Raw genomic sequence first — 57051 nt, forward strand, 5'->3', positions numbered from 1 at the left:
GGACGGGACCAACCGGCGCCGCTGAGCACCACCGGTTAGGCCGGGGGCACCCGGTCGGTCGCCTGGGCCCACTGGTCCCCATCCGCCAGGTCGGCGCGGACGCGTCGCCGGGCTGCCCACCAGACCGCGCCCGTCGCGGCACCCACGGCCACCATCAGCTTCCAGTTCATCCCGGCAGCCTAACGGGCCGGTGGCACCCGGGTGCCGGACGCCGGACGCGGGGTCAGACCGTGGACCGATGGTCGACGGGTCGGTCGGCTCTAGGCTGACGAGGTCATGAGCACCGACCTCCGTTTCCGTCTGGACTTCGTCCTGGCCGTGGTGGTCGGCGTCGTCGTGACCGCGCCGTACGCGAGCCAGCCGGCGGACGCGGCTGCGGCCAGCGTGGTCCTCGCCAGCTCGCTGATGATGCGGCGGATCCTGCCGACGGCAGCGTTGGCGGTGGCGACCCTGGGTGCGATCGGCCAGCTGGTGACGTTCGGCTCGCCGATGATCGGCATCGTGGTCGTGCCGATGATCATCTACGGCAGCGCCCGGTGGGGGGACGCCCGTCTCGGGCAGGCCGCGCTGGTGCTGGGGCTGGTGGGCTCCGTGCTCGGGCCGGCCGCCTGGGCGCTCAACCGGAGCTGGTCGACCACCGCCCTGATCTACTTCGCGATGGGGGTCACCGGCTGCGCCGGCATCGTCCTCGCGGCCTACCTGGTGGGACGGCGACGGCGCGAAGGGCTCGAGAACACCCAGGAGCGACGGTTGTCCGAGCTCGAACGCTCCCGGCTGCGGCTGGCCGAGCAGGAGCAGCGGGCGACGGTCGCGGCCGTCGACGAACGCAACCGGATCGCGCGGGAGCTGCACGACATCGTCGCCCACTCGCTGTCGGTCGTCGTGGTGCAGGCCGAGGGGGGCCGGGCGCTCGCGGCCAAGCGGCCGGAGCAGGCGGCCGAGGTGCTCGGCACCATCGCCGAGACCAGCCGCGAGGCCCTGGAGGAGATGCGTCGGATCGTCAGCCTGCTGCGCAGCGGCCGGACCGAGGACCCCACCAGCTACGTGCCGACCCCGGGACTGGCCGAGATCCCCGAGCTGGTGCGCAAGACCAGCGACACCGCCGAGCTCGTCGTCTTCGGCGAGCTGCCGCAGACCGGTCAGGCCCTGGGCCTGACGGTGTACCGGATCGTCCAGGAGTCGCTGACCAACGTGCTCAAGCACGGCGGTCCCGCCGCCACCGCCCGCGTCACGCTCGCCTTCACCGCGTCCTCGGTCGAGATCGAGGTGAGCGACACCGGACGGGGGGCCGCGGTCGAGGCGGACGGCCGCGGTCACGGGCTGCAGGGGATGGCTGAGCGGGTCGCACTGCACGGCGGCACCCTCACCGCGGCTCCGCGCCCGCAGGGCGGGTTCACGGTCCGGGCCTCCCTGCCGCTGGCCGGTGAGCCCACCGTCGGCCTCGCGCCGCTGAACGTGGTGACACCGTGATCCGCGTCTTCCTGGTCGACGACCAGGCCCTGGTCCGGGGCGGCTTCCGGATGCTGATCGAGGCAGAGGACGACCTGGTCGTGGTCGGGGAGGCCGCCGACGGCCAGGACGCCGTCACCGCGTTGGCCCGGACGACCGCCGACGTGGTGCTGATGGACATCCGGATGCCCCGGATGGACGGCGTCGAGGCCACCCGCCAGCTCGCGGCGGCCGGCAACCCCGCCCGCGTCCTCGTGCTGACCACCTTCGACCTCGACGAGTACGTCTTCGCCGCCCTCAAGGCCGGGGCCAGCGGCTTCCTGCTCAAGGACGCGCGCCCGCCGGAGCTCCTGACCGCGATCCGCAACGTGGCGGCGGGCGACGCGGTGGTGGCGCCCAGCGCGACCCGACGACTGCTGCAGCAGGTGGTGCCCACCCTGCCCGGACGCCCCCGCGACTCCTCCCCGGACCCGCGGCTGGCCCTGCTGACCAGCCGAGAGCTCGAGGTGCTCAACGAGATCGCCGCCGGCGCCAGCAACGCCGAGATCGGCGCACGCCTCTACCTGGCCGAGGGGACGGTGAAGACCCACATCGGCCGACTGCTCGCCAAGCTCAGCGTCCGCGACCGCGTCGGCCTGGTCCTCTTCGCCTACGAGACGGGCGTCGTCGACCGCTGACCAGTCGGGAGTACGGCGGCCGGCGGAGTTCATACCTGGGTCTGAGGCGGTGGGGCCCGCGCTCCGACGCGGCGTCCCGGGCCCCGTTCCTACGGTGAGATGACCTCGACCGGAAGGCACCTCGTGCACCCGTACCCCGCCCCCTCGGCACCCGCCCGCGACACCCCGGAGCCAGCCCGGGGCAGCTGCAGTGTCGCCGTCAGCGCGCTCAACCTGGTCAAGGCCTTCGGTCGCGGCAGCACCGCCGTCCGGGCCCTGGACGGCGTCAGCGTAGCCATCCGACGCGGCCAGCTCACCGCGGTGATGGGGCCCTCGGGCTCGGGCAAGTCGACGCTGATGCACTGCCTGGCCGGGCTGGACACCGTGACCGAGGGCCGGGTGTTCCTGGGCGGCCAGGAGATCTCCGCGCTGACCGAGCGGGAGCTGACCCGGGTCCGGCGGGACCAGGTCGGCTTCGTCTTCCAGGCCTTCAACCTGCTGCCGACCCTGACCGCCGAGCAGAACATCCTGCTACCCCTCGACCTCGCCGGCCGCCAGGTCGACCCGACCCTGTTCACGGCGACCGTCGGGTCCCTGGGGCTGGGGAACCGGCTGTCGTACCGGCCGAGCGAGCTGTCGGGCGGCCAGCAGCAGCGGGTGGCCATCGCCCGTGCGCTGATCACCCGCCCACAGGTGGTCTTCGCCGACGAGCCGACCGGCGCCTTGGACTCCCGCACCGGCCACCAGCTGCTGGCCCTGCTGCGGACCGCCAGCCGCGAGCTCGGCCAGACCGTCGTGCTGGTGACCCACGACCCGGTGGTCGCCGGCTACGCGGACCGGACCCTGCTGCTGGCCGACGGCCGGCTGGTCGACGACCTCGACCGGCCCGACACCTCCGTGCTGCTCGACGCGCTCCAGCGGCTTGGCGGCTGACGTGCGGCGCGCCTGGACCGAGCTGCGGTCCCACCCCGAACGGCTGGTCGCGGTCGGCCTCGCCATCACGATCAGCGTGGCCTTCCTGGTCGCCTCGCTGGTCTTCGTCGGCACCGAGAGGAACGCGGTCGGCCGGCGGCTCACCGCCGCCACCTCGACCAGCGACGTGGTCGCCCAGCCGGCCGGCGGGAAGGACCGGACGGCCGAGGTCGCCGCCCTGCCCGGCGTGGCGGCCGTGGCCAGCACCACCAGCGGATACGTCGACTTCACCAGCGCCGAGGGGCCGGGGGTGATCGACCTGCGGTCCTTGCCCGACCGGCCGGAGTTCCGCTGGTCCCGGCTCTCCTCAGGTCGCTGGCCGACCGGCACCACCGAGGTCGCCGTCAGCACCGTCACCGCCGACAACTACGGCCTCGGCGTCGGCTCCTCGCTCACGGTCCAGGTCGACGCTCGCACGAGCCGGCTGCTGCAGGTGACCGGCGTGGTCGACGAGGGCCACCTGCTGCTGGCCGATCCGGGGGGACTCCGGCACCGTCGACCCGGCGTTCTTCTCCTCGCCCGACGCGAACCCGCCCACCCTGCTGGTGCGGGTCGGCGCGGGCAGCACGCCCGACCAGGTCGCGGACCGGATCCGAACGCTGCTCGGCCCGGACTCCCAGGTCCAGACCGCCGTCGCGGCCAGGGCCGAGGCGCTGACCGCCACCACAGGCGTCCGGGACGTCTTCGGCTACCTGGTGCTGATCTTCAGCGCCATCGCCCTGCTCGTGGGCTCCATGATCATCATCAACACTCTCGGCATCATCCTGGGAGCGCGGCAGCGCGAGATCGGGCTGCTTCGAGCGGTCGGAGCGAGCACGGCGCAGGTCAGGCGCCGGCTGCTCGCCGAGGCGTGGCTGGTCGGCCTGATCGGCTCGGCAGCGGGCGTGCTGCTGGGCGTCGCCGTGGCTGCGATCGGCAGCACACTGACGGGGGCGACCCGGTTCGGGCTCGTCGTACCGTACGGGCGGCTGCTGCTGGTGGCGGCCGGCGGCGCCACGGTCACGGTGCTGGCCGCACTGGTGCCGGTGCTGAGGGCGAGCCGGGTGGCGCCGCTGGCGGCGCTTCGTCCGTTGGCCGGACCCGAGCAGGCCCGGCGGGGCAGTCGGCACCGCTTGGTCGCCAGCGTCCTGACGGCCCTGCTCGGCGCCGGGCTGGCCATCGCCGGGCTGCAGCAGGCCACCGGCATCGTCCGGCTCACGGTGGTCGGCGCGTTCCTCCTCGCCCTCGGGGTGCTGGTCCTGGCTGGCTGGTTCGTGCCGCCGCTGCTGCGCCTGGCCGGTCGTGGGGTCCGTCGTGCCGGCCCGATCGCCCGGCTGGGGGCGACGAACCTGGCCCGCAACCCCGGCCGGGCCACGGCCACCTGCACGGCGCTGATGCTGGCCGTCGGGCTCATCGTCACCCTGCAGGTCGGGGCGGCGAGCCTGCGCAGCACTTCCGCCGCCGCCCTGGACCAGCAGTTCCCCGTCGACGTCACCGTCACCAACCCGTCCGGTCCGGTGTCCAGGACGGTCCAGACGGCCGTCGCGGCCACGCCGGGCATCACCGCGACCGCCCCGGTGCGGATCGTGACCGCCGGCATCGGACCCGCAGCCGAGGTCCAGGACGGGAGCGACGCGCGATCCGTCCAGGTCGCCGCACCCGGGGAGGGTGCCGACCGGGTTGTCGCCGCCGGCCTCGACCGGCTCACCGACGGCACCGCCCTGGCCCATCCCCACACGATGAGCGAGCTCGGGCTGGCGGCGGGCGCGCCGCTGGTGCTGCGCTACAACGGTGTCCAGCGCCGTCTGGTGCTGGTGGCCAGCGACGTCCCCGATCTGGCCGTGGTGGTGGTGTCCGGAGCCGTCATGGACGAGCTCGCCCCGACGGCACCGACCGCGGCCGTCTGGGCCGCCGCGGCCGACCCCAGTCGAGCCGCCGAGACCATCGCAGGCGTCCGCAAGGCGCTCGTGGCCCAGCCCGGACTGGTGCTGGCCGGCTCGCTGCCGCAGGTGGCCGCGCTGGACGGGGTGCTCCGGACCGTCCTGGACGTGGCCACCGGACTGCTCGGCGTCGCGGCCCTGATCGCCCTGCTCGGCGTCGGAAACACCCTCAGCCTGTCCGTGCTCGAGCGTGGCCGCGAGTCGGCCCTGCTGCGGGCGCTGGGTCTGGAGCGTCGCCGGCTCCGCGGCATGCTGATGGTGGAGGCGGTGCTGCTGGCCCTGGTCGGGGCGGTGGTCGGCGTGGCCGCCGGGCTGGTCTTCGGCAGCCTCGGCGCGACCGCCCTCGCCCGCGAGACCCACCTGGGACCGGTGCACCTGAGCGTTCCGCTGGCTGCGGTGGCGGTGGTCGTGCTGCTCAGCGTGCTGGCGGGTGCGCTGGCGTCGGTGCTGCCTGGTCGCCGGGCGGCGCTCAGCAGTCCGAGCATCGCGTTGACGGCCGGCTGAGCCCTCGCCACCCCTCGGGGTGGTCCGGCCCACGCCTCCGGCCTGACAGCATCCAGGAGCGGTGCCCGACGCGAAACACCGACGACATACGCCGGTGCTAGGTTCCGCGTGCGACGTCGGAGTGAGGTGTGGCGGCCTGGCGGGATGAGTCCCGACCGACCGCCGCGTCCCGCCGCCGACTGACCGGCCGCCGGCAGAGAGGACGGTCCACGATGAGCGTGTCCTACGGCGTGCTGAGCACGTACCCGCCCACCCAGTGTGGTCTGGCGACCTTCAGCCATGCCCTGGTGACCCATCTGACCGCGGCCGGCAAGGACGTCGGCGTCGTCCGGGTCGTCGACGCCGGCGAGGTGGTAGCTGGGCGTCCGCTCAGCCGGCACGGGCACGGACCCGGCGGCAGCCTCTGGGTCCGCGACCGTCCCGGTGGCGCCGCTGCAGCGGCCGCAGCCCTCAACCGGCACGACGTCGCGGTCATCCAGCACGAGTACGGCATCTTCCCCGGGCCGGACGGCCGCGAGGTGCTGCAGGTGGTGCGGGGCCTGCGCGTGCCCACCATCACCGTCCTGCACACCGTCCTCGTCACCCCGTCGGAGTCGCAGCGGCAGATCCTCGACGAGCTCGCGGCCCACTCCAGCGTCCTCGTCACCATGACCCGGACGGCCCGCGACCGGCTGGTCGCGCACTACGCTGTCGACCCGTCCCGGGTGGTCGTCATCCCGCACGGCGCCGAGCCCTCGCCGATCGTCGGCGAGCGACGCCTCCGCGATCCCGACGAAGCGCCCACGGTGCTCACCTGGGGACTGCTCGGTGAGGGCAAGGGCATCGAGTGGGCCATCGACGCCATGCCCTTGCTGGCAGACCTGCGCCCCCGACCCCACTACCGTGTCGTCGGCGAGACCCACCCGAAGGTCAAGGCCCAGCACGGCGAGGCCTACCGGCAGCGGCTGGTCGAGCGGGCCCGGACCAGCGGGGGAACGGTCCACTTCGACGGCCGCTACCTGACCGCCACCGAGCTGCACCAGGAGGTGGCGCGGTGCGACGTCGTGCTGCTGCCCTACGACTCGCGTGAGCAGGTCACGTCCGGGGTCCTGATCGAGGCCGTGACCGCGGGCAAGCCCGTGGTCTCCACCGCCTTCCCGCACGCGGTCGAGCTGCTGTCCTCCGGCGCCGGCCTGCTGGTCGAACGGCAGAACCCGGCGGCGATCGCGGCCGCCCTGCGCCAGGTGTTCACCGAGCCCGGACGCGAGGCCGCGATGGCCGCCGAGGCGGGCCGGATCGCGCCGGACCTGCTCTGGCCGGCGGTGGCGGACCGCTATCGCGAGCTGGGTTCGCGACTGGTCGCCCCGGTCGACGTCCTGGCCAGCGCGTGAGCAGCGCCCCGGTGCTCCACGGCCAGGGCTCCGGGGTCTCGTTCGCGCACCTCTTCCGGCTGAGTGACGACGGCGGGCTGTTCGAGCACGCGCGGCTGACCGAGCCGAGACCCGAGCACGGCTACTGCGTCGACGACATCGCCCGCGGTCTGGTGGTGGCCACCCGCGAGCCGGCGCCGTCCGCGGCCCTGCGGGAGCTGGCCGGGTTCTACCTCGACCTCGTGGTCGACGCCCAGACCGAGGACGGCCGGGTGCACAACCGACGCGACCTGGACCTGCGCTGGACCGATGAGCCGAGCCTGGAGGACTGCTGGGGCCGCGCCGTCTGGGGGCTGGGGACGGCCGCCGCCCGCCTGCCCGCCGGCAGCGGTGCCGCCGCTCTGGCTCTGGAGCGGTTCCGGCGCAGCGCGGTACGCCGGTCGCCGCACCGTCGCGCGATGGCGTTCGCCGGGCTCGGGGCGGCCGAGGTGCTGGCCGTCCGACCGAGGGACCGAGCGGCCCGGGCACTGCTCGGGACGGCGGCCGACCAGCTGCGCGCCGACCTTCCCCGCGACCCGGCGTGGCCGTGGCCAGAAGACCGGTTGCGGTACGCCAACGGCTGCGTGCCCGAGCTGCTGCTGGCGGCCGGCGCCCTGCTGGGTGATCCGGGCCTCCTCACCGACGGGCTGGCCCTGCTCGCGTGGCTGGTCGACGTGGAGACCGTCGAGGACCACCTGTCCGTCACCCCGGTCGGCGGCTGGACGCTCGGTGAGGCACGACCCGGCTTCGACCAGCAGCCGATCGAGGTCGCGGCGCTGGCCGACGCGTGCGGCCGGGCGTACGAGCTGAGCGGCGAACGACGCTGGCTCGACACGCTGCTGCGCTGCCGCGCGTGGTTCCTCGGCGACAACGACGCTGGCGTAGTTTTGCTCGACATGACCAGCGGTGGTGGGTGCGACGGGCTCGAACGGCACGGACGGAACGAGAACCAGGGAGCCGAGTCGACCATGGCCCTGATCTCCACGTTCCAGCGCTGCGCCGCCCTGCTCCCTGTCCCCGCGTGAGCCCCGACTTCCTGGCCCGGCTCGTTGTCCGCGGCGACACGGTGCTCGCACCGGACCCGCGCCGGGTGCTCGCCCGTCAGTTCCTGCCGGGCCAGGAGATCCTGGCCGACGGCCGGGCCCGCGTGGACGCCGTCATCGGCCGGGTACTGGCGATGCCCGCGGCCGAGGTGGGGCAGACGCTGGCCGCCACGGTCGCGGCCTTCACGGACCGGCACGACGACCTGGCCGGGATCTTCGGCCGGCACGCGGACGCGGTAGCCGGCCGGCTCCGGGACGAGACGGTCACCGACGACCAGCGAACGCTGATCGGCGCCTACCTCACCCAGGAGTACGCGCTGGAGGCGGCGGCCCTGTTCAACCCCTCGATGGTGACCCACCCCGACCAGAGCGGCCTCGAGGCCGGGGAGCTGCGCTTCCTGATGACCGTCCGCTCGGTCGGTGAGGGGCACGTGTCGAGCATCCAGCTGCGCTCCGGGGTGCTCGGTGCCGCACCGAGGGACTTGTGGGTGGACCCGGCCGGACGGCCGCGGCTGGCCCAGACGTCCGCCGCCACCATGAGCCGCGAGGTGCTGCTGGCGGCGCTCGTCGACCGGGCCGGCGTCCGCTCCGACCACCTGGCGTCCCTGCTGCCCGACCCGGTCGACCGCGACAACCTCGGCGTCGCCCTCGACGCGGTCCGGCAGGACTTCGTGGACCGGGGTCGCGGGTCGGCGGCCGCCGAGCAGCTGAACTGGGCGTTCTCGTGCGACTACGTGGCCGAGCTGGGCGAGGGCCCACTCGCCGACGCCGTCCTCTTCCCCACCGCACCGGATGAGTCGCACGGGATGGAGGACGCCCGCTGCACCCGCTTCGTCGAGGACGACGGCACCGTGACCTACCTGGCCACCTACACCGCCTACGACGGCGCCGACATCACCTCACACCTGATCACGACCGCGGACTTTCGCCACGCCGAGGTGTCTCAGCTGCTGGGGCCCTCGGCCAAGAACAAGGGAATGGCGATCTTTCCCCGCCGGGTGGGTGGTGACCACCTGGCCCTGGTGCGCTGGGACCGGGAGAGCATCGGCGTGGCCCGCTCCGACGACCTGCGGTGGTGGCAACCGGCCGTCACGGTGGAGCAGCCGCGTCGGCCCTGGGAGCTGATCCAGCTGGGCAACTGTGGACCGCCGATCGAGACCGAAGCCGGCTGGCTGGTACTCGACCACGGTGTCGGGCCCGTCCGGCAGTACGGGATCGGGGCTCTGCTGCTGGACCTGCACGACCCGACCCGGCTGATCGGCGCGCTGAGCAGGCCATTGCTGCTGCCGCAGGAGGACGAGCGGGCGGGCTACGTGCCCAACGTCGTGTACTCCTGCGGCGGCCTCAGGCACGGCGACACGCTGGTCATCCCGTACGGCTGCAGCGACTCCGCCATCCGCTTCGCCTTCGTCGACCTGCCGGGCCTACTGGCCGAGCTGAGGGCCTGAGGTCCCCGGAGAACGGAGCCGGGAGCCGCGGCGTCGTGACGGACCGCTACGGGGCGGCAGCCCGCAGCCGGTCCAGCAGCGGCACGGCGGCCTCGGCCAGGAACTCCGTCTGACCCTCGTCGCCGACCTGCACGAGGGCGATGTCGGTGAACCCGGCCTCCCAGTAGGGCGCGACGGCCTCGACGATGGCGTCCAGGTCGGGTCCGCACGGGATCTGCTGCGTCACGTCCTCGGGCCGGACGAACTGGCTGGCCCCGGCGAAGCCGGCCGGCGTGGGCAGATCGGCGTTCACGGCCCAGCCGCCGGCGAACCACCGGAACTGGTCGTGCGCCCGCGCCGCCGCCTTCGCCTCGTCCGGATCCCAGCAGATGGGGATCTGGCCGATCTTGCGCGAGGAGGTGTGGCCCTTGGCCGCGTCCCAGCCCTGGACGAGCTCGGGCTTGGGCTCCACCGCCACCAGGTGCTCGGCCAGTGGGGAGAACCGCTCGATCGACTTGGGGCCGGAGACGGCGATGCCGATCGGCACCCCGCCCTCGGGCGCGTCCCAGATCCGGGCGCTGTCGACCCGGAAGTACTGCCCCTCCCACGTCGTCAGCTCACCGCTCAGCAGCTCGCGGATGATCGTCGTCGCCTCGACCAGCATGTCCTGGCGCTGGTCGACCGGCGGCCAGCCCTCACCGGTGATGTGCTCGTTCAGGTTCTCTCCCGAGCCCAGCCCGAGGGTGAAGCGGCCGTCGCTGAGCAGCTGCAGGGTGGCGGCCTTCTGCGCCACCACGGCCGGGTGGTAGCGCTGGATGGGAGAGGTCACGTAGGTCATCAGCTCGACCCGCGAGGTGGCCTGGGCGACCGCGCCGAGCACCGTCCAGGCGTACGGGGCGTGGCCCTGGGACACCAGCCACGGCGAGAAGTGGTCACTGGAGACCTCGAAGTCGAAGCCGGCCCGCTCGGCACCGGCCGCGTAGCCGACCAGCGCCTTCGGGCCGCTCTGCTCGGTCATCAGGGTGTACCCGAAGCGCGTCATCGCGTCTGCCTCCGCTCGTCTCCGGGGCTCAGTCCTGGGCGGACTTGAGCCGGTCGATGTGCTGGGACGCCTCGGCCTTGTTCAGGTTGGCCGGCAGCTCCTCGCCGGCCTGCTTGGCCAAGGTGTCGAGGTAGCTCTTCTGCGACGGGGTCATCGGGTCCTCACCGCTGACCCAGTCGGACGGGTCCTTCTCCAGGGCCGGGTTGTCGGTCTCGGTGGTGGCGCCGATCGTGCCCTCTTCCTGGGCGGCCTGGCTGGTCTCGGATGCGAATTCACTCATGCCGCCCACCGTATGCGGCCCCTCCGACAGTTTGCGGCGAGGTCGTCCCTGGGCTCCGGGCGAGGGTTTGCCGCCCCTCTCGCATCTCCTGGGCCGCTCCGGGTAGAAGCATATAAGTGCCACGTCTGAAAACGGTCTCACCGCGCGACCCCGGCTGGACCCGCCGGCGTCGCGGCGAGGACTTCGTCTACCTCGATCAGCTGGGCCAGAAGCTCGCGGCCCAAGAGAGCGAGCGGTGTCAGCTGCTGGTGATCCCGCCGGCCTGGGAGCAGGTCTGGATCTGCCCGGTGCCGAACGGCCACATCCAGGCGGTCGGGACCGACGACGCGGGCCGGCGGCAGTACATGTACCACGAGTACTGGCGGCTGAAGCGCGACCGCGACAAGCACGACCGGGTGCTGGAGGTCGCCGCCCACCTGCCGACGGCGCGCCGCCGCGTGGCCAAGCACCTGCGACTGCCGGGGATGCCGTACGAGCGGGCGCTCGGCACCGCGTTCCGGCTGCTGGACCTCGGCTTCTTCCGGATCGGCGGGGAGGCCTACGCCGAGTCCAACCAGAGCTACGGTCTGGCCACCATCCACAAGGAGCACGTCAGCCTCGACGGCCGCCAGGTCGTCTTCGACTACATCGCCAAGTCGGGCAAGGAGCGCTACATCGCGCTGGGCGACGACCTGGTCCGGGCCGCCGTCAGCGAGCTGCTGGCCAGCAGCACGGCCGGCCCCGAGCTGCTCGCCTACCAGAGCGAGGACGGGGAGTGGCACGACGTGAGCTCCACCGACATCAACGCCTACATCAAGCAGGTGGTGGGTGGTGAGGTCTCGGCGAAGGACTTCCGCACCTGGCACGGGACGGTGATCGCCGCCGTCGGCCTCGCGCAGGCCAACGAGACCGCCACCACGCCCAGCAAGCGCAAGCGCGCCGTCTCCGCCACGATGAAGCAGGTGTCGAGCTACCTCGGCAACACCCCGACCGTGGCGCGCGCGTCCTACGTCGACCCGCGCCTGGTGGACCTGTTCAACGACGGCATCACCATCGACCCCGCCCTGGCCGGCAAGGACAAGGACCTTTCCGACGGGGTGACCCACGGCAAGATCGAGAAGGCGGTCCTCGCCCTGCTGGAGACGCCCAAGCGCGAGCTCAGAGCAGCGGTGAGGGGCCGATGAGACTCCTCCGGCAGCGACGACCGCCGGGTCGCGTCCTGCGTACGGTGGACGGCAGTCGGGCAGGGTGCCGCGGAGGCGGATCCCTGTCCCCGGTCAGAGATGAGGGAGCATGGCGGATCTGACCGAGCTGCACCAGGACCTGGCCCGGGTGGTGCTGGCCGGACGCGGGCTGAGTGACGTCCTGACCGAGATCACGGCGATCGCCCGCCGGGCGATGCCCGGCACGGAGGCGGTCTCCATCACGCTGATCCGGCGCGACGTGCCCTTCACCGCCGCCTACGACGGTCTGTTGGCCATGCGCGCCGACGAGGTGCAGTACGGGCTCGGCTACGGACCGTGCGTGGACGCCGGCCGAGCGGGTCTGGTGTTCCTGATCACCGACATGAAGCGCGAGGAGCGCTGGTCCGGCTACGCCCAGCAGGCGGCTGAGTTCGGCATCGGCAGCTCGCTCTCGGTGCCCCTGCCGTTCCAGTCGACCACCATCGGCGCCCTCAACTCCTACGCCGCGGAACCGCACGCGTTCGACGAGCCGGACGTCGCCCTGGGCGAGGAGGTCGCGACCTGGGTGGCGCTGGCCGTCAGCCGCGCCCAGGCCTCGGACCTGACCGCTCGCGAGCTGCAGGAGATGCGCATCGCGATGGCGTCGCGGGCCACGATCGAGCAGGCGAAGGGCATCCTGATGGAGCGGTTCAAGGTGACCCCCGACCAGGCGTTCACCCTGCTCAGCCGCACTTCGCAGACCACGAACACCAAGCTGCGCGACCTGGCCGAGGATGTCGTCCGCACTGGCGTCCTGATGGCCCGGGCGATGCCCGGGGAGCCCTGACCGCGACCTGTCGGGGTGGGTCTCGGGGTGTCGTCGACGGATGACACCCGGACGTCATCCGCTCCTCCTACGATGAGACCGGCCGGCCACCGGGCGGCCGAAGGAGGATCGATGAGGCGGATCGCCCGGCGCAACCTGCTGGCGGGGGTGGCAGGGGTGGCGGCGCTCGCGGTCACCGCGTGCTCCAGGGCCAAGCCCTCCCCGACCGCGCCCAGCGTCGCCCCGCCGACCTCGGCTCCACCCACGACCGTCAGCCCGAAGCCGGTCACCCCGTCGCCGCCGGTCGACAACCGTCCCCGATGGCCGTTGACCGGCAAGCTGCTCAAGGACAAGTCCGACGCCCGGCACGCGGCCGTGGCCGTCAAGGTGCCGGACAACCGCGTCGAGCACCCCCAGCGCGGGATCGACCAGGCCGACATCGTGTTCGTGGAGCTCGACGGCTACCGTGACAGCTCGGGCCACAGCGGCACCCGGCTGGTGCCGGTCTTCCACTCGCGGATGCCCGACACCGTCGAGCCGGTCCGGTCGATCCGTCCGGTGGACATCCCGCTGTTGAGCCCGATGGACGCCATCATCGGCAACACCGGCGCGGCGCCCTGGGTGGTCAAGTACGTCAAGCACTACCGCGCCCACCTGGAAGGTGCGCTGTCCTACCTGGCCACGTACGGCACCGGTTCCTACGGGACGGACCCGTCGCGGGTCTACCACTACAACGGTCAGACCTACTACGACCGTGCGACCACCTGCCACCCGAAGATCCTGGCCAAGCAGACAAAGCGCTTCCGCGCCGGTCCTCCGCAGCTCTACTTCCCCTACGCCTCGACGGCGGACGACGTGAGCGCGGCGAAAGGCAAGCGCGGTCGTTCGGTCAAGGTGCCGTACAAGGGCGACGACTACTTCATGGGGTATGAGTACGACGCGAAGTCCCAGCGCTACCTGCGGAGCATGCCGTGGGGTCCGCACGTCCTGGCCGACGGCACCCGGGTCTCCACCGACAACGTGCTGGTGATCTTCGCCCACCAGCACTACGGCAAGATCTTCCGCGGCAAGGGCCACGACGAGCCCTTGCACGACGTGATCCACTCCTCGGGGAAGTTCATCTACTTCCACCGCGGCCGCTACGTTCGGGGGACCTGGAAGAAGGGCGGCATCACCAAGCCCTTCACCTTCACGGTCGCGGACGGCAAGCCGCTGCAGATGGCCACCGGCCAGACGTTCGTGGAGCTGCCCGACACTCACGCCAAGGTGCGGATCTCCAGCTGAGCTGCGGGCTCAGCCTCCGAGGTAGGCCACCGCCCGGCGGGCCATCTCGGCGTTGCCCGCGTCAGAGGCGTGCAGGCCGTCCGAGGCCCAGCTGCCGCCCGGGGCGGAGGTGCCCATCGACGACATGTCGAGGATGCCGACGCCCAGCTCGGTGCCCAGGGCCGTGGTCGCGGCGACGTAGTCGTCCCAGTGGTAGTCGGCATCGCTCGACCCGGGGCCGATGCGGTAGGGCAGGACGAGGACGATCGACGGCGTCCTGTCGGGCAGCGCGGTCCGCAGACCGGTGACCAGCTGCCGCAGGTTGGCTTGCACCTGCTGCGGGCTGGCGCTGGCGCGGAGGTAGTCGTTGGTGCCGAGCTCGATGGTCACCAGGTCCGGCGCGACCAGCCTGAGAACCGGGTTCAGCTGCGGCTGGGCGGCCACGAACTGGGTGGAGGTGTAGCCCGAGTGCGCACTGTCGAAGAGGTGGACGCCGCTGGCTTCGTCGCCGTCGAAGATCGCCACTCCGGCCAGCCGGACCCTGCCGGAGCGGGCGCTGATCACCAGCTCGTGCGCCCCGGCCGCCCCGAACCTGACCCGCCGCCGTCTCGTCTCACCTACGGTGCCGGCCGTGTCGATCGTCGTGGCGGTCCCGCCATCGACCGCGTAGCTCAGCGAGCCGCCGCCCCTGAGGTAGTAGAGGTCGACGCTGGTGCCGGTCAGCCGGTAGGTCTGGGTGGCACCCGCCGCCATGGTCGCCGTCCGCAGGCCGAGCGGGCCGGCACTGTCGTTGCTGATGCTGCCGCTCCGGGACGCGTAGGGCTGCCAGCGGGAGTCGGGCGGAAACACCGCGGCCCAGCCGGGCAGGTAGCCGACGTCACCGGCCGAGCTGTAGTTGCGGAGCTGGGTCGCCGTCTGGTCGATCCAGCGCCTGGACTGGAGCGAGGCGCCCTGACCTTCGGTGATCGAGTCCCCGACGGCGACCCAGACCGCCGGTGACGAGCCGCGGCCGGCCAGGGCGGTCCGCCAGTGGGCCAACGGGTCGGCCGCAGCGGGCGCCCCGGTCGGGGTCGCCGAGCACGAGATCAGCCCGGCCAGCAGGCTCCAGACCACGGTCAGACGGACGCCTGGCCAGCGCACGTGGGCAGCCACAGATCCCCTCGAGTCCCGGTGAGCACGCTCGGAGCCGACATCGTGGCACGAGGAGCGCGGCTGGCCGCTGCGCTCCTCGTGTGATCTTGACCGTCGGGCCCACGTCAGGACCCAGGGTCAGGACTTACCGGGTCGGGGCCACGTCGAACCGGTCGAGCTCCATCACCTTCACCCAGGCGGCGACGAAGTCGGTGACGAACCGCTGCTGCGCGTCGTCGCTGGCGTAGACCTCGGCCAGCGCCCGGAGCTCGGAGTTGGAGCCGAAGACCAGGTCGACCCGGCTGCCGCTCCACCGCGTCGCCCCGGAGGCGTCGCGCGCCTCGAAGAGGTCGGAGCCGGAACCGAGCGGACGCCAGGTCGTTCCCAGGTCGAGCAGGTTGATGAAGAAGTCGTTGCTCAACGTGCCCGGCCGGTCGGTCAGGACACCATGGGTCGAACCGTAGTAGTTCGCCCCGAGGACACGCAGCCCACCGACCAGGACGGTCATCTGCGGCGCGCTGAGGGTGAGCAGGTTGGCCCGGTCGAGCAGCTGGTACTCCGCGGGCAGGTTGCCCTTGCCCGGGTAGTTGCGGAACCCGTCGGACGCCGGCTCCAGGGCGGCGAACGACTCGACGTCGGTCTCGTCCTGGCCGGCATCGGTACGACCCGGCGTGAACGGCACGACGACCTGGTGACCACCGGCCGCAGCCGCCTGCTCGACGCCCACCCCACCCGCGAACACGATCAGGTCGGCGAGTGAGATCTGTACCCCGCTGCCGCCCTCGCCAGCGCGGCCGGCGTTGAAGGTCTGCTGGAGGCCCTCGAGCGTCCGGAGGACGCTCGCCAGCTCACCGGGGTTGTTGACGTCCCAGCCGGCCTGGGGCTGCAGCCGGACCCGGGCTCCGTTGGCGCCGCCCCGCTTGTCGCTGCCCCGGAAGGTGGACGCGGAGGCCCAGGCGGTACTGACCAGCTGTCCGACCGAGAGGCCCGACCCGGCGACCAGCTGCCGCAGCTCGTCCAGCTCCGCCGGCCCGACCAGGGGGTGGTCGACCTCGGGCAGCGGGTCCTGCCAGAGCAGCACCTCGCTGGGCACCTCAGGTCCGAGGTAGCGGGCCTTCGGACCCATGTCACGGTGGGTCAGCTTGAACCAGGCGCGGGCGAACGCGTCGGCGAACTCCGCCGGGTCGGCGTGGAAGCGACGCGAGATCGCCTCGTACGCCGGGTCCACCCGCAACGCGATGTCGCTGGTGAGCATGCTCGGCGCGTGGCTCGTGGCGGGATCGTACGCGTCCGGCACGGTGCCCGCGCCTGCGCCCGCCTTCGGCGTCCACTGGTGCGCACCGGCGGGGCTCTGGGTCAGCTCCCACTCATAACCGAACAAGTGGTCGAAGTAGTCGTTGCTCCACTGGGTCGGCTTGGTGGTCCAGATGACCTCGAGCCCGCTGGTGATGGTGTCGGCACCCTTGCCGGTGCCGTAGGTGTTGCGCCAGCCGAGGCCCTGCTCCTCCAGCCCGGCTCCCTCGGGCTCCGGCCCGACGTGCGCGTCCGGGTCGGCGGCGCCGTGGGTCTTGCCGAAGGTGTGGCCGCCGGCGATCAACGCCACGGTCTCCTCGTCGTTCATCGCCATCCGGCCGAACGTCTCCCGGATGTCGCGCGCTGAGCCGACCGGGTCTGGGGTGCCGTTGGGGCCCTCGGGGTTGACGTAGATCAGGCCCATCTGGACCGCGGCCAGCGGGGTCTCGAGCTCCCGGTCGCCGGTGTAGCGCTCGTCGCCGAGCCAGGTGGTCTCCGGGCCCCAGTAGACGTCCTCGTCCGGCTCCCAGACGTCGGGTCGGCCGCCGGCGTAGCCGAAGGTATCGAAGCCCATCGACTCCAGCGCGACGTTGCCGGTCAGGACGATCAGGTCGGCCCAGGAGAGGGACTTGCCGTACTTCTTCTTCACCGGCCAGAGCAGTCGGCGGGCCTTGTCCAGGTTGGCGTTGTCCGGCCAGCTGTTGAGCGGGGCGAACCGCTGCTGCCCGGCGCCGGCTCCGCCGCGGCCGTCCTGGATCCGGTAGGTGCCGGCGCTGTGCCAGGCCATCCGGATCATGAACGGGCCGTAGTGACCGAAGTCGGCGGGCCACCAGTCCTGCGACGTGGTCAGCACCTCGGCGATGTCGGCCTTCACGGCCGGCAGGTCGAGGGTCGAGAACGCGGCGCCGTAGTCGAAGTCGTCACCCAACGGGTTGGCGACGGCCGGGTTCTTGGCCAGGATCTTGAGGTTGAGGTGCTGCGGCCACCAGCCGCGGTTGCCCCCGCCCTCGGTCGGGTGGGCCGCACGGTCGTGCATGACCGGGCACTTCGCGGCGTCGACGTCGACGTTCATCTCTTTGACGACGGTTTCGTGGTCCTCGACCATGGCGGTTCCTCTTCCTCGGTGGGGCTGTTTCAGGACGGGGTGGAGCAGCTGGAGCAGAAGCCCCAGTAGGTGATCTCGGCCTCGCTGATCGCGAAGGCGTGGCCGTCGGACGGGGTCAGGCAGGGCGCGGCGCCGACCGCGCAGTCGACGTCGGCGACGACCCCACAGGAGCGGCAGACGAGGTGGTGGTGGTTGTCGCCGGTCCGCGTCTCGTAGCGGGCGACCGACCCAGCGGGCTGGATCCGTCGGAGCAGGCCGGCGTCGGTCAGCACCCGCAAGCAGTCATAGACCGCCTGGTGGGACACCGTCGCGAGCTCGGACCGGACGGCGGCCAGCACCGTGTCGGTGTCGGCGTGGGGGTGGACGCTGACCGCGTCGAGCACCGCCAGCCGCTGCCGGGTGACCCGGAGCGCGGCCTGCCGCAGCAAGGCGGTCGATCCACTGTCCGGCACCCCACCATCCTTGCGACTTGTCTTGATCGAGTCAAGAATAGGGAGCTGGCGCGGTGTGAGCGCACCTGACTGCCCGCTGACCCCCGGCTCGCGGGCGGAAGGACGCCGGCCGGAAGCGATCAGCGCCGACGGGCGTCCGGAGCGTGAGCCGATCGGCCCGCGTAGTCGCCCTCGGCCGCGGTGAGGAGCTGCTGAGCGACGTCGACCAGCTTGTGGTTGTTGTCCTGGGACTGACGGATGAGGTAGCCCAGGGCTGTGGCGCGGTTGAGCTGGAAGCGCTCCATCGCCACGCCCACCGCAGCACCGACCGTGCGGTTACTGACCACCGCTTCTTTCAGTTGAGCGATGGTCGCCTCGAGGCCTGCCAGCTGGGTCCCTACTGCAGTCGCCGGGCCGGGAGTCGGTCCTGCTGAGGTGTCGGTCGCGGACTGAGCGTCGCTGCTGACTGCGCGGCGCCTCGCGGCTCGTGATCGAGTCTGGAGCTCACTGCTGAGGCGGGTCAGGCGCCGGCTGTCCGCCAGGGCCGCCTGGGCTCGGTCCTGCGCGGCTTCGGACTCCTGCAGCGCGAAGAGCCGGCGAGCCCGTCGGACGGCGGCATCCTCGATGGGCGAAGCAGCAGGAACGGCGACGATTCCCAGCAGGGTGTCCGGGCCTGGCACCTCATCGCTACCGACGCCGAAGTCGGCGCCGAACTGGAGCAGCAACTCCAGCACCCAGCCGCTCGGCGGGCGCCAGCCCGAACGGACCAACAGCTCGAACACGTCGAGAGTCCGATCCACAGACACGTCACTCGGGGGTTCGGGGGCCTCGAGCAGTCGAACCAAGCTCTGCATTGTCCGCAACGCGCCTGCCACCACACCCTCCATGACCCCTTGCCGGACCTGCTGTCAGCCGAAGGCAGCTTAATACGCAGGTCGACGACGGGGACAGATCGCGTACGACTCGTACGCGCGCGACATTCCACGAGAGGACGACATGCCACGACGACAACGACGTGGGAAAGATCCCCGGCGACGGAGACGACGGGTGGGCCTAAGTGGACTTGAACCACTGACCTCTGCCTTATCAGGGCAGCGCTCTAACCGACTGAGCTATAGGCCCGCGTGTGCGGCGGGGTCGAGACCTGGGACCGGCCCGGGCACGAAGGGCAAGGCTAGCCCATCGCCGCGGAAGCGCTCAAGTCGCTTCCGCGGCACGGACCGTCAGTCCTCAGCCAGGGTGATCTCGAGGCCACCGAGCATCGTGGCGGCCAGGTTGTAGAGGAACGAGCCCAGGGTGGCGAGGGCGGTGAAGATCAGCACGTCGATGCACGCGACCAGCGCCGCGACCCCCATCACCCGCTGCGTGTTCACGTAGTCCTCGATCCGGAACGGGGTGGTGTCGCCGGGGTTGGAGGTCAGGGTGCCGACGATGTCGTTCAGCGAGCCGAACAGGCCGGACGCGCTCAGCACCAGCCAGATGCCGTACACCGCGACGACCAGCATGATGCCGGCGGCGATCGAGAACAGGAACGACGTCTTCATCACCGACCACGGGTCGAGCCGGCTCAGCCGCAGCCGGGCCTTGCGGGTGCGCCGCGTCACGGGTCGGGGCGTAGCGCCGGCTGCCAGCGACTCGGTCGCCGCGCCGGCCCCGACCGCGGGAACCACCGCCGTCGCACCTCCGCGCACACCCGGTGCCGGCTGCCGGACCTGACCTGGAGCCGGCACAGGCTGAACCGGCGCGTTGGCCGGCGTGCGGTTCTGCGGGCCGGTCTGAGCCTGGCGGAACTGGGGACCGGGGTTGGCCGGAGCACCGGCCGGCACAGCTGGTCCGGGCGCCGGCTTGCCGGTGACCGGGAACGCCTTCGGCGACGGGGTCGTCGTGGGTGCCGGACCGGCCTTGGCCGGGGCAGTCGGGGCGGTCGCAGTCGCCACCGGAGTGGTGACAGGAGTCGAGTCCGCCGCGGCCACCGGGGCTTCTTCGGTCTTCTTCTCGATCCCCAGACCTTCGGCGATCCTCGACCAGAACGAGGGCTTCTCGTGGGTCGACGCATCGCCGGGTTCCGCCGCCGACACGTCCGCGGTCTGCGGCGTCGTCGCGACGGGGGCGGGTTTGGGTGCCGAGCCGTTCGTCGGCGGACGCGGCGTCGTCGCCGGGGCGGCGGCCGGCTGCGCCGAGCCGGCGACCGCGGGCTTAACGGCGGCCGGCTTAGTGGCAGCCGGCTTGGTGGCGTCGGGCTGCGGCACCGTCGAAGGAGCAGCCGGCTTCTGGACGGGTTGCTTGGCTGCCGCGGGCGCCGGCTTGCCGGACCTGGCCGCGGCGGGCGGCGCCGGAGTCTGCCGACCGGGAAGGGGCGGCGGGGTCCAGCCGGACGCCGTCGGCTGCGGACCCGGCCGCGTCGGGCGACCAGGAGCCGGGGGCGTCGACCCGTTTCCGGCGGTCCGGCCGACGGGCGTCATCTCGGCCGTGGGACGGTCGTCCTCACCGTTGCTCGCCGCACCACTACTACTCGCCGAACCGTTGCTCGCCGGGGCACGACCGTTGGTCGCCGGAGGACGGCCGTTGGGGCTCTTCCCCGCATTGCCTTCACTCACTGTCTTCCTCCTCGCCGTCGCTCGTGGGCTCGTCGCCCCCGAATGCGGTGTGCTCGGGTGTGCTGTCGTCCTCGACCGAGGGGTCGTGGGCCTCCCCGGTCTCCAGCACACCAGGTTCTGCTGTGACCTGCGAATCGTCCTCAGCCGCGGCCAAGGCTGCGGCGGCCTGCTGGACCTCGGCGGACTCCTCGGCCGCGGCCTCGTCGATGGCCGCCACCTCCGCGCTGGTCTCCGGGTTGAGCGCGATGACCACGACGGAGTCACCGTCGCGGACCCCCACGAACTTCACCCCCATCGTGTCACGGCCCTTGACCGGAACCCCCGCCACCGCGCTGCGGGTGATCTGACCACTCGCCTTGATCGCGATCACCTCGTCGTTCTCGAGCACCACCAGGCCGCCGACCAGCGAGCCGCGGTCCTCGTTCAGCTTCATCGCCTTGATGCCGAGGCCGCCGCGACCCTGCAGCCGGTACTCCGACACGGCGGTGCGCTTGGCGAAGCCGCCGTCGGTGACGGTGAAGACGAAGTGGTCGTCCTCGGTCTCCCCGGCCCGGATCACCGACATGCTCAACAGCTCGTCGCTGACCCGGAACTTCATCCCGGTGACGCCCGAGGTGGCCCGGCCCATCGGCCGCAGCTCGTCGTCGCTGGCTCGGAAGCGGATGCCCTGGCCCTTGCGGGAGATGAGCAGCACGTCGTCGTCGGCGCCGCACAGCTCCGCGCCGATCAGCTCGTCGTCGTCGTCGCGGAAGTTCACCGCGATGATGCCCGCCTGCCGCGGGGAGTCGTACTGGCTGAGCGCGCTCTTCTTGACCAGCCCGCGCTTGGTGGCCAGCAACAGGTACGGCGAGCTCGCGTAGTCGCGGACGGCCAGCACCTGGGCGATCTCCTCCTCGGGCAGGAACGACAGCAGCCCGGCCACGTGCGAGCCGCGGGCGTCCCGTCCGGCCTCAGGCAGCTGCCACGCCTTCGCGCGGTAGACCCGGCCCTTGTTGGTGAAGAACAGGATCCAGTGGTGGTTGGTGGTGGCGAACAGCTGGTCCACCTCGTCGTCGGTCCGCAGGCTCGCCCCGCGGACACCCTTGCCGCCGCGCTTCTGCACCCGGTAGAGCGCGGTCGGGGTGCGCTTGGCGTAGCCGCCGCGGGTGATCGTGACCACCATGTCGGAGTCGGGGATCAGGTCCTCGTTCGACAGGTCGCCGTCGGCGGAGATGATCTCGGTCCGGCGCTCGTCGCCGTACTTGTCGACGATCTCGGTGAGTTCGTCGCTGATGATCTGCCGCTGCCGCTCCGGCCGGGCCAGGATGTCCTCGAGGTCGGCGATGATCCGCTCGTACTCGGCCAGCTGGTCGATGATCCGCTGACGCTCCAGGGCGGCCAGCCGACGCAGCTGCATGTCCAGGATCGCCGTGGCCTGGGCGTCGTCGATGTCGAGCAGCCCCTTCAGCCCGTCGCGGGCCTCCTCGGTCGAGGGGCTGCGCCGGATCAGCGCGATCACCTCGTCCAGCGCGTCCAGCGCCTTGACCAGGCCGCGGTAGATGTGGGCGCGGGCCTGGGTGTCGGCGAGGCGGTGCCGGGTGCGGCGCTGGATGACCTCGACCTGGTGCGCCACCCAGAAGGAGATGAACTGGTCCAGCCGCAACGTGCGCGGCACGTCGTCGACCAGGGCCAGCATGTTGCAGCCGAACGTGTCCTGCAGCTGGGTGTGCTTGTAGAGGTTGTTCAGCACCACCCGCGGCTGGGCGTCGCGCTTGAGCACGATGACCAGCTGCTGGCCCGTCCGGGCCGAGGTGTTGTCGCGGATGTCGGCGATGCCGTTGAGCTTGCCGGTGTTGACGAGCTCGGCGATCTTGAGCGCCAGGTTGTCCGGGTTGACCATGTGCGGCAGCTCGGTGACGACCAGGTTCGTCCGTCCGGCCCGGTCCTCGTCGATGTCGACGACGGCGCGCATGGTGACCGAGCCGCGACCGGTGCGGTAGGCGTCCTCGATGCCGGACCGACCGACGATCAGGGCGCCGTTGGGGAAGTCCGGACCGGTGATCCGCTCCATCGACGCCTCGAGCAGCTCCTCGGCGCTCGCCTCGGGGTGCTGCAGGGCCCACTGCACGGCGGAGGCGACCTCACGCAGGTTGTGGGTGGGGATGTTGGTGGCCATCCCGACCGCGATCCCCGTCGAGCCGTTGACCAGCAGGTTCGGGAACCGGGCCGGCAGGACGACCGGCTCGGACTCCTTGCCGTCGTAGTTCGGCTTGAAGTCGACGGTGTCCTCGCCGATGTCGCGGACCATCTCCATGGCCAGCGACGCCATCTTGCACTCGGTGTAGCGCATCGCGGCCGCGGGGTCGTTGCCCGGCGAGCCGAAGTTGCCCTGACCCGAGACCAGCGGGTAGCGCATCACCCACGGCTGCGCGAGCCGGACGAGGGTGTCATAGATCGCGCCGTCACCGTGCGGGTGGTACTGCCCCATCACCTCACCGACGACGCGGGCGCACTTGTTCCAGCCGCGGTCGGGCCGGTAGCCGCCGTCGAACATGGCGTACAGGATCCGCCGGTGCACCGGCTTCAGCCCGTCCCGGACGTCCGGCAGCGCCCGACCGACGATCACGCTCATGGCGTAGTCGAGGTAGGACTTCTGGATCTCTTCCTGCAGATCCACCGGCTCCCGCCGGTCCGTCACGGGGCCCTCGGGTGGTGTGGTGCTCACGCGGTACTCCTTTAGAAGCGCAACCTCTGACGAGGCCTTCGACTAGCTCAGGGGCGCGGTGGTCAGATGTCGAGGAAGCGGACGTCCTTGGCGTTGCGCTGGATGAAGCTGCGGCGCTGCTCGACGTCCTCGCCCATCAGGATCGAGAACATCTCGTCGGCGCGGGCGGCGTCGTCGAGGGTGACCTGCAGCAGGACCCGGTTGTCGGGGTCCATCGTCGTCTCCCACAGCTGGTCGGGGTTCATCTCCCCGAGGCCCTTGTACCGCTGGATCTTGTTGTCCTTCGGCAGCCGCAGGTTCCGTTCCTCGCCGAGGCGCAGCAGGGCGTCGCGCTCGGAGTCGGTGTAGGCCAACTCGGCCGGGGCGTTGCTCCAGTTGATCTTGAACAGCGGCGGCTGCGCCAGGTAGACGTGGCCCGCCTCGATCAGCGGCCGCATGAAGCGGAACATCAGGGTCAACAGCAGCGTCCGGATGTGGGCGCCGTCGACGTCGGCATCGGCCATCATCACGATCTTGTGGTAGCGCAGCTTGGCCACGTCGAAGTCGTCGTGCACGCCGGTGCCGAGGGCGGAGATGATCGCCTGCACCTCGTTGTTCTGCATGATCCGGTCGATCCGCGCCTTCTCGACGTTGAGGATCTTGCCGCGGATCGGCAGGATCGCCTGGATCCGCGGGTCACGGCCGCCCTTGGCCGAGCCGCCGGCGGAGTCACCCTCGACGATGAACACCTCGCACTCGGTCGGGTCGGTGGACTGGCAGTCGCTGAGCTTGCCCGGCAGGCCACTGCGGCCCAGCAGACCCTTGCGGTCGCGCGCGGCGTCGCGGGCCTTGCGGGCGGCGACCCGGGCGATGGCCGCCGCCTGACCCTTGCGGATGATCTGACGGCCTTCGGCCGGGTTCTGCTCGAACCAGGCGCCGAGCATGTCGTTGACCACCGTCTGGGTGAACGAGCGGGCCTCGGTGTTGCCCAGCTTGGTCTTGGTCTGGCCTTCGAACTGCGGCTCGGCCAGCTTGATCGAGATGATGGCGGTCAGCCCCTCGCGGATGTCCTCACCGGACAGCCGGTCCTCCTTCTTCTTCACCAACCCCCAGGTCTCGGCCCACTTGTTGGCCGTCAGGGTCAGGGCCGCCCGGAACCCTTCCTCGTGCGTGCCGCCCTCGTGGGTGTTGATGGCGTTGGCGAAGGTGTGCACCGACTCGTTGTAGGAGGTGTTCCACTGCATGGCCAGCTCGAGACTGAGTCCGGACTCGGGACGCTCGGCCTCGACGTCGATCACCGACGCGTGGATGGTCTCCTTGGTGCCGATCAGGTACTTGACGTAGTCCACGAGGCCGTCGGCGTAGCAGAACGTGTCGGTCAACGGCCGGCCCTGGTCGTCGACCCGGTCGGGCCGCTCGTCGGTGATCGAGATGGTCAGGCCCTTGTTCAGGAAGGCCATCTCGCGGAACCGGGTGGCCAGGGTCTCGTAGGTGTAGACCGTGGTCTCGAAGATCTCGTCGCTGGCGTAGAAGGTGACGGTGGTGCCGGTGCGGTCGGTCGCCTCCAGCTGCTCCAGGGGCCCGTCGGGGACGCCGAGGGAGAAGGACTGCGTCCAGTGGTAGCCGTCGCGGTAGACCTCGACGGTCAGGTGGGTGGAGAGGGCGTTGACCACCGAGACGCCGACGCCGTGCAGGCCGCCGGACACCTTGTAGCCGCCGTCGCCGAACTTGCCGCCGGCGTGCAGCACGGTCAGGGCGACGGTGACGGCCGGGATGCCTTCCTTGGGGTGGATCTTGACCGGGATGCCTCGGCCGTTGTCGATCACCCGGATCCCGCCGTCGGCCAGGACGCGGACGTCGATGGTGTCGCAGTAGCCGGCCATCGCCTCGTCGACGGAGTTGTCGACGACCTCCTGCACCAGGTGGTGCAGGCCGCGTTCACCCGTCGACCCGATGTACATGCCCGGACGCTTCCGGACGGCCTCGAGGCCTTCGAGGACGGTGATCGACTCGGAGTCATAGACCCCGGGGTTGTTGGAGCTGGTGGTCCGGGGCGCCCCGACGGTCCGGTCGGTAGCGCCCTGCTCGTCGGTGTCGGCGTCGGCGTCGGCACCGAGGCCGGCCTCGCCGACACGACCGGCGTCGACCTCGGCTTCGGAGGACACGAGGTAGCTCTGCAGCGCCTCCGCTGCCTCAGCAGGCCCGGGGTCGCTCGGCGTGGGCACGGACTCGGCGTCCTCGGGGATCTGGTCCGGCACCGGCACGAGCTCCTGTCACAGGTGTGCCGCCAGGGCGATGCGCAGCGCCGCCCGGGCTGGGCACGCGTGCAGGGAAGAGGCGGCACGGCAGCGAAGGTCGGACCGGCAGGCCCGACCGTGCGCAGTCCTCGCCGAGAGCACGTCACCGCTCTTGACCTGTCGAACCGCGCAGGGACGATTCTAGCGCGTCCAGCGCGATGTCCCGTCATCCGGCGGGGGTCTGCGGGGGCCGGATAGCGTCTCTTTGGCCCTCGCGGGCCGCCTGGCGGCTTCGGCGTGCCTCCGGACACTCCCGATACGCACCCCGCTGCCAGCGAGGGCCCGGGGCGGCGCTGGCGGCCGGCGGGCTCGGACGTGGACGCCGGACGCGAACCCGACCCTTCCCTAGGATGGTCCGGTGCCCGCCTCTCCCGTCCCGAGCCCCGCCACGGCCTGGTGGGACGAGGGCGCGGTCGACCCGCAGTGGGGTCCACCGGGACCGCCGAGCCGGACCCTCAGCCCCGCCGCGGTGGTCCTCGCGGTGTCGCTGGTCCTGGTGCTGCTGCTCGGGCTGGTCTGGCGGCTGGGGGGCTTCGAGGCGCGGACCGACGTGGTCGCGGACGCCGCCGTGGGGTCGACCCTGGACACCGGTCCCTACCAGCTGCGGTTCACCGAGGCGACGGCACAGCAGCGCACCGACTTCCAGAACCGGGTCACCTGGCGGGTCACCATGGTCGGCGAGGGCCTGACCACGGGCGATGAGAGCATCACGCCCGACTACGACGGCGACGACGGCATGTTCGTCGCCAAGGACCCGGCCGGCGGAGAGGTGCAGACGCCCAGCTCGGTCAGCTTCCGGCCGGGCTCCAGCCTCTTCGGTGGGAGCTTCACCCCCGGCCTGCCGCTGCAGCCCTTCTCCGTCACCTTCGACTTCTCCGAGGGCTACCGGCCGCCGGCGACGGTCACCTTCCTGGTCTACGACGTCGAGCTGCGCGACACCTCGCTGCTGGGCAACCAGGATCCCGAGTGGGCGAACACCGCGTACGCCTCCCGGCTACGGCTGCCGCTGCGGGTCCTGGCGCCCGTGACCAGCTGACCCCGCTCAGGCCGGGTCTGCCTGATGAGGAGGCTAGGAGGCGACGGTGCGGATCCCGAGGGCGACCAGGATCGCTCCGCCGAGCCGGTCCACCGTCGCCGCGAGACCGCCCGAGGTCGCCACCCGGCGGCTGCGACCGAGGACCAGTGACCAGATGGTCAGCCAGACCGCCATGGTCAGCACGTGTACCCAGGCCAGCACCAGCAGAGACGCCAGGCCGACTTCTCGGGCGTCGAGAAACTGCGGTGCCAGCGTGAGGTAGATCGACGCCGCTTTCGGGTTCAGCACGTTGGCCAGGACCGCTTGCACGTAGGTGTGGTGACCCGACCGCGGAAGTATGTTCGCGGCGCGGCAGTGGCCGCTCATGACGCGTCCTCCAGATCGTCAGGACGCCCAGGCCGATCAGGTAGATCCCACCCACGATCTTGATCACCATGAACGCCTCGGACGAGCGCATGACCAGGGCAGACAACCCAGCGGCGGCGAGCAACGCGTGCGTGAAGATGCCGGTCGCGGTGCCCGCGACGACCCATCCCGTGGCATGACGCTGCCCGGCCAACGTCCGCTGGGTCGCCAACGTCAGGCTCGCACCAAGGGTCAGCACGAGCGGGATGATCGCGACGAGAAATCCGGCGACCGCGACCCAGCTCACGAGGACACCCGCCGCTCAGGCCGGCGCCCGGAGCACCGGCGTCCGCGCCGGCGTCGAGACGTCCACCAGCGCCACGCCGGCCACGGCGTCGGCGTCGCGCAGCGGGACCAGGTAGACGGTCTCGTACCGGTACGGGTGCCCGATCACCACGTCGTCGGAGTCGCAGAAGGGCACCTGGCGCTGGACGTCGGTGATGATCGACTCCCACCGCCGACCACCCGGTCCGAGCAGGTAGGCGTCGGAGCAGTTGATGAACGTGGTCGGCTGCCGCTGGACCATCTCAAGCTCGGCGACCACGAACACGGCCCCGGCGTCGACGATCTGCGGGTCCTGCCCGGACCTGTCGGCCAACCGGTCGGTGCGGACGAGGCTGAGCACCCGGAAGTCCGCGCCGTCGCGGGTGCCGGACGTGCCCGGCGCCAGCTGGCGGTAGCGCTCACCGGTGTGCACCGCGGCGTAGGTGCTCCACACGGTCAGGTAGACCAGCACCAGCAGGGCGACCGCCGCCGCGAGCAGCCAGGCTCGCCGCCGCGACGGTTCACGCGGCGGTGCGGGCTGCGGCGCCGACGGCGGCGCGGCCGGGCGAGGTTCGAGCACCGCCGGCCGCTTGAGGTCGGTCTCGGGAGGTTGCGTCATCACACCGCCCGGGTGCTGCCGTAGACGTCGGCCTCGACGGCCTGGTCAGGCGCCGCGGCCCGCCACTGGTCGGCGTTACCGGGGGTGATGCCGAGGTGCACCTGCATCCGCTGCTGGTAGCCGTGGATGATCTCGGCCTGCCACACCTCCAGCGTGAGGTCGTCGATGTCGGCGGGATCGGCCTCGAAGACGAGGTCGATCCGCTCCTGGAAGCCCGGCGGGGCCACCAGCGTGGCCTGGCCGCCGTAGGCGGCGTAGACCCGGTCGCCACGGGCCAGCAGCCGCGCGTCCCCACGGCGGAAGGTGTCCCGCCCGGTGGCCGCCACGGTCACCGCCACGACGACGAACATGCCGGGGGTGGTGTCGGTCACCGAGCCGTCCCGCGTCAGCTGGCTCCCCACCCGCACGTCGCCCACCGTGATCGTCCCGTCCTCCACCGTCACCGCTGTGCCGGCGACCCCCCGGACGATCTCGTACGGCGGTGCCGCCTCTGCCGTCCGCAGCGCAGCCGCCGCCAGGGCCACGCACAGCAAGGCCGCCACCAGCGCCACGACCCGCGACCGCCGCAGCCTCATCCGGCTGTTCCGGCCGCGCGGGACCGCCGCTGGAACAGCTCCAGGCAGCGCCGGAACGCGACCGCGAGCAGGCACAGCCGCAACGGCTCGAACGGCAACGTCTCGAGCAGGTCGATCCACGGGTTCCACACCGTCCAGAACGGCAGCGTGTGCCCACCGAGCAGCCGGTCGATGGCGGTGCCGGCGTCATCGGTGACGGTCTGCAGCACGCCGTAGACCAGGACGAACGAGCCCAGAAACACCAAGCCCGCTCGCAGCACCAGGCGCAGGGAGTGGAAGGTGGGCAGGTACTTGTCGTCGACGTCGCCGAGGAACGCCTCCTTGGCCTCGCCGGCCACCCGGAGCAGACCCTGCGGCGCCGGCGCGATCCGGCCGGCCGCGCGCTTGTCCCGGCGGCGGGCGAAGACCCCAGCTCCGGGCACCCGGTCGGCGTAGCCCTGACCCTTGCGCCACAGCTCCGCCAGCGACAGCACCTGGGTGCCATAGATCAGCGCCGCGACCGCGAGCCAGATGATCGGCTGCGACACGACCTCCCACAGCACCGGCCAGACCTGCTCGCTGAGGAACCCGGCGAGGGTGTGCAGCACCGCCGGCAGGTTGATGGCGAAACGGTCGAGGAAGGCCGCGGCCGCGTCGCGGGCGTCGGCCAGCCACCCCCAGAAGGCCCGGTCCCGCAGCCAGAGGACGACCCGCTGCAGCAGCCGGATGGCGCCCAGGAGGACCAGCAGCATGAAGAACGACTCCACGAAGGCGACGAGCAGGCCGAGGAGGCGGCGGCCGGTGTGCTCGTGCAGCAGGTCCAGGCCGCGGCGCAGCACGTAGACCCCGACGACGACGGCCAACAGTCGCCACGGATGGTGCAGGCTCGCGTCGTTGAGCACGTCGAGCACGCTGCCGGAGGCGCCGAGCCCGTTCCGGATGCCCTGCTCGACGGTGAGGGTGTTGGCTGCCTCGGTTGCCTGGCCGAAGGCGGCGTAGATGCCAAGGAAGGGCAGCAGGGTGACCGCGAGCAGCGAGGTGATGCTCTCGTCGCGGCCGTCGTTCTCGGCCTCCTCCTGTGGGATCAGGGCGCGGACGCCCAGCTCGCGGCCCGCCATCTGCAAGATCACGACCAGCGAGGCGAGCAGGGCGACGAAGTTGAACGAGAAGAACACCAGGGCCAGCCAGGCGCTGACGTCGCCGGCGATCACCGCCAGCCGGAGGGCGAGCTGGGAGCCGAGCCAGCCGAGCAGGTAGACCGCGAGCAACTGGGGCAGCAGTCGCCACCAGACCCGGACGGTGTCCACGACGAGCACTCGGACGTCGGTGAGCAGCCCGGCCAGCTCGGACTGACGCGGGGACGCCGGACCGGAGGACGGCGCCACCTCAGAAGTGACGGTGAGGGTGGCCTCAGCCATACGTGTCCCGGGGCCCCCGCCCGTCGCGTACCGAGAGCCGGCCCCGCTTCCACGAGGGCGCGTCGGGTCCGAGCACGTTCACGCGGGTCACCGTACCCTCGCCCAGGGCCGTGTTCAGGGTGGCGACCAGCCGGGGCGCCAGCAGCCGCAGCTGCGTCGCCCAGGCGGTGGTGTCGGCGCGGACGGTCAGCACCGCGTCGGTGTAGGACTCGGGGTGGGAGTGCGCGGCGTTGACCGGCCCCACCAGGGTCGACCAGCGGGCCAGCATGCTGCGGACGTCCACCTGCGCCGTCCAGCCCTTGCTGTCCACCAGCCGTTCCATCGCGGTGCTGAGCAGCTGCGGGTCACGCTCGTCGGGGTGGCTGCCCGAGACCTGCGGCCCCAGGCCGATCCGGCGGGGATCCCCTCCGCGGCCGCGCGTGGTGCGTCGGCCCGGTCCGCGGCGGCGACCGCCCCCCAGGGATCGCGCCACCGTCTGGGCCAGGCCGAGCCCGGTCGGGTCGTGCGGCTCCGACGCAGGATCCGATGAGGCGGTCTCCGTCGAGTCCGGCTCGTCCGTCGTACCCACCACCCGCACCTCTCCCCTCGTGCCGGTCGTCGGCCGTTGTCCGAGCATCCTAGGTCGGCTGAGCCTTGCGATGGCCGGGACGGCCCGTCATTCCTGCGGGGTGACCTCGCCGGCGAGGACCTCGAAGCGCCGGCCGCGCAGCTGCTCCGGGACGTCGGCCCCGACGGCCGCGGTGATCAGCACCTGCTCGGCCGCGCTCACCCCGTGGGCCAGCCGCTGGCGACGGGTCACGTCCAGCTCGGCGAAGACGTCGTCCAGCACCAGCACCGGCTCGATCCCGTCGGCGCGCAGCAGCGCGAAGCTGCCCAGCCGCAGCGCCAGGGCCAGCGACCACGACTCCCCGTGGCTGGCGTACCCCTTGGCGGGCAGCACGCCGAGCGCGAGCGCGATGTCGTCGCGGTGCGGTCCGACCAGGGAGACGCCGCGCTGGATCTCGTCGGGCCGCCGGTCGCGCATGGCCGCCACCAGCACCTCGGCCAGCTCCTCGCGGGAGTCGGCCCCCTGCAGATCGACCGAGGACCGGTACTCAGCCGTCGCGTCGTTGTTGGTGGGCGCGATGTCGGCGTAGGCCTTCGCGGTGTGCGGGCCGAGGTCGGCCAACGTGGTCAGCCGGGCCGAGAGCAGCTCGCCGCCGGCCCGGGCGAGATGGGTGTCCCAGACGTCGAGGGTCGAAGCGGCCTCCGGCGCCGGCGGCCCGCCACGGGAACGTCCGCTGAGCGACTTGAGCAGCGTGTTGCGCTGCCGCAGCACCCGGTCGTAGTCGGCCCGGACGCCGGCCATCCGCGGCCAGCGGGTGACCAGCAGCTCGTCCAGGAAACGTCGTCGCTCGCTCGGGTCGCCCTTGACCACTGCCAGGTCCTCCGGGGAGAACACCACGGTGCGCAGGACCCCGACCAGCTCCCGCGCCCGCCGCAGCGGGGACCGGTTGAGCTGGGCCCGGTTGGCCTTGCCGGGCGTGATCTCGACCTCCAGCTGGAGCAGCCGGGGGTCGTCGCGACCGGCCTGCACCCGGGCCCGGACCACGGCCCGCTCGCAGCCGGCCCGGACCAGCGGCAGGTCGGTGGAGACCCGGTGGGAACTCAGCGTGGAGAGGTACTCGATCGCCTCGACCAGGTTGGTCTTGCCCTGCCCGTTGGCTCCGACGAACGTCGTGACGCCGTCGCCCAGGCCCACGTCGACCGTGGTGTAGGACCGGAAGTCGGCCAGCTGCAGGTGGTCGACGAACATGGCGAGAGCCTACGTGTTGCCCGACCTACTCCCTGCGGAAAGGCAGCGGACCAGAGGGGCACGCGGACCGCGCGCCTCCGTCGAAAGGAGGAGCCGGTGAACACGTTCTTCGTTCACCGGCGACGACGTCGACGGAGGGCTGGAGCACGGTCCGCGCCCGAGCGGAGCGAGGGCAGACAGGTCAGCCAGGCAGGCGCATGAGCATGATGACGTGGCGGTAGTCGGTGCGGATCTCGCCGTCCAGCTCGGGGACACCCGTCAGCTGACAGGGCTTGCTGGGCGCGGTGAAGGCGAAGTTCACGTACGGGGTGTCGAACGCGCCCAGTGCGTCCAGCAGGTACGTCGGGTTGAAGCCGGCGGCCGTGACCGCCTGGTCGCCGCCGCCGGGCTGGTCGACGGTTGCTTCGATCGACTCCGAGGCCTGCGCCTGGTCACCGGTCGCGGCCTCCAGGGTGACCACGCCGTCGCCGATGAGCATCCGCAGCGAGGTGTTGCGCTCGGCCACCAGCGCCACCCGCTTGGCCGCGGAGATCGCGTCCGCGGTCGCGACCCGCACGTTCAGCACGGCCGCCGTGTTCATGATGTGGCGGACCTTCGGGAACTCCCCGTCCAGCAGCCGGGTCGTGGTCTGCCGGGCGCCGGAGGCTCCGTGGCCCTCGAACCCGATGATCCCGTCGCCGCTGCCCGAGCTCGCCAGGCTGAGCTGCACCTGCTCGCCGGCCGTCATCGAACGGGACGACTCGTTCAGCACCTTGGCGGGGACGAGCGCGGTCGCCGAGATCTGGGTCGAGGTCGGGTTCCAGCTGAGTTCCTTGAGCGCCATCCGGTACCGGTCGGTGGCGAGCAGGGAGATGGTGTCGCCCTCGATCTCGACCCGGACTCCGGTGAAGACCGGCAGCAGCTCGTCGCGACCGGCCGCCACGACCACCTGGGAGACGGCCTGGGCGAAGACGTCGCTCGGCACCGTCCCGGTGGCCTCCGGCATGCTCGGCAGGGTCGGGTAGTCCGCGACCGGCAGCGTCTGCAGCGTGAACCGCGCGCTGCCGCAGACCAGCTCCATCCGGTTGTCGTCGGCGCTGATGTCGACCGGCTTGCCGGGCAGGTTGCGTGAGATGTCGGCCAGCAGTCGACCCGAGATCAGGGCCTGACCCTCATCGTTCACGGTCGCCGCGACGGTGATCTGGGCGGAGGTCTCGTAGTCGAAGCTCGAGAACGTCACGCCCTCGGCGTCGGCACGAACGAGCAGCCCGGCCAGGATCGGTACGCTGGGCCGCATCGGCAGGCTGCGCGCCGCCCACTGGACGGCCTCGGCCAGTACGTCGCGTTCGAGTCGGATCTTCACGCTGGTTCCCTCACCCCTGATCGGGTCGTACGAGACGGGCTCGGGAGCCTGCCGTAGGACGTGCCCAGGACGGGCCCGACGATCATACCGACGCGGGGCGGGACCGCCAGACGCTCAGCCACGCTCGTGCGGCAGCAGCTCCCGCAGATCCTCAGCGGCGGCCATCACCTCGTCCTGCAGCGGCACCAGACCCTCCAGCCCGGCCGGCACGGCGCCGGTGAACACGGGCCGGACCTCGAAGACGAGGTCCAGCAGCTGCTCCCGGGTGGGCAAGCCCTTGCGGCTCAGCATCGCCTCCCCCGCCAGCCGGCTGTACTCGTTCACCCGGCCTCGCCAACCGGGGTTGTCCACCGACTGCGACTCCCGCATGGCGGCAGCGAGGGCGTCCAGCGCCTGCTCCAGCCGGACCAGCTGCGGCCGTCGCCGCTCGACGTCGATGGTGATGGGCACCTCCGCCTCGTCGTCATCGTCGTCGCGGTTTCGGCCCAGCAGCTTGCCCAGAAAGCTCACGCCGACGATTGTGCCCGACCTGGCCTCACTGCGGGTCCGCGGTCAGGGACCAAAGCCTCTTGTGCACAGCCCGGGGTCCCTCAGACTTGTTCTTCTCGCCCTCTACGTATGACATCTCGTCGTAGTCGTAGGTGCTGTGGATCCTGGGGACAACTCCCGTCCGCCCACGTCACACCGCGAGTCGCGAACGGCCCTCGCTGTGGAGTTCTCGAAACTACACGGGGAGTATCTGCGGACGACCTACGAACGACCGCCCCGCCCTCCCTGCTCCGTCCCCCACCCCCAGCCCGGCATCCACAGTTGTCCACAGGCTTCTCCCCAGCTGTGCGGAGTCAGAAACACAAAGGAGATAAACCCTCCCGACCGGAAGAAGGACGCTCGTTCACCCAGGTGCCCGAGCTGACCCACCGGACCAAGCACCAGGTCTCCCAGGCACTAGCGGCACGGGGAGCGACGCGGCCGAAGGACAGGCAGGAGGAGAGGAAGCGCCGGACGTGGATGGGGCTGGCGGGAGCTCGCGCGCCACATTCGTGACGTCGGCCCTGACAGCAACGTCGTGCGAGCGGATGGTTGTCCGGCGCTTCCTCTCCTCCGGACTGACCGAAGGCCGCACCCGAGCACCCCGATGCGAGGCCTCAGCGCTGCGAGGCCTGCTGCTTGATCCGGTTCGTCAGCTCGGTCACCTGGTTGAAAACGCTCCGCCGCTCGGCCATGAGCGTCCGGATCTTCCGGTCGGCGTGCATCACCGTGGTGTGGTCGCGGCCGCCGAACTGCTGACCGATCTTGGGCAGCGAGAGGTCGGTGAGCTCGCGGCACAGGTACATGGCGATCTGCCGGGCGTTGACCAGCACGTGGGTGCGGCTCTGCCCGCAGAGGTCGTCCATGGTCAGGCTGAAGTAGGCGGCTGTCTGGGCCATGATCATCGGCGTGGTGATCTGGGCCTCGCCACCCTCGGGGATCAGGTCCTTCAGCACCACCTCGGCCAGGCCCATGTCGACCTGCTGCCGGTTCAGGCTCGCGAAGGCGGTGACGCGGATCAGGGCACCCTCGAGCTCGCGGATGTTGGTCTGGATCTTGCTGGCGATGAACTCGAGCACATCGGGGCCGGCGGTCAGCCGCTCCTGGGCGGCCTTCTTACGCAGGATGGCGATCCGGGTCTCGAGGTCGGGCGGCTGGACGTCGGTGATCAGTCCCCAGCCGAACCGGCTGCGGAGCCGCGGCTCCAGGTTCTCCAGCAGCTTCGGCGGCCGGTCGGAGGTCATCACGATCTGCTTCTGGGCGTTGTGCAGCGTGTTGAAGGTGTGGAAGAACTCCTCCTGCGTCTGCTCCTTGCCCTCCAGGAACTGGATGTCGTCGATCAGCAGCACGTCGATGTCACGGTAGCGGCGACGGAAGTCGGCACCCTTGTTCTGGCTGATGGCGTTGATGAAGTCGTTCGTCAGCTCTTCGGTGGAGACGTAGCGGACCCGGACCCGGTCGAAGTAGTTGCGGACGTAGTGCCCCAGCGCGTGCAGCAGGTGCGTCTTGCCCAGCCCGGAGTCGCCGTAGATGGTGAGCGGGTTGTAAGACTTGCCCGGGTTCTCGGCGACGGCGATGGCCGCGGCGTGGGCGAACCGGTTCGAGCTGCCGATCACGAAGGTCTCGAAGCTGTACTTGGCGTTGAGCCGGGCGTCCGGTTCGCGGCGGCGTCCCGGGTCACCACCGGGCTGGTCGCCCGGACCCTTCGGCGGAAGCCCGCCACCACCCTCGGCCTGCCGGAAGTCGGTGTCCGGGTACTCCTCGGCCCGGGCGAACTCGTCGCGCGGCAGGTTCTCCCGGCCGAACTCCTCCCGCGGCTGGGGCGAGCCGTAGCCGGGCTGGCGGTCGAAGCCGGGCCGCTGCTCGTACGCGGCGAAGTCCCCGCCGCGGTCCCCGTCGATCCCCTCGTCGATCCCCCCGTCGCGGCCCTCCCCCGACAGCCCGACGGCCGAGAGGTCCGAGGGCGAGGTGAGGGACTCATCGACGATGACGGCCAGCTGGATCGTGCGGCCGAAGAACGCGGCCAGCTCGGACTCCATCACCGCGCGGAAGCGGCCCTCGAGCTGGTTGCGGGTGAAGTTGTTCGGTACCGCCACCATCAGCAGGTCCTGGTGCAGGGCAACGGCCTTGCCGCTGTCCAGCCACCGGCGTAGCTCCGGGGCGGCGGCGTCGTGCAGGTGCACGTACGCCTGGTCGATCGACGCGTCGGCGCTTTCAGCAGGTTCGCTCACTCAGATACTCCGAGAAGTGTCGGGCCTGGCACCGGCGAGCCGTGGAGATGGCGGGGGACGGCGGCCTGGGGTCGCGTTCCCACCCGTGCTCGGCGTGTCGTGCGGTTCGGGGGGTTTGGTCACCATATCCCTTCCACACAGTTATCCACACCTGTGCACGACCGCAGGGACGCCCGAACCCTCGCACCCGGGGCGTCGGAGTCGTGACCGGCCGCCAGGGGGAGGCGGCCCCGGTGCGAGGCGTCGGTCGGGGTGAGAGCTGACTGTCGAGATGGGGTCGTTCACGAGCGGTGGATCGGGGCAGCCGACAGAAACTCGGACGCTCCGGGACGCTAGCAACCTCGCGGTTCTTCTGCAAGGCGTTCGACCCGATTCTCGGCGGCGCCACGGCGCGTCGGCTGGACGCGCGGTCTCGTTTGACCCCGGTGATACCGCCCCGTACCGTTGGCAGGTCGCTGTCTCGCAGCGACCGCTGTCGCTCACCCGGTTGCGGTGGTCCGACGGCACTGACGAAGCCTGTACATCCTCAAGCGATCCTGGAGCTCTCCCGTGAGCAAGCGCACCTTTCAGCCGAGCCTGCGGCGTCGAAGCCGTACCCACGGTTTCCGTCTGCGGATGCGGACCCGCGCCGGCCGTGCCATCTTGGCCGCGCGTCGTCGCAAGGGCCGCTCCGAGCTGTCGGGCTGAGCCCGACGCCCACTGCGGTGCTGCCGCGCGCGTCCCGGCTCAACACCTCGGAAGACTTCCGCACGACGATCCGAGGCGGGATCCGAGTCGGTCGACCGACGCTGGTCCTGCACGCCGGGTTGCGGCCGGGCGTGGACGGGGTCCGGGTCGGGCTGGTGGTGTCGAAGGCCGTGGGCAACGCGGTGACCCGCAACCGGGTGAAGCGCCGGCTTCGCCACCTGGCGGCCCAGTATGTGACGACGCCGCGTGCGAGCGCCTCTCCGGCGGGGGTCGACGTCGTGCTGCGAGCGCTGCCGGCGGCCGCGGGTGCCGGTGCCGAGCTCGGGACCGATCTGGCCGGCGCCTGGGTTAAGGCCCGGGCTCGACTGCGGTGACGGTCCACTCGTGAAGGTCCGGCCGTGAGGTACGTGCTGATCGGCTTCCTCAAGGCGTACCGGCTGGTGATCAGCCCGTTGTACGGTGACGTCTGCCGCTACTACCCCAGCTGCTCGGCGTACGCGCTGCGGGCGGTCGAGGTGCACGGCGCGGTCAAGGGCACCTGGCTCGCGGGTCGGCGGCTGTTGCGCTGCCACCCCTGGGCCTCGGGTGGGTACGATCCCGTACCCGGTACCCCGGAATTCGCCGAGGAAGTTCGCGATCAGGCGGTTCGAGCGGCGACAATGGCTGCAGTGCCTCCCGGGCACTCCTCCGCACCTGGCCGGTGCACCCACCATGGGCACGCGTCGGTGCCCCGAGTCATGGACGCGGAGAAGGCGTCACAACGAGGTGTGAACTGATGGAATCGCTCTTTCCCATGCTGGTCACGATGGGCATCTTCGACCCCTTCAAAGCGGTCGGCAGTGCCATTCTGCAACCGCTCTACTGGGTGGTCTCCGGCGTTTTGGTGCTCTTCCACACGGTGTGGTCCCCGGTCTTCGGCCCGGACAGCGGCTGGACGTGGGCGCTGGCCATCATCTCGCTGACCATCCTCATCCGGGTCGCGCTGATCCCGCTGTTCGTCAAGCAGATCAAGTCCTCGCGGGCGATGCAGCTGCTGCAGCCCAAGGTGCGCGAGCTGCAGAAGAAGTACGGCCACGACCGGGAAAAGCTCGGCCAGGAGACGATGAAGCTCTACAAGGAGCACAACGCCAACCCGTTGGCCTCCTGCCTTCCGCTGCTGCTGCAGTCCCCGATCTTCATCGCCCTGTTCCGCGTCCTCGACGGTGCTTCCCGCCTGGGGACCAACGGGCAGCCGCTGGCCCGCGGCCACTGGCTGAAGATCCACCCCGAGCTCGTCACCTCGCTGAACAAGTCCGAGATCTTCGGCGCCCGGATCTCCGACACCTTCACGAAGGCCGGCTTCTCCAACGGGATCACCAGCGTCCACATCGTCACGATCCTGTTGATCCTGGCCATGACGGCGACGCTGTTCATCACCCAGCTGCAGCTGATGCGCAAGAACATGCCGGCCGAGGCGTTGACCGGCCCGTTTGCCCAGCAGCAGAAGATGATGCTGTACCTCTTCCCGCTGATCTTCGCGATCGGCGGCATCAACTTCCCCGTCGGCGTGCTGATCTACTGGTTCACCTCGAACCTGTGGACCATGGGGCAGCAGTTCTACGTGATCCGCCGCAACCCCGCGCCCGGGACGCCGGCGTACGACGCTTGGGAATCCCGCCGCAAGGCCCACCACAAGGACCTGCACGAGCCCATCGTCTCCGACCTCGAGCTCGAGGCCGAAGCGGCCGGGACCAGCGTGAGCCGCGTCATCCGTCAGCAGCCCCGCAAGCAGACGCGCTCCCAGCGCAAGGTCTGACCGCAGGCCGGACCACCGCGCGACCGCGAGGTCCGGCCTGCACCCACGACGTCCCGCGGACGCTCTCCGACGCCTCGCGGGCCCAACACCGAGTCGGGCGAACGCCCCCTCGCGAAGGAGCAACGATGACCGACGCCACCCTGAGCAGCACCGACGAGCTCGATCCGACCGATCACGCCGAGACCGATCACGCCGAGACCGGGCCGGTCGAGCCGGCGACGCCCGAGGCGGGACCGGATGAGGTGTCGGAGGCCCCGTCGTCGGAGGCCCCGTCGTCGGAGGCCCCGTCGTCGGAGGTGGCGTCGGCTGCGGTCGAGTCCGGCGACGACCCCGGCTCGGAGAACCCGCTCGAGACCGAGGCGGAGATCGCCGCGGACTATCTCGAGGAGCTGCTCGACATCGCCGACCTCGACGGCGACATCGACACCTTCATCGAGGGCGACCGGGCGCACGTGTCCATCGTCAGCGAGTCCCAGGTGCTGGTGGGCAGCAACGGGGAGATCCTCGACGCCCTGCAGGAGCTGACCCGGCTCGCGGTGATGACCGAGACCGGCGACCGCAGTCGGCTGATGCTGGACATCGCCGGCTACCGTGACCGCCGGCGGGCCGAGCTCCTCACCCTGGCCGCCGACGCCATCGCTGAGGTGAAGAGCTCCTCGGACCGGGTGCCACTGCCGCCGATGAACCCGTTCGAGCGCAAGATCGTCCACGACGCCGTGGCGGCCGCCGGGCTGACGAGTGAGTCCGAAGGCCAGGAGCCGCGCCGGCACGTGGTCGTCCTGCCGGCCTGAGCCTCCGAGCGGCTCGGGTGCAGAATGCTTGTTGTGCCTGACGCCCTCGAACAACGACGCGTGCTCCGAACCGAGATTCCTGGTCCCCGTTCCGTCGAGCTGATGGCGCGCAAGTCCGCGGCCGTGGCCTCAGGCGTCGGTACGACCATGCCGGTCTTCGCGGCCCAGGCCGGCGGCGGGATCGTGCTCGACGTCGACGGGAACTCCCTGATCGACCTCGGTTCCGGTATCGCCGTGACCACCGTCGGCAACAGTGCTCCCCGGGTGGTGGCCGCCGTGCGGGAGCAGGTGGAGTACTTCACCCACACCTGCTTCATGGTCACCCCCTACGCCGCGTACGTGCAGGTGGCCGAGGCGCTGAACGAGCTCACCCCGGGTGACCACGACAAGCGGACGGCGCTGTTCAACTCCGGCGCCGAAGCGGTGGAGAACGCCGTCAAGATCGCCCGTGCCTACACCGGCCGTTCCGCGGTGGTCGCCTTCGACCACGCCTACCACGGCCGGACCAACCTCACGATGGCCCTGACCGCCAAGAGCATGCCGTACAAGTCGGGCTTCGGGCCGTTCGCGCCGGAGGTCTACCGCGCTCCCCTCTCCTACCCCTACCGCGACGGGAAGGAGATGGACGGCGAGCGCGCTGCCCGCCGGGCGATCGACGTGATCGAGAAGCAGGTCGGGGCCGCCAACCTGGCCGCGCTGGTGATCGAGCCGATCCAGGGCGAGGGCGGTTTCATCGTGCCGGCCGACGGCTTCCTGCCGGCCCTGGTCGACTGGTGCCGAGCCAACGGCGTGGTGTTCGTCGCCGACGAGGTACAGAGCGGCTTCGCCCGCACCGGCGCCTGGTTCGCGTCCGAGCATTTCGGCATCGTGCCGGACCTGGTGGTCACCGCCAAGGGCCTTGCCGGCGGGTTACCGCTGTCCGGGGTCACCGGCCGGGCCGAGATCATGGACGCCGCCCACAGCGGCGGGCTCGGCGGCACCTACGGAGGCAACCCGCTGGCCTGCGCGGCCGCGCTGGCCGCGATCGAGACCGTCGTCGACGAGGGTCTGCTGGACCGGGCCACCGCCCTCGGACGCGTGATGCTGCCGCGGCTGCACCGGATGCAGGCCGAGGACAGCCGGATCGGCGACGTCCGCGGCATCGGCGCGATGATCGCCGTCGAGTTCGTGCACCGCGACACCAGCGACCCGGACCCGCAGCTGGCCAAGCTCGTGGCCAGTGCGGCCCACCGACAGGGCGTCATCCTGCTGACCTGTGGCACCTACGGCAACGTGCTGCGGCTGCTGCCCCCGCTCAGCATCTCCGACGAGCTGCTCGAGGAGGCTCTCGACGTGCTCGCTGACGTGCTCGCCGAGAGCGACGAACGGCATCCGCAGGTAAGTCTCGACCAGGAGGTCGCCTCATGAGCGTCGCTGCCACCCCGGCCACCGAGACGGTGCTGCGGACGGTCCAGAACTACGTGAACGGCGCCTTGGTCGACTCCGTGGCGACCGAGTTCACCGAGCTGGTCGACCCGACGGACGGTACGGTCACCGGCCGCTCCCCCAAGTCCACGCCCGAGGAGGTCGACGCGGCGGTCCGCGCGGCCGAGGCGGCGTTCCCCGGCTGGCGGCGGACCACCCCCTCGCAGCGGCAGCTCATGCTGCTGCAGCTGGCCGACGCGATCGAGGCCCACTCCGACGAGCTGGTCGAGCTGCAGAGCCGCAACACCGGGCAGGTCAAGGCCCTGATCGCCTCCGAGGAGGTGGCCGTCGGCGCCGATCACCTCCGCTTCTTCGCCGGAGCCGCCCGGATGCTCGAGGGCAAGGCGAGCGGGGAGTACATGACAGGTCTGTCCTCCTCCGTCCGGCGGGAGCCGATCGGCGTGGTCGCCCAGGTCACGCCGTGGAACTACCCGTTGATGATGGCGCTGTGGAAGATCGGCCCCGCGTTGGCGGCCGGCAACACGGTGGTGCTCAAGCCCAGCGACACCACGCCCGAGTCGACCGTCCTGCTGGCGCAGCTGGCCGGGGAGATCTTCCCGCCCGGGGTGTTCAACGTCGTCAACGGCGACGGCCAGACGGGCAAGGTGCTCGTCGAGCACCCCGTCCCGGGGCTGGTGGCCATCACCGGGTCCGTCCGGGCCGGGATCTCGGTCGCGGTCTCGGCGGCCCAGCACCTCAAGCGCGCCCACCTCGAGCTCGGCGGCAAGGCGCCCGTCGTGGTCTTCGCTGACGCGGACCTTGCCTCGGCCGCAGCAGGCATCGCCACGGCGGGCTACTTCAACGCCGGCCAGGACTGCACGGCCGCGACCCGGGTGATCGTCCACGAGAGCGTGCACGACGCGTTCGTCGACGCCTTGGTCGCCGAAGCCGCGCAGACCCGGCCCGGCGGCCGCGACGACGAGGACGCCGCGTACGGACCGCTCAACAACGCCGCCCACTTCGCCAAGGTCACGGGGATGCTCGCCGACCTGCCCGCGCACGCGCAGATCCGGACGGGCGGCCGCCAGGTCGGATCCGAGGGCTTCTACCTCGAGCCGACCGTCATCACCGGCCTGCAGCAGGACGACCAGTGCATCCAGGAGGAGATCTTCGGCCCCGTCATCACGGTGCAGAGCTTCACCGACGAGGCCGACGCGCTGGCCAGGGCCAACGGTGTGCCGTACGGGCTGTCGTCCAGCGTCTGGACCACCGACCATGCGACGGCCCTCCGGATGTCCCGCGACCTCGACTTCGGCTGCGTCTGGGTCAACACCCACATCCCGTTGGTCGCCGAGATGCCCCACGGGGGCTTCGGCGCCTCCGGTTACGGCAAGGACCTCTCCGGCTACGGCCTGGAGGACTACACCCGGGTCAAGCACGTGATGAGCGCGCTCGGGTGAGCTCGCACCCCCTCGATCCACTCACCCCTGCAGAGTTCGACCTGGTCAGAGGCCTGTTGGCCAACGAGAGGGGCGTCGGGGTCGGTTGGCGGTACACCACCCTCGAGGCGGTGGAACCGGTGAAGACCGAGCTGGAGGGCTTCCGCACCTCCGGGAGGCGACCCCCGCGGCTGGCGCACGCCGTCTGCCTGCAGCGTTCCACGGGCTCCGTCTACCGCGCTCGCCTCGACCTCGACGCCTCCCGCGTGGTCGCCTTCGACCACGTGCCCGGAGTCCAGCCGAACTTCACGCTGGACGAGTGGGAGGAGGCCAACGCCATGCTCCTGGCCCACCCTGAGGTCAGGGCGGCGCTGGCCCGACGCGGGGTGCACGACCTCAGCCTGGTCTTCATGGACACCTGGACCTACGGCGCCTCCTTCGTCCCCGAGCGCTACGCCGGGCGCCGGGTCGGCTGGTCCGACACCTGGGTCCGCGGTCAGGTCGGGGCCAATCCGTACGCGGGGCCGGTCAACGGGCTGCACTGCATCGTGGACATGAACGCGATGACCCTGCTCGAGATCGAGGAGGGTCCGACGACACAGCGGCCGGCGGTGATGGGTGAGTACGTGCCCGGGCTGGTGCCGGCCGAGCTGCTCGGCCGCCGCCCGGAGCGCCGGCCGCTGGAGATCAGCCAGCCGAGGGGTGTGTCCTTCGGGGTGGACGGCCAGCTGGTGACGTGGCAGCACTGGTCGTTCCGGGTCGGGTTCAACGGCCGGGAGGGTATGACCCTGCACGACGTCCGCTACTTCGACCCGTACGCCCCGGGCGGCCCCCGCGACCGCACCGTCGCCCACCGGATGTCCTTCGCCGAGATGGTGGTCCCCTACCGCGACCCGGGGCCGGACCACGTGCGGCGGACCGCGTTCGACATCGGCGAGTGGGGGCTCGGGTTCCTCACCCAGTCCCTCGAGCTGGGTTGCGACTGCCTGGGCGAGATCCGCTACCTGGACGCGACGACCCACGACAGCCACGGCGTGCCGCGGGTGATCAGGAACGCGATCTGCCTGCACGAGGAGGACAACGGCGTGCTCTGGAAGCACGTCGACCACGAGGGCACGGCCGAGGTGCGGCGGATGCGCCGGTTCGTGGTCTCGTTCCACGTCACCGTGGCCAACTACGAGTACCTCGTCTACTGGCGCTTCTACGAGGACGGCAACATCGAGTGCGAGGTGCGTGCCACCGGGATCATGGTGGTCACGCACCTGGCCGAGGACGGCGGCTCCCCGTACGGCGTGCTGGTCGACGAGCGGACCTACGCGCCCCACCACCAGCACTTCATCGTCGCCCGGCTGGACCTGGACGTCGACGGGCCTGACAACACGGTGCAGATGACCGAGAGCCGTTCGGTGCCGATCGGTCCCGACAACCCGTACGGGATCGCGGTGGCCATCCACAACGAGCCCCTGCGGACCGAGTCCGAGGGTCGTCAGGACTACTCCTGGGAGAGCCAGCGCGCCTGGAAGGTCGTCAACCCCCACGTGCGCAACGGTCTCGGGACGCCGGTGGCGTACAAGCTCGTCCCCGGCTCCGCCATCCCGACCTTCTTCGACCCCGCCTCGCCGGTCTTCGGCCGCGCCCAGGTGGTCGGCCACACGCTGTGGGTGACGCCGCAGGACCCGGACGAGCGCTGGCCGGCCGGGGAGTTCGTCACCCAGAGCAGACCCGGCGAGGGCCTTCCGGTCTGGACCGCGGCGAACCGTGGCATCGAGGACACCGACGTGGTCCTCTGGTACACCTTCGGCATCCACCACATCCCCCGGCCCGAGGACTGGCCCGTGATGCCGGTGGACATCGTGTCGTTCTGGCTGAAGCCGGTCGGGTTCTTCGACCGCAACCCGGCGCTCGACGTCGCCCCGGCCGCTGAGCACTGCGCTCCCGGCTCCAGCGACCCCGGGGCGGTCGGATGAACGTCGCAGAGGAGCTCTTCGGCTCGCACCTTGAGTCAATCAGTCTATATGTCGATATATTGGCCGGTAAGGGTATCGAATGGGGTCTGATCGGCCCGCGGGAGGGCGACCGGATCTGGGACCGGCACATCTTCAACAGCGTCGCGATCTCCGATCTCCTTTCTCAGGGCGCCACGGTCGTCGACGTGGGTAGCGGGGCCGGTCTGCCCGGTCTCCCCCTCGCGATATTGCGCCCCGATCTGCGGGTCACCCTGCTCGAGCCGCTGCTGCGGCGGGCGACCTTCCTCGCCGAGACGGTTTCCGAGCTGGGTCTGGACGACTCGGTGGCGGTGGTCCGGGCGCGGGCCGAGGACCATCGCCAGCGGTACGACGCCGTGGTCTCGCGAGCCCTGGCTCCGCTGGATCGTCTGCTGACCTGGTGTGGTCCGCTCCGCCGCAGGGACGGGATCATCGTGGCGCTCAAGGGTCGTACCGCTGCTGACGAGCTTGCGGCGGTCACCCCGGAGCTCAATCGGCAGGGACTGGTGGGCGCGGTCCTCGCCGTGCGGGCGCATCCTGCGACGGAGGTCACCAGCGCTGTGCGGCTGCGTTCTCGTTGACGGCGAAGGTCCTTTACCCTGCGTGCCTGACCGGCAGCGTCAGGGCAGACCAGTAGCGTGAGGCGTCACAGGGACAGGGGAGGTCATGACGGTCGGACCGGTACGTAGGAACCAGGTCAGCAGTGGGTTGGGTTGGCCGGCAGCGGTGGAGGTTGATCGGTACGTCGGTTGGCCGTTCGTTCCACGTGAAACGTTGACCTGGCCCAGTGAACTGCCCGTCAGTTCCGGGGCCGTGGCCACGGCTGCTCCGGCTGAGGAAGCGGCGACGGCGCCCGCCACCTTCGTGCGACCGCCGGGCCCGCGCCGTGCCCGATTCGACGAGGACGAGCAGGGCCCAGCACCCGCCGAAGAGCCTGAGGCGGATGTTCCACGTGAAACGCCGTCATCGCGACTGCCCGCTCCCCCGGCGACCCGAACCTTCGTGGTCGCCAACCAGAAGGGCGGCGTGGGTAAGACGACCACGTCGGTCAACCTGGCTGCCGGACTGGCCCTCGGCGGCCTCAGCGTCCTGCTGATCGATCTCGATCCGCAGGGCAACGCTTCCACTGCCCTGGGGGTCGACCACTCCCCCGGCACGCCCGGAACCTACGAGGTCCTGATCGGGGGTGCGGCCATCGAGAGCCACGTCGTCCCCTCCACCGAGGCTCCCCACCTGATGGTGCTCCCCGCGTCCATCGACCTGGCCGGAGCCGAGATCGAGCTGGTCTCGGTCGTGGCCCGGGAGAACCGCCTCCTGCGGGCCCTCCGGACCTACCTCGCGGACCACCACGTCGACTACGTGTTCTTCGACTGCCCGCCCTCCCTGGGGCTACTGACCCTGAACGCGTTGGTGGCCGCGACGGAGATCCTGATTCCGATCCAGTGCGAGTACTACGCGCTCGAGGGTGTCTCGCAGCTGATGAGGACGATCAACCTGGTCAAAGGGGAACTCAACCCCGACCTGCGGCTCAGCACGGTCCTGCTCACCATGTTCGACGCCCGGACGCGGCTGGCGGCCCAGGTGGCCGCCGAGGTGCGAACCCACTTCGCCGACGAGACGCTACCGACGGTGATCCCTCGCTCCGTCCGCATCTCCGAGGCGCCGAGCTACGGCCAAACCGTGTTGACGTACCACCCCGACTCGGCGGGGGCCGTCTCCTACCTCAGAGCCGCCCAGGAGATTGCCGTACGCGCCGCAGACCTCACCCCGACGACGCCCTCGACGAACGGAGCACCACGATGACCATCGCCACCGACCGGCGAGGCGGGCTCGGCCGCGGGCTCGGCGAGCTCTTTCAGCGCACCGAAATCGCCGAGCCGACCCGATCCGGGACGTCGAGCGTGCCCACCGCACCTCCGGCAGCGCCGGTGCACCCGGTCCCCGAGGGGTCCTACTTCGCGGAGCTGGACCTCGCATCCATCGTGCCGAACCCCCGGCAGCCGCGGACGGTCTTCGACGAGGACGCCATGGCGGAGCTCATCGGTTCGATCGCCGAGGTGGGGCTGTTGCAGCCGGTGGTCGTGCGGCCGATCGGCGCGGAGGACGGGCAAGACCGGTTCGAGCTGGTGATGGGGGAGCGGCGGTGGCGGGCGTCGCAGGCCGCCGGACTCGCCACCATCCCAGCCATCGTCCGCCGCACCGAGGACCACGACCTGCTCCGCGATGCCCTGCTGGAGAACCTGCACCGGGCCCAGCTGAACCCGCTCGAGGAGGCGGCGGCCTACCAGCAGATGCTCGAGGACTTCGGCTGCACCCAGGACGAGCTCGCCTCGCGGATCAAGCGCTCCCGGCCGCAGATCTCCAACACGATCCGGCTGCTCCGGCTGCCGCCCACCGTACAGCGACGGGTTGCTGCCGGGGTGCTGAGTGCCGGCCACGCTCGCGCGCTGCTCGCAGTCGCCGAGCCGGCCGGTCAGGAACGGTTGGCGCAGCGGGTCGTGGCCGAAGGCCTGTCGGTTCGGGCCGTCGAGGAGCTCGTGGCTCTCGGGGAGACCGGCACGGACGACGTCCCGCGGCGGCGCCCGTCCCGGCCGACACCCGAGGCCGCGGCGGACGTTGCCGCCGAGCTGTCGGACCACCTCGACACCCGGGTACGGGTGGAGATGGGGCGCAGTCGCGGCCGTATCGTGGTGGACTTCGCGACCCTGGACGACCTCCGCCGAATCAGCCGGACCATCCAGGTAAATAAGTCGACAAATAGATAGGGTGCCCAGCTCCCTATAGGCGCGGGTCAGTCGGCCGGGGTGGAGCTGAGGTCGGACTGCACGGTCGGGGTGGGCGTGGCGGTCGGCTCCAGTGCAGCCAGCTTGGCCTTGACGTCCTTGGTGGCGGACCGCTCGGCCACGAAGGAGAGGAAGGGCACCGTGCCGGCCAGGGCGATGGCCAACAGTCGCCAGAGGCTCCATTTCGCGCGTCGACCCAGGTCGAACGCGGTGATCAGCAACACCATGTAGAGCCAGCCGTGGGGGATGGCGGTCCACAGCACGACGGTGTCGTCACCGTAGATGTACTTCAGCGGCAGCCCGACCAGGGTGAGGACGATCAGCAGGGTGCCGACCGTGTAGGCCATCACGCGATAGCGGATCAAGGCGTTGCGCATGCGAGTGAGCCTACGTCGCTCGGGCGCGCTCCTCGGTTGTGACGTCGAGCACCTCGGCAGCGGCGGGGTCCGTGTCCGGGTCCGCCGAAGTGGGTTCGCCCGTGTCATCAGCCTCCTCGCCGAGGCGCTGGTCGCGGGCCACCTTCACCGCCATGCCCACCGCGAACGCGGCGAACACCCACCACTGCAGCGCGTAGGCGCCGTTTCGTAGCCGGCCGCTGGACTCGGGCAGATCGAGCGGGGCGGGGGAGAGACCCTGACGGGTCGCGTCGGCGGCCGGCAGGGTGACGTACCCGGTCAGCAGCGGGCCGGGCCACTGCTGAGCCAACGTGGGGATGCGCACCGAGCTGATCTGGCCCGCCGGCAGCCCCCCAGACGGCGCCTCTTCCGACGGCAGCAACACACCGGTCTCGTTCTCGGTCCCGCTGGGCAGGGTGGGCAGTGCGGCGGTGCCGACCACGCCGCGCACCACGGGGAGCACGCCGCCGGTGTCCAGCTGGAGCGCCGACACCACGCGGTAGCCGGCGGCCGGGTCGTCCATCGTCACCAGCAGCTGGACCCCGGGCAGGTAGTGGCCGGAGAAGGTGACCTGACGGCCGTACCCTTCCCCGATCACCGCGGCAGGCTGGGCGACCGAGGCGAGCGGGACCGCGGGCTCGGCGGCCCGGCGTTCAGACTGCGCGCGGCCCTGGGAGTGGTAGACGTCGAGCTGCCAGATCCCGAGCACGACCATCACCCCGGCGAGCACCAAGCCGACCAGGATGACGCCCAGCTGTCGAAGCCAGATCACCTGGTCAGAGCCCCCGGGGGTCGAGCGCTCGACGCGGCGGCAGCACCGGCCGGCCGGCCGCGACCCGGACCAGGTCGGCGCACATCTTGCCGAGGCTCCAGCCGGCCGCCTCGATGGCCAGCGGCACCGCAGAGGTCTCGGTCATGCCGGGGGCGACGTTGACCTCGAGGAAGACCGGCTCGCCGCTGGCGTCGATGATCAGGTCGGTGCGGGAGAGGTCGCGCAGGCCGAGCTCCTCGTGCACCTGCAACGCCAGGTCAGCGATCCGGGTGGCCACCTCGGGGTCGAGCTCCGCCGGGCACAGGAACCGGGTCGCCCCGGCCGTGTAGCGGGCGGTGTAGTCGTAGACGCCCGAGTCGGGTCGGATCTCCACCGCCGGCAGGGCCGTGGGTCCGGCTCCGCGGTCGACGACGGCCACCGTGACCTCGGTGCCCTCGACGAACTCCTCGACGACGGCGACGGCACCGTAGGCGTAGGCGCCGACCATGGCCGAGGGCAGCTCGGCTGCGGAGGAGACCTTGCTGCAGCCCAGTGCCGACCCGCCGCGGGAGGGCTTCACCATCATCGGGAAGCCGATCTGGTCACCGAGGGCCGCCACCAGGGCCGCGGCCCCGAGCTCGCGGAAGATCTCGTGCGGAAGTGCGACCTGGGCCGGGGTGCGCAGCCCGGCCTCGGCCACCACCGTGGTGGCGATCGACTTGTCGAACGCGACCCGCGACGCCGCGCCCACCGAGCCGACGAAGGGCACCTCGAGCAGCGCGAGCACCTCGCGCAGGGCCCCGTCCTCGCCGGCCTCGCCGTGCAGCACCGGGAAGACGACGACCCGGCCCAGCTCGGCCAGCCGCGGCAGCAGGGCGGAGTCGACGTCGGCCTCCAGCACGTCCAGACCTTGGGACCGCAGGGCCTGGCCGACCCGGCGACCGGACCGCAGTGAGACGTCCCGTTCGTGCGAGAGCCCCCCGGCCAGCACCACGACGGTGCCCGGTCCGTCCGCCGACCCGTCGGCGCTCATGCGGCGGTCCCGCCCAAGATCAACATGCGCAGGCCGATCGCAATCGCTGCCCTGCTTCGAACAACCATGATCAACTCCGGGTCTCGCTCACGTCTGGTTGGCCCCGGGAGCCTCGTACGGAGGCAGCGGCGCCCGGCCCGGTCCGGCCGCCCCGGCGGTCCCGAAAGTGGCGAGCACCCCGGCCTCGTGGGTCAGCACCTCACCGAGCCGGCGAGTGCCCTCGATGATGCGTTCCGGAGTGGGGAAGCAGTAGGAGAGCCGCATGAAGCGGCTGCCGAAGCCGTCGGCGAAGAACGCCGTACCGGGGACGTAGGCCACCCGGGCGGTCACGGCCCGGGCGAGCATGGCGTGACTGTCCAGTCCGGGCGGCAGCGTGGCCCAGACGAAGAAGCCCCCGCTGGGGACGGTCCACGACATCCCGGCCGGCATGTGGTCGGCCAGGCCGGCGAGCATGGCGTCGCGCCGCTCGCGGTACATCTCGCGGAACACCTTGATCTGGCCGCGCCAGTCGTGGGTGTCGAGGTAGGCGGCGATGGCGTACTGGGAGAAGACCGGGGGACACAGCGTCGCCGACTCCTGCGCCAGCACCAGCTTTTCCCGGACGGCGTGCGGGGCCAACACCCAGCCCACCCGGAAGCCCGGCGCGAAGGTCTTGGAGAAGGAGCCGAGGTAGACCACCCGGTCCTCGTCGAGGGAGCGCATCGCCGGCGTCGGCTCGCCCTCGAAGCCGAGCAGGCCGTACGGGTTGTCCTCGACGACCAGCAGGTCGGCCTCCGCCGCCACCCGCAGGATCTCGGTCCGCCGCTCCAGGCTCTGGGAGACCCCGGCCGGGTTCTGGAAGTTCGGGATCGTGTAGAGGAACTTGACGGTGCGGCCGGCCGCGCGCAGGGCGTGGACCGCTTCGGCGAGCGCCACCGGGTCGAGCCCCTGGTCGTCCATGGCCACGTGGGCCACCTCGCACTGGAAGGAGCGGAAGACCCCGAGCGCGCCCACGTAGCTGGGCGCCTCACAGAGCACCACGTCGCCGGGGTCGCAGAAGATGCGGGTCACCAGGTCCAGCGCCTGCTGGGAGCCGACGGTGACGGTGACGTCGTCGGGGTGCGCGCTGATCCCCTCCAGCCGCATCACCTCGCAGATCGCCTCGCGGATCATCGGCTCGCCCTGGCCGGAGCCGTACTGCATCGCCCGCATTCCCTGGCCCGCGACCAGCTCGTGCAGGGTCTGGCCCACCACGTCCAGCGGAAGGTCGGCGATGTTCGGCATCCCGCCGGCCAGCGAGACCACCTCGGGCCGGTTCGCGACCGAGAAGAGCGCCCGGATCGCCGAGGCCGTCATCCCGTGGGTCCGGGCGGCGTAGCGGTCGACGTAGGTGTCGAGGCGGGTGTCCCGGCGCCGCGGCTGCGGCTCGCCCGCGCGCTCCAGACCGGACCCGGGTCCGGTGGGCAGGGGAGAGTACGCGCTCACCCCCCTAGGGTGCCTCATCGGTCCGCCGACCGCACGCGGGATCCTCGGCCGGCAGCGCCGGCGGACGTGCTGTCGGGCACATCGCCTTTGCGGGGGTCGCCGCTTACGATGGGCGCAGTGCAACGTCCTCTCGGGTGGGGATGACGAGCCGAGAGCGAGGCGAGCTGATGGCACGACGGTTCCGGCCGATGACTGCCGCCGACGTGGCCGAGCTGGCCGAGCCGTGTCGCAGCTGCACCTTCTGGGAGGCGAGCCTCTCCGACCTCGCGACCCCCGCCGACCAGCACCGGACGGGGAGCAAGGCCGACTGGGCCGAGGCGGTGACCGCCCACTGGGGCTACTGCGGCGTCGCCGCGTACAACGACCACGAGCTGATCGGTCACCTGACCATGGCGCCGGCGATGCACGTGCCGCGGCTCGGCGCCTTCGCCACCACGCCGGTCAGCCCCGACGCCGCCGTGCTGATGTCGGTCCGGGTGGCCGAGGAGCACCGCGGCCACGGCGTGGGCCGGCACCTGGTGCAGACGGCCGCCGCGCTGGTGGCCCGCCGCGACATCCGCGCCCTGGAGGCGGTGGGCACCCTGCACGACGGCCCGTCCTGCATGCTGCCCGCGGCCTGGCTGCAGAGCGTCGGTTTCGCTGTCGTCCGACCGCACCCGGTCACCCCGCGGCTGCGGATGGACCTGCAGACCACGCTGCGCTGGAAGCCCGACCTCGGTGCGGCCTGGAGCCGGCTGACCGGACTGGTCACCCAGCCCGCCCTGCCCGAACCCGCGGGCTACGCCAACTCCGAACCGGTCGTTCCGCTTCCCTCCACCGCGGTCTGACGCTGTCCCCTGAGCCTGTCAAGGGCGAGGTCACGAGTACGGAGGGCACTAGGGTCGGGCGCATGACCGCCCGCGCCCTGGCGCACGCCGAGCCCGTCCCGTACTGGTTGGACCGCCCCGAGCGGCCGCCGGCCCGGCCGCGGCTGGTCGAGGACATCGAGGCGGACCTCGTGGTGGTCGGGGCCGGTTTCACCGGCCTCTGGGCGGCCCTGCAGGCGGTGGAGGAGGACCCGTCCCGCCACGTCGTGCTGCTCGAGGGCGACCGCGTCGCCGAGGGAGCGTCCGGACGTAACGGCGGCTTCTGCGCGGCCAGCCTGACCCACGGCCTCGGCAACGGGGTGGAGCGCTTCCCCGACGACATGCCGACCCTGCTGCGGATGGGGGCGGAGACCCTCGACGCGATCGAGGGCGCTCTCCGGCGGCACGGCATCGACTGCGACTTCGAGCGGACCGGTGAGCTCGACGTCGCGGTAGCGCCGTGGCAGGTGACGGCGCTGGCCGAGCAGCACCGGCTCGGCGCCGAGCTCGGCCTGGACCTGGAGCTGCTCGACCGCGACCAGGTGCAGGCGGAGGTGGCCTCGCCCACCTACCTCGGCGGGCTGTACGACCCGGACGGGGTGGCGATGCTCGACCCGGCGCGCCTGGCCTGGGGGCTGGCCGCCGCCGTCGAGCGTCTCGGGGTCACCATCCACGAGCACAGCCGGGTCAGCGACCTCCACGCCGACGGGGCGGGCGTCCGCGTGACCACGCCGCACGGCAGCGTCCGCGCCGCCAGGGTGCTGCTGGCCACCGCCGCGGCCCCGCCCGTGCTGCGCCGCATCTCCGCCTACGTGGTGCCGGTCTGGGACTACGCGCTCATGACCGAGCCGCTGCCGGCTGACGTCCGCGCGTCCCTCGGCTGGGCCCGGCGGCAGGGGATCGGGGACGCGGGCAACCAGTTCCACTACTACCGGCTCACCTCCGGCGGCGGGGGTTCGAGGGGGTCGTCCCCCTCTGTGGCTCAGGGCGACCAACGCGTCTTGTTCGGTGGGTACGACGCGCTCTACTTCGCCGGCGGCAAGACCGACCCCCGGCTGGCGCAGCACCCGCCGACCTTCGCGCTGCTGGCCGAGCACCTGGTGGAGACCTTCCCGCAGCTGGCCGACGTGGCCATCTCGCACGCGTGGGGCGGCACGATCGACACCTGCAGCCGGTTCAGCCCGTTCTGGGGGCAGGCGCTCGGCGGCCGGGTCGCGTACGTGCTCGGGTTCACCGGGTTGGGCGTCGGCGCCTCGCACTTCGGCGCCCGGACGGCGCTGGACCTGCTCGACGGTCGGGACACCGAGCGCACCCGGCTGGCCATGGTGCGCAGCAAGCCCCTGCCGTTCCCGCCGGAGCCGGTGCGGTGGGCGGGGATTCAGCTCACCCGTCGCGCGATCGCGGCCGCCGACCGCAACGAGGGCCGTCGCGGCCCCTGGCTGCGGACGCTGGACCGGCTGGGCCTCGGCTTCGACAGCTGAGTGCCCGGATCGCCGGTTACAGTGCCAGGCATGCGCATCTTGTTGGTGGGGGCGGGCGGCGTAGGGGACGCGTTCGCCAAGATCGCGGTCCGCCGGCCGTTCTTCGAGCAGATGGTCGTCGCGGACTACGACCTGGCCCGCGCCGAACGGACCGTCGCCGCGGTCGTGCAGTGGCAGGGCCCCGGGTCGGACCGGACGGCAGAGCGGTTCACGGCCGCCCAGGTCGACGCCGGCGACGCCGGCTCGGTCGCCGCCCTGGCGCGCGAGCACCAGGTCACCCACGTGATGAACGCGGTCGACCCGCGGTTCGTGATGCCGATCTTCCGCGGCGCCTTCGAGGCGGGCGCGGACTACCTGGACATGGCGATGTCGCTCTCCGAGCGCGACGCCGAGCAGCCGTACGCCCGGACGGGGGTGATGCTCGGGGACGAGCAGTTCGCCGAGGCCGAGCGGTGGGAGTCCGCCGGCCGGCTGGCCCTGGTCGGAATGGGGGTGGAGCCCGGCCTCAGCGACGTCTTCGCCCGCTACGCCGCCGACCACCTGTTCAGCCGGGTCGAGGAGCTCGGCACCCGGGACGGCTCGAACCTCACCGTTGACGGGTACGAGTTCGCGCCCTCCTTCTCGATCTGGACCACGATCGAAGAGTGTCTCAACCCGCCGGTGGTCTGGGAGAAGAACCGCGGGTGGTACGTCACGGAGCCGTTCAGCGAGCCCGAGGTGTTCGACTTCCCGGGCGGAATCGGACCGGTCGAGTGCGTCAACGTGGAGCACGAGGAGGTGCTGCTGATGCCCCGCTGGGTCGACGCCAAGCGGGTGACCTTCAAGTACGGCCTCGGCGCGGAGTTCATCGACGTGCTGAAGACGCTGCGCAAGCTCGGCCTGGACCAGACCACGCCCGTCACCGTCAAGGGCGTCGATCCGCAGGGGTTCGAGGGGTTCGCCCCCCTCAGGGTCGGCGTGAGCCCACGCGACGTGGTGGCCGCCTGCCTGCCCGACCCCGCCACGCTCGGGCACGCGATGCACGGCTCCACCTGCGCCGGCCTGTGGGTGACCGGCACCGGCAAGGACGGGCAGCCGCGCGAGGTGTACCTCTACCACGTCGTCGACAACGAGACGACGATGGCCGAGTACGGTGCCCAGTGCGTGGTCTGGCAGACCGCGGTCAACCCGGTCGTCGCCCTCGAGCTGCTCGCGACCGGCGTCTGGGGCGGGAGCGGGGTGCTCGGGCCGGAGGCGTTCGACGCCGAGCCGTTCCTGGACCTGCTCGCCGGTGACTACCGGTCGCCCTGGGGGATGCAGGAGCGGACGGCTCGCCCCTGACCGGCGTCGTCGCCCCCGGCGGGTCACGAGTGGGGCACGGGAGCCCGACGGTCTTCGATCGGTGTGTCAGGCTCGTCGGGTGCCATCTCGTCCCCACGATCGAGTCGTACCGACCCCACCTCATCTCGCCCGGCTCGAGCTGGGGTACGTGACCGCAGGTGCTCCGGACGATTTCGTGTCGGCGGCGATGCGGGTGTTCTCGATCGATTTCGACCCCGAGACCTGGCCCAACCGTGCCGTCTTCGAGCCCGACCGCAGCTTCGGCTTCCGGGTGGACGGGCGCTGGGTCACGACCTGTACGGCCTACTCCCGCCATCTGACCGTGCCCGGTGGCGCGACCCTGCCGGTGGCGGCCGTCACGCTGGTCACCGTCGCGCCGTCGTACCGGCGTCGGGGGCTGCTCAGGCAGATGATGTCGGAGCAGCTCGCCGACAGCGTGTCCCGGGGCGAGCCGGTGGCGCTGCTGTGGGCTTCCGAGGCCGCGATCTACGGCCGCTTCGGCTACGGTCCGGCGGTCGCCTCCCTCGACGTCTCGGGTCCCACCCAGCAGCTCGGCTTCCGCCCCGAGGTCGATCTCGGGGCGGGCTCGGTCGGCGAGGTCGACGCTGCGGAGTGGCGGGCGGTGGTGGAGCCCCTGCACGCCAGGCTGCTGTCCGACCGGCCCGGCAGCCTGACCCGGACGTCGGCGTGGTGGCACTCGGTGACGTCTGACCACCCGGCCCGGCGCGCCGGCGCGTCGCCGTACCGGTTCGCCCTGCACTACGCGCTCGACGGAACCCCTGACGGCTACCTGGCCTTCCGCACCAGGGGCGGCGGCAACGGCCTGATCAGCGCGGACGTCGAGGTGCGCGTGGGTGCGATCGACGCCGTGGACCCCGCCGGCTACGCCAGGCTCTGGCGCTTCGTGCTGGACCTCGACCTCGTCCGCACCGTCCGGGCCAGCCTGGCCCCCGACGACCCGCTGCCACACCTGATCGGCAACCGCGACGCCCTGGTCGCCCACCTGGGTGAAGGCACTTTCGCCCGCCTCGTCGACGTCCGGGCCGCGCTCGAGGCCCGTCGCTACGCCGCGCCGGTCGACCTCGTCCTCGGGGTGCGCGACGTCGTGCTGCCACACAACGACGGCACCTTCCGGCTGCGGGGCGGATCCGACGGGGCCGAGGTGCGGGAGGTGGGCGACCCGCCCGACGTCGAGCTGGACGTGCGCGAGCTGGCCACGCTCTACCTCGGCGGGACGGCCGCGACGGTGCTGCAACGGGCGGGACTGATCCACGAGCGCACGCCTGGCGCGGTGGCCTCGCTCAGCGCCGCCTTCTGCTGGTCGCGGCTGCCGTTCTGTCTCGACTACTTCTGAGGCCGGGTCCCGGTACTGGACAAAGACTGTCCCCGAGCACGGCTCAGAGGTACTCCTCCAGGGCGTTGAGCAGCACCGACTTGGACTTGGCGCCCTTGAACGCCTTCACCAGCTCGCCGCCGACGTAGACCTGGATCGTCGGCAGCCCGAGGACGTGGTTGTTCGCCGGCGTCACCGGGTTGGTGTTGGTGTCCATCTTGACGAAGGTGACCTTGTCCCCGTGCTGGGTGGCGAGCTCCTCGATGATCGGCGCGACCTGCTTGCACGGTCCGCACCAGTCGGCCCAGAAGTCGACGACCACGGGCCGGTCGGACTTGAGGACGACCTCGCTGAAGTCGGCGTCGGTGACGTCGGTGACTGCGCCCATGGAATTCTCCTCGTCGGGTTGAAGTACGTGCGTGAAGTATGGCGATGGCCACTGACAGTGTCGGTCGGACGCCGCTCGGTGCCTCAGTAGTTGGCGCCCAGCAGTGCGTCGGCGAGGACCGTGTCGCCGACGTCGTCGAGGTCAGCCAGGTAGCGCTCGGCGTCCAGGGCGGCCGAGCAACCGGTGCCGGCGGCGGTGATGGCCTGGCGGTACGTGTGGTCGACGAGGTCCCCACAGGCAAAGACCCCGGGCAGGTTCGTCCGGGTGGACGTGCCGTCGGTGAGGACGTAGCCCTCACCGTCGAGGAGCACCTGACCGTCGACGAGCTCGGAGCGCGGGTCGTGCCCGATGGCGATGAACAGGCCGTTGACCTCGAGGTCGCGCTGCTCACCGGTCGTGGTGTCGCGCAGGGTCACCCCCGACAGCGACTTGTCGCCGTGCAGGGACTCGACCGCGGAGTTCCAGGCGAACCGGATCTTCGGGTCCTTCTCGGCGCGCAAGGCCATGATCTTGCTGGCCCGCAGCTCGCCGCGGCGGTGGACCAGGGTGACCGAACGGGCGAACCGGGTCAAGAAGGTGGCTTCTTCGACGGCGGAGTCGCCGCCGCCGACGACGGCGATGTCCTTCTCGCGGAAGAAGAAGCCATCGCAGGTGGCGCACCAGGAGACGCCGTGACCCGACAGCCGATCCTCGTCGGGCACGTTGAGCTTGCGGTAGCTGGAGCCCATGGCCAGGATCACCGCGCGCGCGGCGAAGGTGTTGCCGTAACCGTCGGTGACGCTCTTGACCTCACCGGTCAGGTCCATCGACACGATGTCCTCGCTGACCAGCTCGGCGCCGAAGCGCTCGGCCTGGCTGCGCAGGTTGTCCATCAGCTCGGGCCCCATGATGCCGGCGGGGAAGCCGGGGAAGTTCTCGACCTCGGTGGTGTTCATCAGCGCGCCACCAGCAGTGACGGAGCCCTCGAAGACCAGCGGCGAGAGGTTGGCCCGGGCGGCGTAGATCGCGGCGGTGTAGCCCGAGGGACCGCTCCCGACGACGATGACGTCGCGCACCTGCTGATCGTTGTTGCCGCTCATCACTGCTTCCTCACCGCTGCCCGTCTCGTCGGGCCGCACTCCGCGTGCCGGGGCACCGGGGCCCCACACCTTACCCCGGCTCAACCGGGGAGACGGGTGCGCTATTCCGCCCTTCGCCAGGCTCAAGGAGCGGTGGGAGGAGAGTTTCCGCTCAGCGGGGGAGGGGGGCAGAGGCGATCGCCGAGGGCGGCAGCGCCCCGCAGCCGGTCACCACGGTGACCACGTCGGCGCCGTCGGAGCGGGTGTAGACGAGCAGGGCCGGCGAGCCGTCGACGCGGGCACCGGCCAGTCCGGTGATCCGGCCGTGGGTGACCGAGCGGGCGCAGAACCAGGCGTTGGAGAAGCGGTGGGGGTCCAGGTCCCGGCTCTGCTCGATGCTCCGGGCCTGGGCGGCCAGGTCCTTGGTGCTGACGGCCGCCGCGACCACCGGGGGCTCGT

53 protein-coding genes, 1 tRNA gene and 3 pseudogenes (2 of these 57 only partly in view) are annotated in these 57051 nt (G+C 71.4%); 28 read left to right on the plus strand and 29 right to left on the minus strand.

Annotation, left to right across the window (positions count from 1 at the left end; all coding sequences use genetic code 11):
• On the plus strand, positions 1–25 hold the end of the coding sequence (locus ACFE7W_RS08820; protein WP_375424397.1) for an ANTAR domain-containing protein. Its footprint begins 236 nt before the window's first position; the window shows 25 of its 261 coding nt (coding positions 237–261); its start codon lies off the left edge, out of view; the stop codon is at positions 23–25.
• A 10-nt stretch (positions 26–35) separates the two neighbouring features.
• On the opposite strand, the gene ACFE7W_RS08825 is transcribed toward ACFE7W_RS08820, so the two are convergent.
• Positions 36–170, minus strand: a complete 135-nt coding sequence (locus ACFE7W_RS08825; protein ID WP_375424398.1) for a DLW-39 family protein — start codon at positions 168–170, stop codon at positions 36–38.
• Between the two features lie 106 nt (positions 171–276).
• On the opposite strand from ACFE7W_RS08825, the gene ACFE7W_RS08830 reads away from it, so the two are divergent.
• The 4 genes and pseudogenes from ACFE7W_RS08830 to ACFE7W_RS08845 form a co-directional block, all read left to right on the plus strand.
• Complete coding sequence (locus ACFE7W_RS08830; RefSeq protein WP_375424399.1) at positions 277–1470, plus strand: sensor histidine kinase; 1194 nt, start codon at positions 277–279, stop codon at positions 1468–1470.
• On the plus strand, positions 1467–2126 hold the full coding sequence (locus ACFE7W_RS08835) for a response regulator (protein ID WP_375424400.1): 660 nt from the start codon (positions 1467–1469) through the stop codon (positions 2124–2126). The genes ACFE7W_RS08830 and ACFE7W_RS08835 overlap by 4 nt, the downstream gene beginning before the upstream one ends.
• A 99-nt stretch (positions 2127–2225) precedes the next feature.
• The gene (locus tag ACFE7W_RS08840) at positions 2226–3038 is read left to right on the plus strand and encodes an ABC transporter ATP-binding protein (protein ID WP_375424401.1); all 813 of its coding nucleotides are present in this window, start codon (positions 2226–2228) and stop codon (positions 3036–3038) included.
• Positions 3039–3114: 76 nt separating this feature from the next.
• Positions 3115–3471 (plus strand): annotated as a pseudogene (locus tag ACFE7W_RS08845) (hypothetical protein); the annotation flags it as partial.
• On the opposite strand, the gene ACFE7W_RS08850 reads toward ACFE7W_RS08845, so the two are convergent.
• On the minus strand, positions 3385–3615 hold the full coding sequence (locus tag ACFE7W_RS08850) for a hypothetical protein (protein WP_375424402.1): 231 nt from the start codon (positions 3613–3615) through the stop codon (positions 3385–3387). The pseudogene ACFE7W_RS08845 and the gene ACFE7W_RS08850 sit on opposite strands and share 87 nt — an antisense overlap.
• A gap of 7 nt (positions 3616–3622) precedes the next feature.
• Between ACFE7W_RS08850 and ACFE7W_RS08855 the strand changes: the two genes are divergently transcribed.
• The 4 genes from ACFE7W_RS08855 (at position 3623) to ACFE7W_RS08870 (ending at position 9379) form a co-directional block, all read left to right on the plus strand.
• Positions 3623–5500: an FtsX-like permease family protein gene (locus ACFE7W_RS08855; RefSeq protein ID WP_375424403.1), complete on the plus strand. Its 1878-nt coding sequence runs from the start codon at positions 3623–3625 to the stop codon at positions 5498–5500.
• A gap of 212 nt (positions 5501–5712) precedes the next feature.
• A complete protein-coding gene (locus ACFE7W_RS08860; RefSeq protein ID WP_375424404.1) occupies positions 5713–6870 on the plus strand; it encodes a glycosyltransferase in 1158 nt (385 codons plus the stop codon).
• On the plus strand, positions 6867–7913 hold the full coding sequence (locus tag ACFE7W_RS08865) for a hypothetical protein (RefSeq protein WP_375424405.1): 1047 nt from the start codon (positions 6867–6869) through the stop codon (positions 7911–7913). Before ACFE7W_RS08860 ends, ACFE7W_RS08865 begins: the two co-directional genes overlap by 4 nt.
• Positions 7910–9379, plus strand: coding sequence for a glycoside hydrolase family 130 protein (locus ACFE7W_RS08870; protein WP_375424406.1), 1470 nt, complete (start codon positions 7910–7912; stop codon positions 9377–9379). Before ACFE7W_RS08865 ends, ACFE7W_RS08870 begins: the two co-directional genes overlap by 4 nt.
• A 46-nt stretch (positions 9380–9425) precedes the next feature.
• On the opposite strand, the gene ACFE7W_RS08875 is transcribed toward ACFE7W_RS08870, so the two are convergent.
• Both ACFE7W_RS08875 and ACFE7W_RS08880 read right to left on the minus strand, forming a co-directional pair.
• Positions 9426–10400, minus strand: coding sequence for a TIGR03557 family F420-dependent LLM class oxidoreductase (locus ACFE7W_RS08875; RefSeq protein WP_375424407.1), 975 nt, complete (start codon positions 10398–10400; stop codon positions 9426–9428).
• 28 nt (positions 10401–10428) lie between these two features.
• On the minus strand, positions 10429–10680 hold the full coding sequence (locus ACFE7W_RS08880; RefSeq protein ID WP_375424408.1) for a DUF3072 domain-containing protein: 252 nt from the start codon (positions 10678–10680) through the stop codon (positions 10429–10431).
• A gap of 116 nt (positions 10681–10796) precedes the next feature.
• Between ACFE7W_RS08880 and ACFE7W_RS08885 the strand changes: the two genes are divergently transcribed.
• The 3 genes from ACFE7W_RS08885 to ACFE7W_RS08895 all read left to right on the plus strand — a co-directional run bounded on the left by ACFE7W_RS08885 (position 10797) and on the right by ACFE7W_RS08895 (position 13932).
• Positions 10797–11843, plus strand: a complete 1047-nt coding sequence (locus tag ACFE7W_RS08885; RefSeq protein ID WP_375424409.1) for a DNA topoisomerase IB — start codon at positions 10797–10799, stop codon at positions 11841–11843.
• A gap of 109 nt (positions 11844–11952) precedes the next feature.
• Positions 11953–12669 carry an ANTAR domain-containing protein gene (locus ACFE7W_RS08890; RefSeq protein ID WP_375424410.1) on the plus strand — a complete coding sequence of 239 codons (717 nt, stop codon included), beginning with the start codon at positions 11953–11955 and terminating at the stop codon, positions 12667–12669.
• Positions 12670–12780: 111 nt separating this feature from the next.
• On the plus strand, positions 12781–13932 hold the full coding sequence (locus ACFE7W_RS08895; protein WP_375424411.1) for a DUF3048 C-terminal domain-containing protein: 1152 nt from the start codon (positions 12781–12783) through the stop codon (positions 13930–13932).
• Positions 13933–13941: 9 nt separating this feature from the next.
• Here ACFE7W_RS08895 and ACFE7W_RS08900 read toward each other — a convergent pair whose 3' ends face one another.
• From ACFE7W_RS08900 to gyrB, 8 genes are all read right to left on the minus strand, one after another.
• Positions 13942–15063 (minus strand): SGNH/GDSL hydrolase family protein, encoded by a 1122-nt coding sequence (locus ACFE7W_RS08900; protein WP_375424412.1) that lies wholly within the window; start codon positions 15061–15063, stop codon positions 13942–13944.
• A gap of 124 nt (positions 15064–15187) precedes the next feature.
• Positions 15188–17440 carry a catalase/peroxidase HPI gene (katG, locus tag ACFE7W_RS08905; RefSeq protein ID WP_375424413.1) on the minus strand — a complete coding sequence of 751 codons (2253 nt, stop codon included), beginning with the start codon at positions 17438–17440 and terminating at the stop codon, positions 15188–15190.
• Positions 17441–17469: 29 nt separating this feature from the next.
• Positions 17470–17892 carry a Fur family transcriptional regulator gene (locus ACFE7W_RS08910; protein ID WP_375424414.1) on the minus strand — a complete coding sequence of 141 codons (423 nt, stop codon included), beginning with the start codon at positions 17890–17892 and terminating at the stop codon, positions 17470–17472.
• 119 nt (positions 17893–18011) lie between these two features.
• Positions 18012–18653, minus strand: coding sequence for an ANTAR domain-containing protein (locus ACFE7W_RS08915; RefSeq protein ID WP_375424415.1), 642 nt, complete (start codon positions 18651–18653; stop codon positions 18012–18014).
• A 266-nt stretch (positions 18654–18919) separates the two neighbouring features.
• Positions 18920–18993, minus strand: a tRNA-Ile gene (locus ACFE7W_RS08920).
• A gap of 101 nt (positions 18994–19094) precedes the next feature.
• Complete coding sequence (locus ACFE7W_RS08925; protein WP_375424416.1) at positions 19095–20120, minus strand: DUF3566 domain-containing protein; 1026 nt, start codon at positions 20118–20120, stop codon at positions 19095–19097.
• Positions 20121–20460: 340 nt separating this feature from the next.
• Entirely contained in the window at positions 20461–23172 is a 2712-nt protein-coding gene (gene gyrA / locus ACFE7W_RS08930) for a DNA gyrase subunit A (protein ID WP_375424417.1), read from the minus strand.
• Positions 23173–23234: 62 nt separating this feature from the next.
• Positions 23235–25157, minus strand: coding sequence for a DNA topoisomerase (ATP-hydrolyzing) subunit B (gene gyrB / locus ACFE7W_RS08935; protein WP_375424855.1), 1923 nt, complete (start codon positions 25155–25157; stop codon positions 23235–23237).
• Between the two features lie 649 nt (positions 25158–25806).
• Here gyrB and ACFE7W_RS08940 point away from each other — a divergent pair.
• Positions 25807–26484, plus strand: coding sequence for a hypothetical protein (locus tag ACFE7W_RS08940; RefSeq protein ID WP_375424418.1), 678 nt, complete (start codon positions 25807–25809; stop codon positions 26482–26484).
• 33 nt (positions 26485–26517) lie between these two features.
• Here the strand turns inward: ACFE7W_RS08940 and ACFE7W_RS08945 are convergent, their stop codons facing one another.
• From ACFE7W_RS08945 to dnaA, 10 genes and pseudogenes are all read right to left on the minus strand, one after another.
• Positions 26518–26850 carry a LysE family translocator gene (locus ACFE7W_RS08945; RefSeq protein ID WP_375424419.1) on the minus strand — a complete coding sequence of 111 codons (333 nt, stop codon included), beginning with the start codon at positions 26848–26850 and terminating at the stop codon, positions 26518–26520.
• A 58-nt stretch (positions 26851–26908) separates the two neighbouring features.
• A pseudogene (locus tag ACFE7W_RS08950) lies at positions 26909–27136 on the minus strand (LysE family translocator); the annotation flags it as partial.
• Positions 27137–27151: 15 nt separating this feature from the next.
• On the minus strand, positions 27152–27772 hold the full coding sequence (locus ACFE7W_RS08955; protein WP_375424420.1) for a hypothetical protein: 621 nt from the start codon (positions 27770–27772) through the stop codon (positions 27152–27154).
• Positions 27772–28347, minus strand: coding sequence for a hypothetical protein (locus ACFE7W_RS08960; RefSeq protein ID WP_375424421.1), 576 nt, complete (start codon positions 28345–28347; stop codon positions 27772–27774). Before ACFE7W_RS08960 ends, ACFE7W_RS08955 begins: the two co-directional genes overlap by 1 nt.
• Positions 28344–29744, minus strand: coding sequence for a hypothetical protein (locus ACFE7W_RS08965; RefSeq protein ID WP_375424422.1), 1401 nt, complete (start codon positions 29742–29744; stop codon positions 28344–28346). The genes ACFE7W_RS08960 and ACFE7W_RS08965 overlap by 4 nt, the downstream gene beginning before the upstream one ends.
• Entirely contained in the window at positions 29737–30312 is a 576-nt protein-coding gene (locus ACFE7W_RS08970; RefSeq protein ID WP_375424423.1) for a DUF721 domain-containing protein, read from the minus strand. Before ACFE7W_RS08970 ends, ACFE7W_RS08965 begins: the two co-directional genes overlap by 8 nt.
• An 87-nt stretch (positions 30313–30399) precedes the next feature.
• Positions 30400–31539 (minus strand): DNA replication/repair protein RecF, encoded by a 1140-nt coding sequence (recF, locus tag ACFE7W_RS08975; protein WP_375424424.1) that lies wholly within the window; start codon positions 31537–31539, stop codon positions 30400–30402.
• 181 nt (positions 31540–31720) lie between these two features.
• Positions 31721–32881, minus strand: coding sequence for a DNA polymerase III subunit beta (gene dnaN, locus ACFE7W_RS08980; protein WP_375424425.1), 1161 nt, complete (start codon positions 32879–32881; stop codon positions 31721–31723).
• A 114-nt stretch (positions 32882–32995) separates the two neighbouring features.
• Positions 32996–33391 carry a hypothetical protein gene (locus tag ACFE7W_RS08985; RefSeq protein ID WP_375424426.1) on the minus strand — a complete coding sequence of 132 codons (396 nt, stop codon included), beginning with the start codon at positions 33389–33391 and terminating at the stop codon, positions 32996–32998.
• A gap of 635 nt (positions 33392–34026) precedes the next feature.
• Positions 34027–35592, minus strand: coding sequence for a chromosomal replication initiator protein DnaA (dnaA, locus tag ACFE7W_RS08990; RefSeq protein WP_375424856.1), 1566 nt, complete (start codon positions 35590–35592; stop codon positions 34027–34029).
• 597 nt (positions 35593–36189) lie between these two features.
• On the opposite strand from dnaA, the gene rpmH reads away from it, so the two are divergent.
• From rpmH to ACFE7W_RS09045, 11 genes are all read left to right on the plus strand, one after another.
• A complete protein-coding gene (gene rpmH, locus ACFE7W_RS08995; RefSeq protein ID WP_375424427.1) occupies positions 36190–36327 on the plus strand; it encodes a 50S ribosomal protein L34 in 138 nt (45 codons plus the stop codon).
• Between the two features lie 17 nt (positions 36328–36344).
• Complete coding sequence (gene rnpA, locus ACFE7W_RS09000) at positions 36345–36701, plus strand: ribonuclease P protein component (protein WP_375424428.1); 357 nt, start codon at positions 36345–36347, stop codon at positions 36699–36701.
• 24 nt (positions 36702–36725) lie between these two features.
• Positions 36726–37103, plus strand: a complete 378-nt coding sequence (gene yidD / locus ACFE7W_RS09005; protein WP_375424429.1) for a membrane protein insertion efficiency factor YidD — start codon at positions 36726–36728, stop codon at positions 37101–37103.
• The gene (gene yidC, locus ACFE7W_RS09010) at positions 37103–38122 is read left to right on the plus strand and encodes a membrane protein insertase YidC (protein WP_375424430.1); all 1020 of its coding nucleotides are present in this window, start codon (positions 37103–37105) and stop codon (positions 38120–38122) included. Before yidD ends, yidC begins: the two co-directional genes overlap by 1 nt.
• Positions 38123–38364: 242 nt before the next feature.
• Positions 38365–38913 (plus strand): protein jag, encoded by a 549-nt coding sequence (locus ACFE7W_RS09015; protein ID WP_375424857.1) that lies wholly within the window; start codon positions 38365–38367, stop codon positions 38911–38913.
• A 24-nt stretch (positions 38914–38937) separates the two neighbouring features.
• Complete coding sequence (gabT, locus tag ACFE7W_RS09020) at positions 38938–40320, plus strand: 4-aminobutyrate--2-oxoglutarate transaminase (RefSeq protein ID WP_375424431.1); 1383 nt, start codon at positions 38938–38940, stop codon at positions 40318–40320.
• Positions 40317–41777, plus strand: coding sequence for a gamma-aminobutyraldehyde dehydrogenase (locus ACFE7W_RS09025; RefSeq protein ID WP_375424432.1), 1461 nt, complete (start codon positions 40317–40319; stop codon positions 41775–41777). The genes gabT and ACFE7W_RS09025 overlap by 4 nt, the downstream gene beginning before the upstream one ends.
• The gene (locus tag ACFE7W_RS09030; protein ID WP_375424433.1) at positions 41774–43723 is read left to right on the plus strand and encodes a primary-amine oxidase; all 1950 of its coding nucleotides are present in this window, start codon (positions 41774–41776) and stop codon (positions 43721–43723) included. The genes ACFE7W_RS09025 and ACFE7W_RS09030 overlap by 4 nt, the downstream gene beginning before the upstream one ends.
• On the plus strand, positions 43720–44322 hold the full coding sequence (gene rsmG, locus ACFE7W_RS09035) for a 16S rRNA (guanine(527)-N(7))-methyltransferase RsmG (RefSeq protein ID WP_375424434.1): 603 nt from the start codon (positions 43720–43722) through the stop codon (positions 44320–44322). Before ACFE7W_RS09030 ends, rsmG begins: the two co-directional genes overlap by 4 nt.
• Before the next feature lie 391 nt (positions 44323–44713).
• A complete protein-coding gene (locus tag ACFE7W_RS09040; protein WP_375424858.1) occupies positions 44714–45544 on the plus strand; it encodes a ParA family protein in 831 nt (276 codons plus the stop codon).
• On the plus strand, positions 45541–46506 hold the full coding sequence (locus tag ACFE7W_RS09045) for a ParB/RepB/Spo0J family partition protein (protein ID WP_375424435.1): 966 nt from the start codon (positions 45541–45543) through the stop codon (positions 46504–46506). The genes ACFE7W_RS09040 and ACFE7W_RS09045 overlap by 4 nt, the downstream gene beginning before the upstream one ends.
• Positions 46507–46532: 26 nt before the next feature.
• Here ACFE7W_RS09045 and ACFE7W_RS09050 read toward each other — a convergent pair.
• The 4 genes and pseudogenes from ACFE7W_RS09050 to ACFE7W_RS09065 all read right to left on the minus strand — a co-directional run.
• A pseudogene (locus ACFE7W_RS09050) lies at positions 46533–46910 on the minus strand (DUF3817 domain-containing protein); the annotation flags it as partial.
• A 1-nt stretch (position 46911) separates the two neighbouring features.
• The gene (locus ACFE7W_RS09055; protein ID WP_375424436.1) at positions 46912–47691 is read right to left on the minus strand and encodes an SURF1 family protein; all 780 of its coding nucleotides are present in this window, start codon (positions 47689–47691) and stop codon (positions 46912–46914) included.
• A 4-nt stretch (positions 47692–47695) separates the two neighbouring features.
• Positions 47696–48703, minus strand: coding sequence for a D-alanine--D-alanine ligase (locus tag ACFE7W_RS09060; RefSeq protein ID WP_375424437.1), 1008 nt, complete (start codon positions 48701–48703; stop codon positions 47696–47698).
• Positions 48704–48790: 87 nt separating this feature from the next.
• Positions 48791–50125, minus strand: a complete 1335-nt coding sequence (locus ACFE7W_RS09065; RefSeq protein ID WP_375424859.1) for a PLP-dependent aminotransferase family protein — start codon at positions 50123–50125, stop codon at positions 48791–48793.
• Positions 50126–50334: 209 nt separating this feature from the next.
• Here ACFE7W_RS09065 and ACFE7W_RS09070 point away from each other — a divergent pair, with 209 nt between their 5' ends.
• The 4 genes from ACFE7W_RS09070 to ACFE7W_RS09085 all read left to right on the plus strand — a co-directional run bounded on the left by ACFE7W_RS09070 (position 50335) and on the right by ACFE7W_RS09085 (position 55167).
• On the plus strand, positions 50335–50994 hold the full coding sequence (locus tag ACFE7W_RS09070; RefSeq protein WP_375424438.1) for a GNAT family N-acetyltransferase: 660 nt from the start codon (positions 50335–50337) through the stop codon (positions 50992–50994).
• 62 nt (positions 50995–51056) lie between these two features.
• Entirely contained in the window at positions 51057–52493 is a 1437-nt protein-coding gene (locus ACFE7W_RS09075) for an NAD(P)/FAD-dependent oxidoreductase (RefSeq protein ID WP_375424439.1), read from the plus strand.
• A 30-nt stretch (positions 52494–52523) separates the two neighbouring features.
• A complete protein-coding gene (locus ACFE7W_RS09080) occupies positions 52524–53813 on the plus strand; it encodes a saccharopine dehydrogenase family protein (protein WP_375424440.1) in 1290 nt (429 codons plus the stop codon).
• Positions 53814–53961: 148 nt separating this feature from the next.
• Entirely contained in the window at positions 53962–55167 is a 1206-nt protein-coding gene (locus tag ACFE7W_RS09085) for a GNAT family N-acetyltransferase (protein WP_375424441.1), read from the plus strand.
• Between the two features lie 43 nt (positions 55168–55210).
• On the opposite strand, the gene trxA is transcribed toward ACFE7W_RS09085, so the two are convergent.
• The 3 genes from trxA to ACFE7W_RS09100 form a co-directional block, all read right to left on the minus strand.
• Complete coding sequence (gene trxA, locus ACFE7W_RS09090) at positions 55211–55534, minus strand: thioredoxin (protein WP_375424442.1); 324 nt, start codon at positions 55532–55534, stop codon at positions 55211–55213.
• Between the two features lie 83 nt (positions 55535–55617).
• Entirely contained in the window at positions 55618–56613 is a 996-nt protein-coding gene (gene trxB, locus ACFE7W_RS09095; protein ID WP_375424443.1) for a thioredoxin-disulfide reductase, read from the minus strand.
• A 151-nt stretch (positions 56614–56764) separates the two neighbouring features.
• Positions 56765–57051: the end of a hypothetical protein gene (locus ACFE7W_RS09100; RefSeq protein WP_375424444.1), read on the minus strand. 421 nt of this gene lie beyond the right edge of the window; 287 of the gene's 708 nt are visible here — the last part of the coding sequence; its start codon lies off the right edge, out of view; the stop codon is at positions 56765–56767.

This window comes from uncultured Friedmanniella sp., from assembly GCF_964244285.1.
Classification (GTDB): Bacteria; Actinomycetota; Actinomycetes; order Propionibacteriales; family Propionibacteriaceae; genus Microlunatus.

Coding starts and splice junctions, on each gene's coding strand:
- ACFE7W_RS08825 (WP_375424398.1), bottom strand. CDS start 170: ATGAACTGGAAGCTGATGGTGGCCGTGGGTGCCGCGACGGGCGCGGTC.
- ACFE7W_RS08830 (WP_375424399.1), top strand. CDS start 277: ATGAGCACCGACCTCCGTTTCCGTCTGGACTTCGTCCTGGCCGTGGTG.
- ACFE7W_RS08840 (WP_375424401.1), top strand. CDS start 2,226: ATGACCTCGACCGGAAGGCACCTCGTGCACCCGTACCCCGCCCCCTCG.
- ACFE7W_RS08860 (WP_375424404.1), top strand. CDS start 5,713: ATGAGCGTGTCCTACGGCGTGCTGAGCACGTACCCGCCCACCCAGTGT.
- ACFE7W_RS08875 (WP_375424407.1), bottom strand. CDS start 10,400: ATGACGCGCTTCGGGTACACCCTGATGACCGAGCAGAGCGGCCCGAAG.
- ACFE7W_RS08880 (WP_375424408.1), bottom strand. CDS start 10,680: ATGAGTGAATTCGCATCCGAGACCAGCCAGGCCGCCCAGGAAGAGGGC.
- ACFE7W_RS08890 (WP_375424410.1), top strand. CDS start 11,953: ATGGCGGATCTGACCGAGCTGCACCAGGACCTGGCCCGGGTGGTGCTG.
- ACFE7W_RS08895 (WP_375424411.1), top strand. CDS start 12,781: ATGAGGCGGATCGCCCGGCGCAACCTGCTGGCGGGGGTGGCAGGGGTG.
- katG (WP_375424413.1), bottom strand. CDS start 17,440: ATGGTCGAGGACCACGAAACCGTCGTCAAAGAGATGAACGTCGACGTC.
- ACFE7W_RS08945 (WP_375424419.1), bottom strand. CDS start 26,850: ATGAGCGGCCACTGCCGCGCCGCGAACATACTTCCGCGGTCGGGTCAC.
- ACFE7W_RS08955 (WP_375424420.1), bottom strand. CDS start 27,772: ATGACGCAACCTCCCGAGACCGACCTCAAGCGGCCGGCGGTGCTCGAA.
- ACFE7W_RS08960 (WP_375424421.1), bottom strand. CDS start 28,347: ATGAGGCTGCGGCGGTCGCGGGTCGTGGCGCTGGTGGCGGCCTTGCTG.
- ACFE7W_RS08965 (WP_375424422.1), bottom strand. CDS start 29,744: ATGGCTGAGGCCACCCTCACCGTCACTTCTGAGGTGGCGCCGTCCTCC.
- recF (WP_375424424.1), bottom strand. CDS start 31,539: ATGTTCGTCGACCACCTGCAGCTGGCCGACTTCCGGTCCTACACCACG.
- yidC (WP_375424430.1), top strand. CDS start 37,103: ATGGAATCGCTCTTTCCCATGCTGGTCACGATGGGCATCTTCGACCCC.
- gabT (WP_375424431.1), top strand. CDS start 38,938: ATGCTTGTTGTGCCTGACGCCCTCGAACAACGACGCGTGCTCCGAACC.
- ACFE7W_RS09025 (WP_375424432.1), top strand. CDS start 40,317: ATGAGCGTCGCTGCCACCCCGGCCACCGAGACGGTGCTGCGGACGGTC.
- rsmG (WP_375424434.1), top strand. CDS start 43,720: ATGAACGTCGCAGAGGAGCTCTTCGGCTCGCACCTTGAGTCAATCAGT.
- ACFE7W_RS09045 (WP_375424435.1), top strand. CDS start 45,541: ATGACCATCGCCACCGACCGGCGAGGCGGGCTCGGCCGCGGGCTCGGC.
- ACFE7W_RS09060 (WP_375424437.1), bottom strand. CDS start 48,703: ATGAGCGCCGACGGGTCGGCGGACGGACCGGGCACCGTCGTGGTGCTG.
- ACFE7W_RS09070 (WP_375424438.1), top strand. CDS start 50,335: ATGGCACGACGGTTCCGGCCGATGACTGCCGCCGACGTGGCCGAGCTG.
- ACFE7W_RS09075 (WP_375424439.1), top strand. CDS start 51,057: ATGACCGCCCGCGCCCTGGCGCACGCCGAGCCCGTCCCGTACTGGTTG.
- ACFE7W_RS09080 (WP_375424440.1), top strand. CDS start 52,524: ATGCGCATCTTGTTGGTGGGGGCGGGCGGCGTAGGGGACGCGTTCGCC.
- trxA (WP_375424442.1), bottom strand. CDS start 55,534: ATGGGCGCAGTCACCGACGTCACCGACGCCGACTTCAGCGAGGTCGTC.
- trxB (WP_375424443.1), bottom strand. CDS start 56,613: ATGAGCGGCAACAACGATCAGCAGGTGCGCGACGTCATCGTCGTCGGG.